Raw genomic sequence first — 57,671 nt, 5'->3', positions numbered from 1 at the left:
TGCTGGCGCAAGGCTTCATGCTCTTGCTTTGGTGAGTGGCTGTAATCGACGACTTTGAATGGCAGGACGATCGCAGCCTGCAATTGCTGGCGCGGCTGATCCCCTGTCCACAGGAAACGCATGCGCAAGGCGCAGTGATGGGCGATGACGGTTTCCCAGGCTTGCTGTAATTTTGCAGTATCGAGTTCGCCGTGCAGGCGCACCTGCAATTGCTGGAAATAAGCAGCGCTGGCCGGTTCACGTAAATGGTGAAACAACATGCCTTGTTGCATGGCCGTCAGGGGGAAAACCATTTCCATATTTGTTCCAGCCCTCATCAATGTTTACGGTAGCAAAAACAAGCTTTTCATTTCTATCTACAGGCCCAGCATGGGCATAAGTATCTGCCGCCCGAGCCCATGCAATCTTTCGACTTCTTTTAACTCCTGATCCAGGGCTACTACTACCGCATTGACTCTCGGTGTCTCCATCATCGACATATGGTCGCCGACGATATCGCGCACTTTGACAAAGCAGAGTTTGTCCCAGCCCAGATGCTTTTCTTCCGAGTTGTAGTGCACTGCAGCTTCACGTATCGCTTCCGGCAAAGCCTCTGTGGCTTTCATGAGCAGGGTGCGGCGCGGCAGAGGGCCAGCGGCATAGCGGCCTATGACAGTCACATTTTTTTCAAATACATGGAACAGCCTGGCGATTTCTTTTTCATCGGCATGTGGTGGTACGTAATCAGCTTCGCGCGCCAGTTCCAGCAGACGCTGTAATGCAGTATCAAAAGACAGACCAGATAAATCAGGACAGGCGATATCTGCCTTGTGCGCAATCAGGCGCGAGATGGAGCGCAACAAGCGTTCACGCGGCGGCGCAGATTCAGCCAGTGGCGCAACCTGGCTGTCTATCAGACACAGGAAGGCAATTTCATAACCGCGCGCCAGGGCCTGCCTTGCCATTTCATAAGCAATGATGCCACCCGAGGACCAGCCTGCCAGCAGATAACGCTGGTCCTTGACCAGCGGGGCGATCTTGTCCAGATACAGGCTGGCCAGTTCTTCCACGCTTTCATAAGTCGCTCCCCCCATGAGGCCAGGGTCTTGCAGGGCGATGACTGGCCTGTCTGTCGTCAAACCACTGGCGAGGTCGCGATAACACAAGACACTACCACCAGTGGGGTGTACCAGTACGATAGGTGTATGCTGAGCATTACCTGCACGTATGGGTATCACGACAGGGTCAAGTTGCAGGCTTTCATTGCGCAAAAGTTCTGCCTGGGCAGCAATGGTGGGCGCAGAGAATAGCGAAGTTAGTGGCAGCCTGTATGCAAATTCTTTTTCTATCTCAGCCATCAGACGCACGGCTAGCAAGGAATGTCCACCGAGATCAAAGAAATTGCTAGTGATGCCGACCTGGGATACATGCAGGACGCTTTCCCAGATACGTTCCAGGCGCATTTCCAGCGTGTCGCGTGGGGCCTGCGAGATGGCGGTATTCGATGGCCGCAGTTTAAGCAAGGCCTTGTTATCGACCTTGCCATTGGGCATGAAAGGGAAGGCATCAATCGGTATCAGCCAGTTTGGCAACATATAGTCAGGCAGCGCAGAGGCCAATTTCTCCTTGATACTGGCGACGGTCAGGCTCGCCCCTGGCTTGAGCGTATAGAAGCACAATAACTGGTCTATGTTTGCAACATCCCTGTCCACAACCACGGCAGCCATCAACACCCCGGCCTGTGCAGCAACAATAGCTTCTATCTCGCCCAGTTCTATGCGATAACCGCGCAGCTTGACTTGCCGGTCTGCACGGCCAAAGCAATCAAGCTTGCCGTCCATGCGCCAGGCACCAAGGTCGCCCGTGCGGTACATGCGTGCGCCACTTACAAATGGATCGCTGACGAAACGCTCTGCCGTCAAGGCATCACGCTGATAATAGCCTTGCGCCAGGCTGGCACCTGCCACATACAATTCACCACACACGCCAATTGGCTGCACTTGCAGGTATTCGTCGAGCACATAGATGCGGGTATTGTCTATGGGCTTGCCGATGGCAACCACCACGTCATCCATGCTGACTTTTTCATAAACGACTTGCACTGTGGCTTCGGTAGGGCCATACAGGTTGATGCACTCTGCACCGTCTGGCAAGGCCGCCAGCACCTGGTGCGCCAGTTCAGCATCCAGCACTTCACCACCACAACACAGGCGGCGCAGACGCAGGCATTTGGCAAATTCCGGCTGCCCTACCATCATGCGCAACATGCTGGGCACGAGTTGCAGCACGCTGATATCAAAATCCTGCAGGGTCTGCAACAGGGCTTCCGGGTCTCTTTCGACACCGGGTGCGGCCAGTACCAGTCTCGCGCCTGCCATCATTGGGGCAAATACTTCCCAGACTGATGCATCGAAGCTGATGGCCGTTTTTTGCAATACCGCATCATCTGCATCCAGCGGCAAATCCCTGAGCATCCATTGCATGTGATTGGCAAGTGCGCCATGTGTTACGGCGACGGCCTTGGGCTGGCCGGTCGAACCCGAGGTATAAATCAGATAGGCGAGGTCACTGGTTCGCAAGACAGGAAATTTCGGGGAAGCTCCATCTTCAAGCGCTGGCAAGGTATCAACCGTGATCAGCTTTATTTTTTCCAGCAAACCTGCAAAAGCAGTCTGCTGTTTGAATTGGGTAGCAATAGCCGCGCTGGCCAGCAATACACTGACGCCACTGTCTTGCAGCATGAAGGCAATGCGCTCTTCTGGATATGCCGTATCGAGCGGCAGGTAAGCTGCGCCTGCCACCTGTATCGCCAGCAGGCTGGCTATCATATCCACACTACGGTCGAGCAATACTGCCACCACCCTGGCCCTGGCTTCGTCTTGCTGTCTGGCCAGCAATACATGTTGCGCCAGTTCTGCTATGCGGTGCAAACAAGCCTGGCCACTCAATTGAGTCAGCGGGCTTTGTATGAATATCTGTTCGGGGTGCTTTGCCAGGCAAGCAAGAATATCTTGCACTGGTGCCTGCCATGGTTCTGCTGGCAGCACTGATGGACCGGCAAAATCATGCATGATCTGCTGTCGCTCATTGGGACCTAGCAGTGTCAATTGATCTATCTGTGCCTCAGGACTGGCGACTATGGATGCCAGCAGGGTCAGCAATTCTTCTTCCAGATTGTGCATGCAGGCAGAGTCGCAGACTGCCATATCGTAATCAACATACAGTTGCAACTGGCCTGTTGCGTCTGCATACACTGACAATACTAGCAGGCATTCATCTGTCCAGGCGAAAGGTGCATCTGCTGTTATCAGCTTGCCTGGTTTCGCCTGTTGCCAGCAAAAACCTGCCGCCAGGCCCTGTTTGCTATCCAGCGGTGCGATATAGTCTTGCAGTGCGCAGACTTCATCAATGGCAGTGCTGCATGTCTTCAGCAATGTCATGAAGCTGGCTTGTGGTGCAATGACAGTATGCAATGGGATAAAGCGTGCCATAGGCCCCATGGCCGTCGCCATTTCTTCATAGGCTCGACCATTGGCCTGATAGGCCACGGCAGGTGACTGCGGATTTAATCTGTATAACAATACTGCCCAGGCGAGATAAAGCAAATGCGCGACTGGCAACTGGTTTTTGTCAGCCAGGGCACTGAGTGCGTCGGACAAGTCTGCGGTCAATGCCAGATGCTGGCGCTTGACATAGACTGTGGTCTGGCGTTGCCTGCGCATGAACGGCCAGTCTGGCAGATTGCCTGCCACCAGACTGTTTGTCGCATCCCAGACTGGCAACTGCACGTCCTGCGGTTCTGCCAGCATATCGTGCTGCCATTGCGCCAGGCTGGTAAAAGGCAGGTCTTCTTCATCTGCTTTTATATTACCAGGCGCGGCGCGCCAAGCTGCGTCCGCAAGTTTTTCTTCGACTTCTGTCAATATCAGCAAAGCCGTCTGCGCATCGGCACACAGTGCGGACAGACCTAGCCGGTAATGACTGTCATCCAGTTTTTGCAGACAGGCGCGCTGGTCTTCGTGGATGGCTGCCAGCTGTGGTGGCGCTATTTGCGTAGGTAGTAGTGTTTCAGCGGATGCCTGCACAGGTAACTGCATGCCGGGCAATACCCCAAATTCCATGCGCAAGATTTCATGCCTGGCCAGTACATGATCAAAGGCGCGGCACAATAGTGCTTCATCCACGCCAGCGCAATGAAAGTCAACGCCGACCAGATAAGTCTGCTGACCATCTCTTTGCGCCAGTTGCCACAGCCTTTGCTGGACCGGTGACAATGAAAAACCGCTTTTTAATTTGCCGCTCACTTGCGCATCCCTGGTTTTATTTGTTTTTTAGTTTGTTGATCCGGGCAAGACGCTGGCTGGGCGCACTTCATCACCCATGGCCGTCAATATCTTGCGTTCTCCGGAGAACCTCGAACGGCCATGCGCCACCAGCATATTATCGAGCAAGAGCAGGTCGCCCGGCTGCCAGCGGAACTTGACAGTTTCTGCATCATAGGCAGCACGCAGGTGCGCCACTACTTCGTCCGGGATCACCGTGCCATCGCCATAGAAAGTGTTGTAGGGCAAGTTCTCCACTCCCAAGTCACCCGTCAATGAAGTACGGATTTCATCCGTCATGCTTGATGGATGCCAGAAAGCGATGTGGTTGAACCATAGCTCTTCACCCGTCTGCGGGTGGCAGCGTATGCTGGAACGCACTTGCGAAGTACGCAGTCTGTCGCCTTCCATCCAGGTCCATTGCGTGTCTGATTTTTGCATATAGGCTTCGGCTTCTTCCCTGGTTTCTACTGCCAGTGAATGCTGCCAGGATGGCCCTATGCCAGAACCAAAATTACGCACCAGCATCCAGCCCAGGCGACGGAATTTCTCTTTAACTTCAGCATCTATCGCAGCCAGAACGCGACGTACATCGGCGACAGGCGTCTCGCCTTCTGTCTCGGCTGCGACTTCACAAAAGAAAGCGATGCGCCCCGGCCACTGGCGTACATAAGACAATTCATTATGCAGGGCAATCACATGTTCAGGCGGGAAAATGGTGGAGGTATATACTTGTCCATCCACCTGTTTTCGCGGCGTGGCTTTTTCTATGTAGTTCATGAGCTGCACGCCAAAAGCATTCAGGCCAGCCTGAAAATCCTGCACGCCGCGCATATCAAAATCACGAAATAACAAACCACCGTATTGCAATAAATCCTGCTGCAACTGCGCCTGGTTGTCCCTGATCCAGCCCAGCAAATCCACGCCTTTTGCATGTGGCCGCAAGACCAGTGGCAAACCGGATATGCTGCTGAAACCCTGCTTATCAACGAGGCTGCCATCAGACAAACGCACCGCCGGGCGGCGCAAGTTCAGTCCGGGTTTGGGCATCATGTTCATGCTATTTCTTCCTTCCCATGTTTTGCTTCTGTCGCGTTGCTGTTGCTCAAGATACTGGCGATATGGCCTGCCATTTTTTGCGCGACGCTGCGTATTTCCTGTTCCTGATAACTGGCTGCATGGTATTGCCACAACAAGTGCAGGCAACCATCAAGTATGTAAGCTTCTATCGCCAGCTTGTGCAGGCGTGGCAAGTGCCCTGCTCTTTCTGCACCTCTGTCCAGCCGGTCTGGCGACCATGACAAGAGCTTGCAGACATCATCAGGCGGTGGAGTGATCTGGCCCATATAGTTCAGGCTGATCTCAGGCATCTGCCCTTGTGCCAGCGTGGCACGCACTTTGTCCGGGCCCAGGTAGCGCAACAGCCCATAAGAAAAGCCATGCGCGGGTATGTCGCTGCGCTGCGCTGCAATTTCACTGGCAGCAGCATCTGCATTGATATCTGTCAGGTCAAACCAGGCCGGGTAACGGCTGGTGAACCAGCCCACACTACGGCTGACATCCAGTTCAGCTTGTTCCAGTTGTCGGCCATGGCCTTCCAGTTCCAGATAAGCGACAGGCTCACCCGTCCAGTCACCAAGGCTCAGGGTCAGGGCTGCGATGAGGATATCTTCCGCTATTGCGTCTGGCAGCCCTTGTAAAAAGCGGCTGGTGATTTCTGCTGGCAGGATGACGCTGACCTGTGCTTCTTCAGCAATACAGCCATAGCCATCACCACTGCCGGGTAATTCCGGCGCAGGAATGGAAGTGCAGACTTCCCAATACTCAGCCTCTGCCAATACAGCATCCTGGCTGGCCTGGCGCTTCAGGTGCTCTGCCCAGGCTTGCACTGAGGCAGTCTTTCTGCCCAGAGCAGGCGCACGGCCTGCCTGCAAATCCAGCAAGGCCTGACTCAAGTCGTCCAGCAGGATTTGCATGGAGATACCGTCACTAACCAGATGGTGTACAACTAGCAAAAGTTGCGATGCTTGCCCTTCACTTGCAGGTATCCAGGTGGTAGCCAGCAAACTCCCTTGTGCAGGTTGCAATGAAGCCTGCACTTGCTGAAAATCTTTATTCAGATGCAAAACTGGCTTATTGGAAAACTCATTGAAATGCGCAGCTTCATTATTAAAGCTGAGACGCAATGCATCATGTTGCGTTATCAACGCTTGCAAGGCCTGTTCCAGCATGTCAGCATTGACCCAGTCTGCCATTTCCAGCAAGACGGATAAATTAAAATGCACTGGTATGTCCTGCATCAGTTCTTGCAATCTGAGTTGTGCAGGCAAGGGTCCGCATATGCCTTCAGCTTTGGTATCCGCCCCTGCCATCTCACCGACGGGCAAGAGTTTTTTTGCAAAGTCAGCCAATACTGGCGCTGAATATAAATCCATGGCCCTGACTTGCCAGCCAGCCTGGCGCAAACGGGCTATCATCTGTATCGCCAGGATGGAATCACCACCGCTCTGGAAAAAATCTGCCTGCGTTTTCAGGTTTTCGCGTTGCAAGAGTTCGCGCCAGATTGCCAGTACCACCGCTTCTGCTTCTGAGCTTATGGCGGTTTCTGCTTCAGAATATTCTTGCTCCTCATCCAGTCTGGGCAAAGCAGCTCTGTCCAGTTTGCCATTCGAGGTATAAGGAATGCTGGCTATAGCGATGACTGCTTTCGGCAGCATGTAATCAGGCAGATGCTGCCTCAATTCTTCCAGCAAGCTTTGCGTATCGAACGGTTTATTCTGATCGGCAGCAACGGCATAAGCCAGTAAATAGGGGCGGCCTGCATTGGCGCGGCCATGTTCAGGCTTACGCAAGATCACCGTCGCATTCGCCACATTCTCTTGCGCCATCAAGACAGCAATGATTTCTGCCGGTTCTATGCGGTAGCCGCGCACTTTCAGTTGCTCATCCTTGCGGCCCACAATCTGTATGCGGCCATCGGCATGCATGATGGCAAGGTCGCCAGTACGATACAGACGCTCAGGCTCTCCAGCGATATCGGCAAACAGGAAAGGGCTGGCAACATCTTCGGGCGCGCCCACATAACCCAGTGCCAGGCCAGGGCCGCCTAGATAAATCTCGCCAGCCTCGCCATACGCACATGGCTGCCCTGCTGCATCGAGTATATGTATGCGATTACTACCCAAAGGCTGGCTGAAGCGCATGCCACTCAAGTCGCCTTGCCATTTACCCACCATGACGCCTATGGTCGCTTCGGTAGGGCCAAAGTGATTGAAGATGGCGCAAACTGGTTGCAGCTTACCCAGTTCTTGCAGGAGCCTGACGCTGGCAGTTTCGCCACCGAGTATCAAATGCGTCAGCGGCAAGACTGTTGCCTTGTCCTGCGCTGCCAGCAAGGCTTCGAGATGTGAAGGGACTATCTTTAATACATCAACCGGTGTTTGCTGCATCAATGCCGCATAGCCGTCAGCATCACGCGCCAGGGCATTGCTGATAATGGAGAGACAGCCGCCGTGAAATAGTGCCGGTAAAACCGTCGTCAGGCCCAGGTCAGCAGCAAAGGTTGATATCACGGCATAACGCAAACCAGGCTGCAAATCAAAGGCGGCGATTATGGCATCGAGATAATGCTCAACTGCCCTGTGCGGCACGGCAACCAGCTTGGGCTTGCCTGTGGAACCGGAAGTGAACAGCTGATAGGCGCATGACTCCGGGTCTATATCAGGTAGCGGCAATGGCTGATGATCCTTAACATTGATCCTTGCGAAACTCACTGGCAATTGCAGACATGGGATATCCAGCGCTACCAAGGCATCACCCACATCCTGATTGTCTTGCAAGATGACGCAACAAGGCTTTGCCTGTCGTATCAATTCCAGCACGCGCCCTTGTGGCAAATTGCTGTCTATTGGCAGATAGGCTTTACCAGCCTTCCAGGCTGCCAGCGTGGCGACAGGGAAAGCCAGGCTACGGCCCAACAGCAAAAGTACAGGGCCTGCACCTTGCTCACTTTTTAAAATGTCCTGCGCCAGCCTGTCAGATAAGCGATCAAGCTGCTGGCGTGTCATGCTCTCAGTCGCATCCACACGCAAGGCCACGGCCTGTGGATCTTGCTCCACTAACCGACGGAATTTTTGCAGCAAATCCGGCTTGGCAGAGGTTGATTCAGGTCTGGCAGGTAACCAGATAGCCCGGGCAGCAGCACGTTCATCAAAATCCTGATCAGTGCCTGCCATGCGTTCTATCATGGCGGCAAAACTGTCCAGCAATTCCTGCATATCTGCAGCATCAAATAACTGGCTATCAAAATCCAGTTCTACCCGCGCACCATCTTGCCAGTCAACCAGATTACAACCTATGTCAAAGCGCGCATGGCGTATAGGCAGGGAATACGCCTGCACTGTCATACCTTGCAAACTGGGCATGGTCGCCAGCTTGTCAACATTGAAGGTGATATTCACCAATGGCGGCCTGGCTGGGTCGCGCGCCAGACCAAGATCATCCACCAGTTGTGACAGCGGGTAATTGGCATGGCTGATGGCATCAAGGAACTGCTGCTTCACTTCTGCCAGCACGGTGCTGGTATCCGCCTGCGCAGGAATGTTCAGGCGCAAGGGAAGAAGGTGTGCGCAATAACCTGGAGTATGCGCCAACGCTTCATCGCGTCCAGAATAAGGCACGCCGATGACCATGTCCCTCCCTGCCCCGGCACGTCGTAGCGTCGCAGCAAAGGCCGCAATCAAGGCCATGCTCGAAGACATGCACAGTTTGCCTGCTTTTTGCTCAAGCTGGCGCAAGATATTCTTGTCAAGTTCATGCGTCAGGCGCTGGCCTGCAAAACCACGCATGCTGGCCCTGGCATGGGCACATGGCAGGTCTATGCCAACTGGCGCGTGCTGCAATTTATTTAACCAGTATTGCTTATGCTCTTGTTCTGCTGGCGATGAGCCTGCATCTGACATGCGCTGCGCCAATAAGGCATAGTCTGGTTTGCTGTCTGGCTGCTGCCCATTCATGAGCACTGCAAATTCTTCAAACAGCATCTGCATGGATTGCCCGTCGATAAAGACATGATGTGCAGCAAACAGCAGAACAGCATGGTGTGTATCGAGCTCAAACAAGTCTATGCGGAAGGCACCAGCTTGCGTCAGGTCAAAACTGGCCGCGACGCTGTTTTGCAGGGCTGCGTCCAATGTACTGGCATTGACTTGGTGGCGCTGCACTTTTACGTCCACATGAGGAGCGATATTCTGCACGCCTGCTTCCAGATCTATCGATGCCCGCAGGGCATCATGCCTGGCTACCAGTCTTGTAAATGCGCGCGTGATATCAGCATGATTGATATCACCGAGCAAATCCAAGGCAACGCTGACGACATAAGCTGCAGAGCCCTGTTCAGACAAGGCTGCCAGTGTCGCTAATTGTTTTTGCGCTTTGGATAAAGGAAGTGACAGGGGCAGGATTTTTTCCTCTGTCTTCAAGGCAGACGAAGTAGTCGCAATAAAACCAGCCGTCTTAAGCTCAGCTACGCTATCCTTTACCCGGCTGACTATTGCCGCGATATCGTCATCGGTATGTGCCGTAGACAGGAATAAATTACGCCCTTCCCACACATACAGACCGCGATACAGCAAGTGATAAAAGAAGGGATCAAGGTTCTCGCTGAAGACGAAGCGGAACAGCGAGCCGAAATTCTTCATGTGTACAGGCGCGCCGACTGCAGCAAACACCTGATCGAGTTCCGCAGTCAGCCTGGCGGTATTGTCATTCAGTTTTTGATAGACAGCCAGGCCACCCTGTTTGATCTCTGTCAGCACTGCTTTTGCTGCTGCCATCACCAGCGGGTGTTTATTGAAAGTGCCGGCAAAGAAAGTCGTATCCGCCGCCGGGTAAGAAGCATCGCCATATTGCCAGTGACCGCCATCGATGCCAGCCATGAAATCGGCGCGACCGGCAATGACGCCCACAGGCAAACCGCCGCCGACTATCTTGCCGTAGGTGACTATGTCGGCCTGCACATCAAAATGCGCCTGGGCACCGCCAGGGTGTATGCGGAAACCGACCAGCACTTCATCAAAGATCAGCAGACTGCCAGCCGCCCGGGTCATGACACGCAGACTGCGCAAGAAGTCTTGCGGCTGCAAACCAGGATTCCTGCTTTGTACAGGTTCGACAAGCACAGCAGCAAATTCATGCAGACGGCCACGCAATAATTCCAGCGCCTCTGCCGAGCCATATTCAAAGAAAGCCAGGTCGCTGACCATGCCCGGAGTAATGCCAGCCACACGCGGTATCGCTTTCCACGGGTCATCATTAACCTCACCCAGCACGCCATCAAAATGACCGTGATAACTATCGCGGAATATCGCGACCTTGTTGCGGCCAGTAAAAGTGCGGGCAAGGCGCAGCGCCGTCATGATAGCTTCTGTGCCTGAACTGCAAAAAGCAACGCGCTCTACTCCCGTCAATTCACTGATGAGGCTGGCTACCTCGCCAGCCATGTCTGACTGCGGCCCTATGCGTATGCCACGCGACAGGCTTTCAGCCAATGCCTCTTTCAAAAATTCTGGTTCATGCCCAAACAACTGTACGCCAAAACCCATGGAAATATCGATGTATTCATTACCATCCAAATCCCAGATTTTTGAACCAGCAGCCCGCTGCCCCACGATGGGATAGAGCATTTCCTTGACGGAAAAACGAAAACCCGCCGAGGCGCGGCTATCTGCCAGAACATGACGGTATTGCTGGGCCTGTTGCTTGGACAGAGCAGTTTTCTTGCAATAACTGAGGCTGAATTGATCCAGATGGTGGCGCTGCACTTCGCTCAGATTGTTGCTGAGCAGGATATTGCTTTTGGGTTTGGTGACTGGCGCTATTGAGGGAGCAGTTTCAAGCTCTTTTTCGACGGCTACATCAGCCGGTACATTACCCCCCTGTTGTTCAGCCAGATACGCAGACACTGCGTCAATGGAAGACAAATTCTCAAAAAAAGCGCGCACCGGTATCTTGACTGCGAACTCGTTTTCTATACGCCCTACCGCCTGCATCAGTATCAATGAATCCGCACCAATTTCCAGCAAGGATGCTGCCGCATCGACCTTGCCAGCATCGATCGCCAGTAAGCCTGCGATGATGGCAATGATGCGTTTTCGAATAGCAAGCGGATCGCTGACGATCGTGCGCGTGCTTGCCGCCACTGGTTTGCTGATTTCGATAGTTTTACTCGACGGCACTGCCGCGCTGCCACCACTAAAGCTATTCAAGCCCAGTCGCAGGGGAAAGACGTCCTTGGCAAAAGGATACAAGGGCAAGGCATCGCCAGCCGCAGTATTTTTTTTGTCAGCGAATTGCAGCTTGCTACCCAGTACATGCAGGTGTGCGACTGTTTTCAGGAATGCGACTCTGTCATCCTGAGTCGCATCCAGGCAAGGCAGGCTGCGTATATTGCTGGCGCTGGTGCTTGCAATATCTTCAAGCATGCCAGACAGTACTGGCATAGCGCCCAGCTCCAGCGCAGTATCAATGCCGGTTTTACTCAGTGCCGCGATGTTGTCAGCAAAACGCACGGCTTCGCGCGTATGCTTTAACCAGTAGGCGGTGTCATACACATGGCCGACGGGTAGCAATTCACCATTCAGATTCGATGTCACAGCCACTTGCAAAGGCTGCCACTCCAGCTCTTGCAAGGCCAATTCAAACTCTGCCAGCATGGGTGCCAGCAAGACAGAATGGAAAGCAGTTTTTACCCGCAACATGCGCACTCGTATTCCATCTGCAATCAGCTTTTGACTGAGTATCTCCAGTTGATCTCTGACACCGGAAATCGTCACGGATTGTGGTCCATTGACGGCAGCGATGCTGATATCTGCACCAGCCAGATAAGATAAGATAGTTTGCTCATCAGTGCGCACAGCAGCCATGGCACCATCTGAAGTCAAGGCACCCATAAGCCTGCCGCGTTTTTCAACCAGGCGCAGGGCTTGAGTAAAACTCAAAGCACCCGCAATGACCGCCGCAGTATATTCACCCAGACTATGTCCGGCCAGCACGGTGGGCTTGATACCGTATTCAGCCAGCAAACGCGCCAGCCCTACTCCAAGCGCCAATAAAGCTGGCTGGGTGTAAGCAGTCTGGTCGATATTTTCATCAGATTTCAGCAGCAACTCACTTAACGACCAGGGCAACACCGCATCAGCTTCTGTGATGGTGGCGCGGAAGCTGGCGAACTGGAATAAGCCCCTGGCCATGCCTGGCCTTTGCGAGCCCTGACCGGGGCAGAGGAAAGCGAGCTTGGGCGGTCTTCTGGCAGCAACAGCAGTGACAACTTGCTCAGCATAGGCTTGGTCCAGCCATGTATGCAGCTGTGTAGCCGCTTCACCGGCACTTGCCGCCGCCAGCGCCAATCTGTGACGCAGATGTGCACGGCCATGCTGTGACAATTGGCAAATAGCGGCAAAGTCTTGCTCAGCATCTGCCTGCAGTTTTTGCGCTGTTTGCTGCGCCAGCAAGCTCAAGGCTTCATTACTGGATGCTGACAGGAGCAAAATTCCTGGCTCACTGGCTTGCGAATTTTTCGCTGCTGATACAGGAATAAATTCCTCAAGCACGACATGGCAATTCGCGCCACCAAAGCCAAAGGCGCTGACGGATGCTGCTCGCGCTACAGCCTCAGGATTAGCTGGCCAGTCAGTGGTACGAGCCACCACCTGCAGGCGCAACTGTTCAAAATTGATGTGCGGATTAGGCTGGGTGTAATGCAGACTGGCTGGCAGTTTTTTATGCTTGAGGGCGAGTATCAGCTTGATCAGGCCAGCGATACCGGCAGCCGCTTCCAGATGGCCGATATTGGTTTTGACTGAGCCTATCAGCAAGGGCGTCTGCCGCGCTTGCTGACCCAGCGTTCGCCCCAGGGCACGAGTCTCGGTAGGGTCGCCCAGCAAGGTGCCAGTGCCATGTGCTTCTACATACTGGATCGCTGATGGCGGCAAGTCAGCATCAGCAATCGCCGCCTGTATCAAATTCTCTTGCGCCAGTCCATTGGGGGCGGTGATGCCGTTCGAGACACCGTCATGGTTGGTGGCTGAACCACGTATGACGGCATGGATGCGGTCACCATCTGCCAGCGCATCCGACAATCGTTTCAGCAAGACCAGGCCTGCACCTTCACCGCGACCATAACCATTGGCTGAGGCATCAAAGGTCTTGCACAAGCCATCCGGTGCCAGCATGCTGCCCTTGCCCAGTGCCACGCTGCTGTCTGGTCTTAACATCAGGCTGACACCACCTGCCAGCACCATGTCAGCATCACCTGCCTGCAAGCTGCGGCAAGCCTGATGGACAGCTATCAAGGAAGATGAACAGGCAGTATCTATACTCATGCTGGGGCCACGCAAACCCAGCACATGAGAAATACGGTTGGCGATGATGGCATTTGACATGCCTATGCCCATATGGGCTTCTACATCGTCGGTGTGGGCAAAGCTGCCAAGGAATTCGCCATTGACTGCACCTATGAAGACACCGAAGCGGCTTTCTTTCAGGCTGTCAGCCGCTATCCCTGCATCTTCCAGCGCCCACCAGGCCAGTTGCAGGATCAGGCGCTGGCGAGGGTCCAGCGCGCTTGCTTCCTTGGGTGAGATACCGAAGAAGGCCGGATCAAAACAGGCTGCGTCATCAATGAAAGCGGCATATGGCGCAGCCGATGCGGGCATGTCTGCCGCATCCCAGCGTTCTGGCGGTATGGGTTTGACGGCACATACTTCCTTTTCAAGCAGTGACCAGAAAGCTTCAACATTGGCAGCACCGGGAAAAACACATGACATGCCGATGACAGCAATCGCATGTGATGCGTCTCTTGCAGTCATTTCCCTGTCATCGCTCATGATGGACAGATCAGGAGGCAAGTTAAATCATGCTCGGAGGCAATACATTGGTAATTCGTTTTTGCATCCAAGCCCAACATGACTATCAAATCCCTGGTATGCATAGCCACCTCAATCCAGATGGCCTATATAGCGCAATATCGACGCATCGATATCGACGAGAGTGTCATGTATCTGGGCGATGACCTTATGCCCGTCTTCCGCGCCATAATGTTGCACGACGCGCCGCTCCAGTGTGGCAACTTCGCCCAGTTCAGCGATGGTATTACCCATGGTGAAGGCATGCAGCCTGACAGGACCCGCAAAGGTGGCGAAACAAAACAAGGGGCTGCCAGCAGTCGCCACACCCAGTTGCTGCAGGTTTTGCATGAGTTGCCCCATACGGCCAGGGTGGGCCTGCAGATTCAGGTAATACAGATAAGGTGGCGGGGTTTCGCGTTCTATCGGGTCTATGCCGTCATTGACGCGGTTAAGCACGAAGCTTTCCATCTGCAAAACACATTCCTGGAATTTTTCCAGCAAGGGTGTGCTGTCTGCCCCATATACATCATGCAAGACCTGGTCCAGCGAAGGCATGCGGTCCATGTCTGCCAACTCGGCCAGCGGTAACATGATGTAGACATAGTTGGCGGGACCAGCGACTGTCGCATAAGCCATCCAGCGCATGCGGCGACTATGTTGCTGGTAGGCGAAGGCGACCTTGCCAGCCAGATCCTTGAACTGCACATAGCGTTCGCGGCGCACTGACAAGCGCACAAAAAGACAATACGGGGTAGGAAACAACCACTGTGAATTCATTGTTTTAACCGGCTGAGTCGATGCAAAAAGTTTAACCGATCTGACAGCCGGGCCGCAATATGAATGCAGGCAAACAACACTTGTGGACAGATAAAATAAATTGCGAAGAAAACACGACAAATCTGTTAATTTGCGTTAGAAATCATCGACAAAAAATTCCAGCACGGGAATAATAGTCTGGTCAGATCAGGGATGCTTGTGGTGATCATCACTTAGTGTATCCCTGCATCTGCATGCCTTGCAGCAAGCTGGGTCTGTTAAGGTTTTCATGCCTGCGAACATTTAACACTCTTTAACCATGCGCATGCCCGACTTCTTTATATTGCCAGTGTCCAGCTTCAATAAGATTCACTGAAAACATTTGAGCGAGAATGCACAGGCAGCACTATCGCAGACCGTGCTATATATGAGCGAAGAATACGGTAACAGCCAAAAACTCCCTGCGGTTACCTGATGCTCAGGTTCGCTGTCCGGTTGACAGACTCACCATTGTTGAGGAGACATTGATGTCGAGTGAAGCAGCAGCGAAACAAGGCAGTTTCCATCACATCATCCCTGGTCAGATCGCTGAAATAGAATCACTGACAGAAGCCCTGCGTGGCTGGTCTGAGCGTCATGGCATACCTGCACGCACGGTCAACAGCATCATCCTCATGCTTGATGAATTGCTGACCAATGTGGTGATGCATGGTTATGGCGATTATGGCGACCATGACAGTGGTGAAATTGAAGTGACCGTGCTGCCCATCACGAATGGTGTGGAAGTTATTATCCGCGACAGTGCGCCCGCCTTTGACCCTTTCTCTATCGCCGAACCAGACACCACGCTCGATATCGATGAGCGCGATATAGGCGGCCTGGGTGTGCATTTTGTCAGGAAGATGGCGGACAGCTTTGCTTACCGCCGCGATGGTGATTTCAATGAAGTGCATTTTAGCAAAAGCTTCCCGTCCTGATCATTTTTCAGCTAACAGCCCAGAGCCACCCAGACACCGGATCAGAAAATGCCCAGCACTACGCCGCCAGTCAGCAACAATAACAACATCAACTTCTTCCGCAACTATAACCGCCTGGTTGGTTTCACCTATATCGCCATCGTCGTACTGACCATGGGATTTTTCCTGTTCCAGATACGACAAAAACACACGGAAGAAATCAAGGTCATACAAGGCCATGTGGACAGGCATGGGCAATTTGTAGAATTTATCCTGCGCTCTTCTCTGGACAGCCTGGAAGCCATGCGCATTTCGGCAGCCAATTTTTATGATAATGCCCCTGCCACACTGAGCGAGCCAGAAACGCAAGCCGGACACTCCCCCCTGTTCAAGAAACTGGAACAGGAAACCGACAGCTTTGATCTCGACAAGGCACCGGAAAAAGATGCGACTGGCAACCTGAATGGAATAGGCAAACTGCAAGGCCGCGCGCCAGAATTTTATCTGGACGTGGAAATGGCCCTGAACCTGAACCAGGTATTCCAGGCGATAGCCTTCAATTTGCCAAATGCCAGCGAGAGCCGTTTCATCTCCGTCGACAATTTCTCCAACACCTATCCCTGGATGGATGCAGCCAAACGCCCGCACAGCGACAAGGTATACCAAAGCCAGGCCTGGCTCATGGGCACGCCAGAAAAAAATCCCACTGGCGAAAAATACTGGGCACCTGTGTACTACGGCGGCACGGCCACCGGCTTGCTGGTCCCCACAGCGGCCCCCATCTACCGCGATGATAAATTCCGTGGCGTGGTTTCCATCGATACCAGCCTTGATTATCTGAACCGCATCAATGCAGACTTTGCCTATACACCGGGCACAGCCTTCCTCGTCGATGCCTATGGTGAAGTGGTGGCCCATCCACAGGCATATGCCAATGCCCTGGAAGTGCAGGCCACGCAAAGACTCGAAAAAATCATGCCCGCCGGCATACTCACCGATGGAAAACGCCTGACAGATATCCCTGCCAACCAGGCGGTCGAGATAGGTGATTATCTGCTGATACGCCACCCCTTTATCTCTGCCCCATGGCAACTTGTGTATGTGGTCCCCAAGAACCAGCTCTGGAAAAACCTGCTGTGGGAACGCGGCCCCGTCATGCTGCTGGTGATACTGGGCCTGACGCTGCTGATGGTCGTTACTTACTATGTGACCACGCGAGAATTCATATCACCCGCCTCCAAACTCGTGGCCCATATCGCCAAAGAAAGCCAGTTCACTCCGGCGCCGATCCCGGTGGTGCCCGGCTCCTGGAAACCCTGGTTTGAAACCATTTCGCAAGCCTTCAAGGAAAGCCTGCAACTGGTGGGTATCCGGCAAGAGCTTGATATTGCAGCGAACATGCAGCTATCCATCCTGCCACGCCACTGGCCCAATGAAAAAGAATTTTCACTGTGGGGAATCATGCGCTCAGCCAAGGAAGTGGGGGGTGATTTCTATGACCACTTCTCCCTTGGCAATGGCAAGATAGGCATAGTCGTGGCAGATGTCAGTGGCAAGGGCGTACCTGCCGCCTTGTTCGGCATGGTATCGAAAACCCTGATACGTGCCACCGCCACCCGCAATGCCAGTGAGCCTGGCGAGATCATCGCGATTGCCAACGACATACTGGCAGAAGACAATGATGAATGCATCTTCGTCACCACCTTTTATGCCGTGCTTGATCCGTCCACTGGCATACTTACTTATGTCAATGGTGGTCACCCGCCACCACTGCTGATACATCAGGATGGCACTACAGAATTTCTCCCCATGACAGGGGGCAGCGCCCTCGGCATCATGGATGGCATACCCTTTGCACAAAAAACCGTACAGTTGCAAGCTGGCGATTATGTGCTCATGTACACCGATGGCGTGACTGAAGCCTTCAATCCACAAAATGAAGAATACACGCCAGAACGCCTGCCGCCCCTGTTTGAAAACCGGCCAATTACCGACGTCAATGAAGCCGTCAACCGCACAGTCGCCGATGTTGACCTGCATGCCAATGGCGCGCCGCAATCGGACGATATTACCTGCGTCGCCCTGCACTTTCATTTTGCAAAAAATAGTGTGGCAGATAATGTGACAGACAGCGTGACCGACAGTGTGACCGACAGCGTAACAGACAATAAACCACAAGAAAATCAGCAGGCATCATGATGACTATCACATACAAGATATTGCGTCCGGCCTGTGTGACACTGCTGGGCATGCTTTGCCTGCTGGGCAATGTCGCACAGGCGACCAGTCTGGCTGAAATCAAGCAACGCGGCAAACTCGTCGTCGGCGTCAAAAAAGACGTGCTGCTATGGGGTTACCAGGATAACAGCAGCGGCAAGATCATAGGCATGGAACCCGACCTGGCGCAAAGCATCGCCACTGATCTGGGCGTGCAGCTGGAACTGGTGGGTGTGCTGACGGCTGAACGTATTGATGCAGTCAAGAATGGCCAGGTCGATATCCTGATTGCCACCCTGACTGATACGCCGGAAAGGCAAAAAGAACTGAACCTCATCACGCCGCATTACTATAGTTCAGGCGTCAACCTGCTGACCCGCAAGAGCGAGAACTTCAAGGAATGGACAGACTTGAAAAACCGTCGTGTCTGCAGTCGCCGTGGCGCATTCTACAACCGCCGTGTGACGGTCACCTATGGTGCTGATGTGGTCGCCCTGTATTCAAATGACTGGTCCAAGCAGGCCTTGCGCGATGGCCGCTGTGCCGCCCTGGTGTATGACGATACGGCTATCGCCGCTATGCTGCGTGCGCCCGAATGGGCCAATGATTTTGTCATGCCCATGACCACCATCTTTACCACCCCCTGGTCAATTGCGATTTCACCGGCAGAGCGCGGTGGCGATCTGGAAAAATACCTGTCCAAAACCATTATCAACTGGCACAGGAATGGCTATTTGCAGCAAGTCGAAAAATCCTGGTCCATACCACCATCTCGCTTTCTCGACGACATGCATAAAACCTGGAACAAGAAAGTCGACAATAAATGGTTGTGCGGCGACAGCATCAACCCAAGCACACCGAAAGAATGCCTGTGAAAGATGATTTGCCAACACCTATCCGTGATAATCATCAAATCACTGAGGCGATGACGGATTTGTATGACCGCTATTACACCAGCCACGAATATGAAAAGCGCTATCCTAAACCCAATCAGGGTACCCTGCACTTCCTGTTTGAGAATGGCGCAAGAGAGGCAAAAAATATCCTCGATTTTGGTTGCGGCAGCGGCCGCTATGCCTTGCCCCTGTTACAGCAGACCAACGCCAGGCTGACTGGTTTTGATATCTCACATGCGGCAATCGCCGAGCTGTCACGCTTTTTACAGGACAATCCACATGCAGAGCGCATGCGTCTGTTCGAAGGTGACGCACAGATACTCAATGGACAAGGCGACTATGACATGGTCATGCTGATGTTTGGTGTGCTCAGCCATGTTGGCGACCATACCGCCAGACTGGCTACGCTGAAGCAATTACGCAGCCTGATGCGGCCTGAGGGAAAACTGATACTCAGCGTGCCCAGCATCTTCCGCCGTCGCCCTTTTGAATTATTTGCCGCCCACTGGCAACGCATGACGGGCAAGGCACGCGATACACAAAAAGAACCGGGTAATATTTTATTCACCCGCAATATAGACAAGCAGGCGCACCAGTTTTTTTATCATCTGTATTCTGTTGCGGGCTTGCGTGCAGAATTGCAGGAAGCCGGCTTTGCCATCACTGCCCTTTCGCCAGAAAGCCTGCTGCCTGAATGGATGATTACCCAGCATGACCTGTTGGGCAAGCTCGATGAAGCCCTGCTGCCCTTGCTGCCCGCGGCCCTGGGTTATGGCATACGTGCGGTTGCTGTGCCTGCATAAATAATTCAAATCTGATGTTAACTTGATTCAAAATGACGATGTACCCAAGAAAAATAAAGTCCTTTTGCAGCCTGCTTTTTTTGCTCCTCACTTTCTTCATGAGTGCAGCACAGGCACAAACAGCAAAAAAGCCCGGCACCAGCACTAGCACTAGCACCAGTGAAAGGCTGACACTGATACGCGAGCGCGGTGCCATTATCGTCGGTGTCAAAACTGATTACCCTCCGTTTGGCATGCTTGATGAAAATGGCGTACCGGAAGGTTTCGAGCATGATCTGGCTGCCGATATCGCCAGGCGCCTGGGCGTACAACTGCGCAAGGTCAGCGTCAGCGGCAGCAACCGCCTGCAAAAATTGCAGGAAGGTGTCATCGACCTGGTTCTTGCCACAACCGGTGACACTGCCGAACGCCGCCAGATTGTCACCATGATAGAGCCTAATTATTATGCGTCTGGTGTCACCCTGTTCATGCCGCCGACGGCCAATATCAAGGACTGGGCAGATACCCGCGGCCATCTCGTCTGCGCCACCCAGGGTTCCTACTTCAACCGCATCATGCAACAACGTTATCTGATGGAATTGCAGATGTATAACAATGCCAGGGATGCCAAACTGGCTGTCAAGGATGGACGATGCATAGGCTATCTGTTCGACAACACAGCCGTCATCAATGATTTGGCCAATCCCGAATGGAAAGGCTATAAGGCTCCCTTGCCACCTACCCTGAGCACGCCCTGGGCGATGGCCATCAGCAAGAGTGAAAAAGGTACGGAATTTGAGAATATGCTGGCAGATATCGTCGCCGACTGGCATCGTAGCGGTTTTTTGCAGGAGCGGGAAAAAGCCTGGGGTATTCCTCCGTCAAAATTCCTGGCAGATACCCACGTACTCTGGCAAAAGAATGACAGCGACAATGCCAGCTTTTGCCGCCGCCTGCCTGATGGTAACTGGCGGGCAGAATGCCGCAACCAGGTATTCCTGACATCGACAGATGTGGGTGGTCTGGCGCAACTGGGTTTATGGCTCAATGAAGCCACGGGCATCAACCTGACCCTGGTATATGACAGCTTTGACCGCAGCCAGTTCTTTTATGGCTTGCTGGTGACGCTGGCTCTCACTGCCCTGTGCATCAGCTGCAGCCTCTTGCTGGGTTGGGCTGGAGCGGTGTTTGCAGAATCCAGAATATGGCTATTGTCTGCCACGGCACGCCTGCTGGGCACGATAGGCCGCATGACACCTCCCCTGTTGTGCATGTATCTGCTGCTGTTTGGTATCGGCGCAATACTTAGTGAATCTGTCGGCATAGCACTGCCTGCCTTTGGCGTGGTGGTGTTTTGCCTCAGTGTGTATACCGGTGCTGGCGTCATGACGGCCTTACTGGATGCGGCAACGGCTTACCGTTTGCAGCATGGTGAATTTCGCCTGCGTTTTGCCAACACCTCACTAATCGCCAGGCTGGCCAGCGGCTCGGTCACGGCTTCGCTCATCAATGTATCCAAAGCCACCATGATGGCTTCTGCCGTAGCAGTGCCAGAACTATTGTCAGCCACCACGTCCATCATCAATGAACGTGGCAATGTCGGCGTCATGATGAATGCCCTGCTGTTAACCTTCTTATTGATCATCTTTGCTGTAGTGCGCCTCATACGCCAGCTTGAACAAAAAATCCTGGCGAGGCTAGCATGATGGAAACCACAGAGATTTTCCAGCATCTGCTGACCTGGACGCCATTCTTGCTTGGCGGCTTTGCCATGAATATCTGGATATCCATCGTCGCCATGGTGATAGGTACGGGCATAGGCTGGCTGCTGGCATCATTGCGCCTGTCCACCCATCCACGCCGTGTCAAAGTCAGCCTGGTGGCGACCGAGTTTTCGCGCAGCATTCCGACTATCGTGTTCCAGTTTTACCTGGCCTTCATGCTGCCGTCCGAGATATTGCTGCCTTATTTCAAGACCATCATCAGCTTTCCAGTGTGGATCAAGGCAGCGCTGGCATTGGCGATTGCCGTCATCGGTTTCACCAGCGATAACCTCACCATCGCCATGGATGAATGGAAGAAAGGCAATCACCATGCGGCCTTCCTGTTCATCCCCAGCTGGACCAGCTATGCACTCATCATCGTCATGGCATCGAGCACCGCTTCCATCATCGGTGTCAGCGAACTCGTCAGCCGCTGCAATACCGTCATCAATGCGACGGGCAACACACGCTTGATGCTGCCGATTTATCTGTATGCCTGTTTGTTCTTCTTTTGTTTTTGTTATCCGCTGACTTTGTTGATGAGGCGGATTTCGAGGCAGTTGAAGTTGCGGTATGGGATGGAGAGTTGAGTGGCGTAGATTAAGCAATCTCGTAGGTTGGGCTACGCCTTACCAGCCCAACACTCGGCCTCAACAAACGTATACGTCATTTAAACGCCCAGTGTTGGGCTGGTGAAGCGTAGCCCAACCTACGAGAAGCAAATTTCGGCCCTTAACTCCAACTCAAATCCGTATGCGTCAACGGCAACTGCCTGACCCGCTTGCCGGTCGCTGCAAAAATCGCATTGCACACCGCCGGGGCCAGCGGCGGGAAGGCTGGCTCGCCCAGGCCTGTCACAGGAAAATCCGTCTTCAGGAAATGCGCCTCGATCTTGGTATAGCTATCCTTGATGCGCAGCAAAGGGTATTCATTGAAATTACCCTGCACGACACGGCCACGCTGGATATCGAGTTCAGGATACATCAGGGTGCTGATACCATCGAGGACCGAGCCTTGCACCTGGTGTTCAGCACCACTGAGGTTGACGATCTGCGAACCTATATCCGTCACCACGACCACCCTGTCGACCTTGAGTTCGCCCTGCTTGCTGACAGTGACTTCGGCCACTTCAGCAATATAGCCGCGATGGCTGAAGTGGAAGGCAATGCCCTGCCCCTGGCCTCGTGGGAATTTCTTCTTACCCCAGTCTGCCTTGAGTGCCACTTCCTGCAAGACCCGTCTCATGCGCCCCACATGATAAGGCTGGCCGCGCTCACCTGTGCCAGGCATGATTTCCTTGTCACCAAGAATATCCAGGCGAAACTCCATGGGATCACGGCCTGCTGCATGAGCCAGTTCATCAATAAAGCTATGGAAGACCCAGGCAAACACATTGCTGCCCGGTGCACGCCACGGCCCCATGGGGATATGGCTTTCCATCAGCGTCTGTTCCAGCAGGCAGTTTTCCAGCCAGCGACCAGGGAATTCATCGCCCGACAAGCTGGCACCACTACCCGCCTGTAATTGCGACTTTCCATCCCGCATGACTTTATTGCCAAAGCTGACGAAGTGATTGTGCCAGGCTGTGAGCTTGCCCTTGTCATCCAGCCCACCGCGCAGGAAGTGGAAACCGCCTGCACGGAAATGATCATGTCGCATATCATCTTCGCGTGACCAGGTCAGCTTGACCGGTGCATTGACGCGTTTGGCGATCGCGGCAGCTTCTACAATAAAGTCAGAACTCAGTCGACGGCCAAAACCACCACCGCTACGGGTGATATGCAGCTTGATTTTTTCCTTGGGCATGGCCAGTACATCGGCCACCAGCGCCTGGCCAGATTCTGGCAATTGCGTTGGTGCCCAGATTTCCAGACTGCTGTCCTGGGTATTGTAGGCTGCCGTGCAATTTTGCGGCTCCATGCTGGCATGCGAGATAAAGGGGTAGCTATATGCAGCTTCCACCGTCCTGGCAGCCTTACCCAGCGCTGCGGCAACATCACCATCCTTGCGCAAGCTGGTCGTACCGGGTTGCGTAGCCAGTTTTTTGGCCTGCGCAGTAAAGTCTGCCCAACTGGCATTCGCACCCTTGCCTTCATCCCATTTCACTTCCAGCAGCTTGCGGGCACTGAAGGCAGCCCAGGTGGTTTCAGCAATAATGGCGACACCAGGCATGAGGCCACGCAGGTTATCCGTGCCTTCAATAACAAAAGCATCCTTGACACCGGGCTGTGCCTTGATATGCTCAAGATTGGCGCTGAGAACCTTGCCGCCAAATACCGGGCATTTTTCATAAACGGCATATAGCATGCCGGGCAATTTCACATCAATACCAAACAAGGGCTTGCCAGTGACTATCGCCGGATTATCGACACCGCCTATACGCGTGCCCAGCAATTTGAATTGTGCCGGGTCCTTGAGTTTGACATCCTTTGCATCAGGCACAGGCAATGTGGCAGCTTTGGCGGCCAGGGCTGCATACGTCAGTTTGCGCTGGCTGGCGGCGTGATGTACCGCACTGTCAGCCGCATGGCATTCAGATGCGGGCACATTCCAGGTCTGGGCCGCCGCACTGACCAGCATGGTGCGCGCCGTGGCACCCAGCCTGTGGAATTCATTGTAATTGGTTGGCGTGGAGGTTGAACCGCCTGCCCCCTGGCTGCCATAAGCGGGATTGAGATCACCCTGGATGATGCGCACATCTTTCCAATTCACTTCCAGCTCTTCGGCTATCACCATCGGTAAAGACGTCTTGATGCCCTGGCCTATCTCTGGCTGTTTGGATACCAGGGTCACCGTTCCGTCACTGCCTATGCGTATCAGGGCATGCGGGACAAAGTCAGTTGATGACGGCAATGCAGCAGGCTTGCTGATCTGCGCCAGCGCACTGTCGCCAGCACCAAGGTAGGCCAATACCAGGCCACCGCCAGTAAATGCTGACATGCGTAAAAAGTCACGGCGTGCCGGAGAATTGACTTTTGGCTCAGCTGAAATATTTGCAGGTTTATTCATTTCGCCACCTTCTTCTTGCCATTAGCGATTTCTGCCGCCCTGTGTATGCCTGCCCGTATGCGTATATATGCTGCACAGCGACACAGATTGCCGCCCATGGCAGCGTCGATATCGGCATCTGTTGGATGGGGCTTGTCTTTGAGCAAGGCGGCAGCCGTCATGATCTGGCCTGCCTGGCAATAGCCGCATTGCGGCACGTCCAGCTCTTGCCAGGCAGTTTGCAGCGGGTGCATGGCTTTGGCATCCAGGCCTTCTATGGTAGTGATCTTTTGCTTGCTCATGGCAGATACCGGCACCAGACAGGAACGGGTGGGCGCACCATTGACATGCACGGTACAGGCACCGCACTGCCCCACGCCACAGCCATATTTGGTGCCAACCAGGTTCAGGCTGTCGCGCAGCGCCCATAGCAAGGGGGTATCAGGGGCAACATCCACCACCTGCGTCTTACCGTTGATATTCAAGTTATGTTTGCTCATGCTGAATCCGCCAAAGTTGAACAAGCCCGATCAGGCATGCCAGATTGTATGCTTTTTAAGCAAATCAGGTGTGGCGGTTTCAAATCAATACAATATGGGCGATTGTTATATACAAAGGAATACCAAGCAAAATATTGAATGGAAAGGTCAATCCCAATGACATACCCAAATACAGTGCAGGTGAGGCTTCAGGAATAGCAAAACGCAAAACAGCCGGCACTGCAATATACGAGGCGCTGGCAGCAAGGACCATCAACAGCGCAGCATCCCCCGCAGGCAAGCTGAACAAGCTTGCCATGCCTAGTGCAATTCCGGCATGGGCCAGCGGCGCCAGCAAGGAATAGGCGATCAGCAAGGGAGACTTTCCACGCACCTGTGCCAGGTTGCGTGCAGCCTTTAAGCCCATATCAAGCAGAAAGAACGCCAGCATGCCTTTGAACAGGTCGCCAGAAAATGGCTGCATCGATGCCTTGCCTGCGTCACCGGAAAGTACGCCTACCAGCATGGCGCCCAACAACAGCAACTGCGCACCATCTGTCAAGGACTCGTGCAATATCTTGCTTAACGTGGGTACAGTAGCACTCGCCCCTGCAGTCGCATGGCGCTTGCGCACTGTGTTTGCCACGATCACGGCGAACAGTATCGCTGGCGACTCCATCAGCGCCATCGCAGCCGCCATATGACCACCGTAATGCAAGCCCTTCACGTCCATGTACTGCACCGCGGTGATAAACGTGACGGCACTGACAGAACCGTAAGTCGCCGCCACAGCAACGGCGTCAAGGGCTGGCAAAATTCGCTTCAAGGCCAGATAAGCCAAAGCAGGAACAATCAGCGCCAATGCGACCGCACAGCCCAGGCTGGTCACCAGTTGCAAGTTGAGACCAGAATGCGCCAGCGCAAAACCGCCCTTCAGACCCAGGGCCATGAGTAAATACAGCGACAGGAATTTGGCAATCTGAGAGGGAATCTCCAGATTTGATTTCATCAAGCCAGCCAGGATGCCAAAGACAAAAAAGAGGATGGCGGGGTCAAGTAAGCTCTGCATATCTGCCTTAAGTATATCGATGGCAGGCATGGTAAGCGCAGGCAATCATAAGGTAAAATCAATTTTATTAAATACAATCATAGATAAAAACCTATGAATATTACCTTTAGACAATTGCAAATCTTTATACGCCTGGCAGAGCTACGCAGCATCAGTGCTGTTGCACGCGCTTGTCATGTGACACAACCGACGGTATCCATGCAACTGAAAGAAATGACAGACACCATAGGTATCCCCTTATATGAAGTCATAGGCAAAAAATTGTACCTGACGAAGGCAGGCGAAGAATTGGCGAGCACCGCCCGCACTCTGGCTCATGAATGGGGCAGCTTTGAACAGCAAATCGCTGCAATGAAAGGATTGACCGAGGGCAGCTTGCGCGTAGCCGTGGTGAGCACTGCGAAATACTTTATCCCTCGCATGCTGGGCGACTTTTGCAGGGAGTATCCAGAAATTGATATCGCACTTGAAGTGCAAAACCGTGACGGCGTCGTCGAGCGTCTGAGAAACAATTTGGACGATATCTATATCATGTCCACTCCCCCTAAGGACATCGACGTCGTCAAACAAGTATTCTTGCCAAATCCACTGGTCGTGGTTGCGCCCTTGCACCATCCTCTGGCGGGGAAAAAACGGCTGCAATTTGCCCGGTTATTAAATGAGCGCTTCATCCTGCGTGAACGGGGCTCTGGCACCAGGCTGGCGTGCGAGCACTACTTTAGCGAAAATAAGATCACACCCGTAGTCAGACTGGAACTCGGCAGCAACGAGGCGATCAAACAAGCGGTTGCTGCCGACATGGGGCTGACCATACTGTCACGCCATGCCCTGGGTGATCATTTGAAAGATCAAAACCTGACCGTCCTGGACGTACAGGATTTTCCCATCATGTCTAACTGGTATATCGTTCACCTGCAAGGCAAACGCCTGTCTCCCATTGCCAGCAATTTTCTTGGCTACCTGAGCCAGCACGCGCAAGACAAGGTTTAGAGGTCAGATCAAGGCAAAATCACCAGCCCTGAATGCTGGAAAGAATTACGGTCACCACGGCGATAACTGCGGTAGACATGCTTGCCTTCTGCGGTTTTGCTGCACATGGTACAAGGCACGGCATGGTCTATCTCACTGATACCAATTTGCTGCAAGGCACGTCTGGCCAGTACATTCAGGTCAACGTGGCGGTAACGCGGGTTGATGGCTGATGCATCCAGCTCAGGGAATTGCCGCACAAAATCTGCCGCCAGTTCTTCACTGACCTCAAAGCAGCAAGGGCCTATATGCGCACCTATGGCCGCCACCCAGTCTTGCGGCTGTTCACCCTGGGCGGCCAGTTCCTGCCACAAAGCCTGCACCACGCCACCGACTATGCCGCGCCAGCCCGCATGGGCAACAGCGATCATCTTGCCATCGCGCCTGGCCAGCAGCACAGGCACGCAATCAGCAGTGATCACTGTCACGGGTATGCCCGGCAGGCGCGTGAAAAACGCATCAGCATCACCGCATTGCTGGTGTTTCTGCGTCACTTCCACCACGCGCATACCATGCACTTGCAGCTTGTTGGGTACAGTATCCCAATACCCGCTCAGGCTGGCAGGGACGAAGTCGCGTGCATTACCAAAGCCATAGCGTATGCCGGGAACGCTGGAAAGAACGCTGCTATGGTGCTGGCTCTGGTGACTAGGGTGGCTGCGATGCAAGGCTGGCTCCGGTAATTTTGTTGAGAGCAAGATTTTAGCGACTTTTTTATCCGGCATGTACAACAGGTTTCACTTTTAAATACCCACTACTGTTTTGCAGGATCGGCTTCAGCCGGGAAGCTCTGATTCAATATTCGCGGCTAAAGCCTCTCCTGCATGTCAACAGGAACTTAGTTGCAGGATACAAGTCTGATTCCATAATTCAGCATTGCCTTATTCCCAATCTACTCAATTCTCATACAGCGAGACAATAATGCGATCAATTGTAATCCCTGCCCTGGCCCTGCTATTTGCCTGTATCAGCCATGCCCAGGCTGCCGGTGAAACTTTGTACCCTGGCAAAACCTTGGCGCGCATCGCTTTATTAAAAGAAGGCACGCATCATTATCTGCGCTATTTCAAGGATGGCGACAGCAGCACGCCGCTGGATATCTGGTCGCGTGAGGTGTTGTTTGTGGAGCAGGATGGTGAACGCCGCATACGTATCCGGCAACGCTGGGATAGCGCAGGTAATCCGGCTGGCAATCCAGCACCAGCAGCCAAGCGCCTGGATTCCCTGGCACAGTTTCCCAGTTTCAAACCCATCAGCCACGAGCGTATCACCGACAAAGATGGCAAGCATATGGTCGAAGGCTTTATCTTTAGCGCCGACAAAATCACTGGCATGAAAGACCTGGCCGAGAACAGCCAGAAAGACTTCCTCATGCCATCAGCCGAACCCAGCTACAATTTTGAAACCGACCTGGAATTTTTCCAGACGCTGCCGCTTGCGCCGGGCTACGAAGCCAGGGTCAATTTCTACCACCCTGGCAGCACCACTGCACCAACTTACTATACCTTCAAAGTGACAGGTGAAGAAAGCATAGCCGGGCCAACTGGCAATGTCGATTGCTGGCTGGTGACCAGTGATTACAACCGCCCCGGATCGGTATCCAAATTCTGGTTTGCCAAGCAAAGCCAGATCATGCTAAGACAGGAAGGCAAGATGCCCGATGGACGCATTCTGGTCAAGGCGCTGATAGATTGACATAGTTGGCGTAGACAGAACCGACCAGTCGCCCCTCCAGCCAGAGTATCTTGACGGAAGATCATCACTGAGATAGCATCGGTCCCGATTTTTAATACCGGTGCTGGCCAGCGTGCTACTAAAAGTACCACCAAGAACACCATCATCTTCCATCAAGCCCAAGGCAAATTGTGACATCCCTATTTACCCATGCAAGGCTCACTACCTGGCTATTTTGCCTGATCACTTCAATGCTGGTCGCTGCCTTCAACACCCTGGCCTGGCGCATGACCGGGTTTAATCTTTTTTCTTTCTCTTATATGGTCTTGCTACCCATCGGCGCGCTTGTCATGGGTTTTGCTGCTCTGAGTGGCTTTTATCTGGGAGCGACAAGGTTCCATTTCCAGCCCCGCCATATTGATTTTGCCTTCTTGCTGATCGTCGCCGTCGCCTTTGCGGTGCAGATTTTTCTTGGCATCTACCTGTCTTTCTATTTCATGGGCAGCGTGCCACATCCATCGCTGGATTCTTTCATGGAATTCATTTCACTCTACGTGACCAGGGTAAAACACACCATGCATTTGGACAGGCACACCAGCGACTCCGTCGCGGCAGGTGGCGCAGGCTGGTATTTGCTAATGGTGCAAGTCATGGCCCTGTGCGCTGTAGCTCGTACCATCTATGGGGCAACAGACAGAAGCGGTAGTGCGCAGTGGGAATAAGAATACAAATAATTAACTACCCAGGCTCACTTTGAGGCTGAGTAGTAACCCGAAGGAGAATCGCGGCTGAAGCCGCTCCCACAAGGGCAAGACATCCTGGTGCTACCTGCTACCTTGTTTTGTTTTGCTTTACCTTTGTCTCAATAAACTGGCGCGCTTATCTGTCGCCAGTCATTCCCACATCGCCTATCACTGGAACGCTGCCAATACACAGCGTTTACCCGTCTCCACACAATTCCCATTGACATCCAGTTTTCAATACACTACTGTATTGAAAACAAAAGCGATATGGAGACTGTTGATGATGGAGAGAATCTGGACGCGCAGTTATAGCGCCGGGGTGCCGGCGGATATCGATGTGGCGGCGCTGACTTCGATAGGCGAGTATTTTGAACAGGCAGTCAAGACCTATGGCAAGCGCCGTGCCTTTATCAGTGGCAGCAGTGGCGTCAGCTATACCTATGATGAACTTGACCTGCTGTCGCGGCAGCTAGCCAGTTATTTCCAGAACCAGTTGAAATTACCCAAGGGTGCACGGGTGGCATTGATGATGCCGAATGTGCTGCAATACCCAATCTGCCTGTTTGGCCTCTTGCGGGCTGGTTATGTGGTGGTGAATGTCAACCCCATGTACACGCCGCGTGAGCTTGAGCATCAGTTGAAGGATAGCGGTGCAGTTGCCATGATTGTGGTGGAGCTGTTTGCTCATACATTGGAAAAAGTGATTGCCAATACCAGCGTCAAACATGTCATCGTCACTGGCCTGGCTGACATGATGCCAGCTGTGAAGCGCATGCTGGGTAATTTCCTGATACGCAAGGTCAGGAAAATGGTGCCGCCCTATAAACTGCCCGGGCATGTCAGTTTTCTGGATGTGCTGGCCCTGGGGAAGGCCAGTGACTACCGCAGCGTCAGGGTAGAACCGCATGAACTGGCTTTCCTGCAATATACCGGTGGCACGACGGGGGTGTCCAAGGGTGCCATGCTCAGTCACCTGAACATACTCGCCAATGCCAAGCAAGGTGAACTATGGAGTGCGCCTTTCCTCGACAAGTCGCAAGAAATCACCAGCATCACGGCGATACCGCTTTACCATATCTTTGCGCTTGGTTCCTGCCTGAGCTTTGTTGGACTCGGTGGCACCAATGTGCTGGTGGCTGATCCGCGCAAGATACCTGAATTTGTCAAAATACTGGCAAAGTATCCCTTTGTCTCCTTGCCTGCAGTGAATACCTTGTTCAATGGCCTCTTGAATGAGCCTGAATTTGCCAGGATCGATTTCAGCCAGCTACGTTTTGCCATAGGTGGTGGCGCAGCCGTGCAAAGGCCGGTGGCAGAACGCTGGCAGCAAGTCACCCGTTCGCCGCTGGTGGAAGGGTATGGCCTAACAGAATGTTCGCCTTCGGTCACTGTCAATCCGCTGGACATGAAAGAATACAGCGGCAGCATAGGTTTGCCCCTGCCCTCGACCTATGTCTCTATCCGCAATGACAGCGGGCAGGAATTACCGCCTGGTGAAGCTGGCGAATTATGCGTGCTGGGCCCGCAAGTCATGCAGGGTTACTGGCAGCGGCCGGAAGAAACCGCCAAGGTCATGACAGCCGATGGCTACCTGCGCACTGGCGATGTCGCCATCATGGATGAACAGGGCTTTTTGAAAATCGTCGACAGGATGAAGGACATGATCCTGGTGTCCGGCTTCAATGTCTACCCCAATGAAATTGAAGAAGTCGTCATGATGCATGCTGATGTCATGGAAGTGGCGGCCGTCGCCAAGGCCGATGCCCATGCGGGTGAAGTCGTGAAAATCTTTGTCGTCAAAAAGAACCCCACCTTGAATGAAGCAAGCTTGCTGGCCCACTGCCGCCAGCATCTGACAGGCTACAAAATCCCCAAGGAAATACGCTTTGTCGCCGAACTGCCCAAGAGTAATGTGGGCAAGATATTGCGACGTGAATTGCGCAACCTGGACTGAGGAAAAATCATGACTCAACTTGTCGTCCGCCGTTTGCTGATTGATCTGGCCGCCCCTATACCGGCACGCTGGAATGGCGGTGATGCCTTTCGCTCGGCCTTCTTCAATGCCTTGTCGATGAGTTTTCCTGTGGGCGAACAATACTTCATCGATTCTGTTAAAGCTGGTTTGAAGATCTTGCCAGATGCAGCACGCGCAAAGCATGAACAGGAAGTGCGTGGTTTCATAGGGCAAGAGGCAACCCACAGACGCATACACAGCCTGTTCAATGCCCATCTGGAGCAACTGGGGTTTCCGAATATCATAGAAAGGCGGGCCTTGCGGCGTCTGGAAAAAAATGCCCATCTCGATGTGCGCCTGCATCTGGCTGCTACGGCAGCGACTGAGCATTTCACCGCCATTCTGGCGAACTGGATGTTGCGTCATCCACATGCCTTGCAAGGCAGTGAAGACAGATTGAAAACCATGTGGCTATGGCATAGTGCAGAAGAGTCCGAGCATCGCTGCACCGCCTATGATATCTATCAGGCAGCAGGTGGTGACTACCCCAGGCGCATCAAGGTATTTCGCTATATCACCATGGTCTTCATGACAGACGTGCTATACCAGACCATGCGCAATCTCTGGCATGACAAGGCGCTGTTCAAGTTATCCAGCTGGCGCAGTGGCTGGGGTTTCCTGTTCGGCAAAGCTGGCATCATCAGTGCCAATCGCCAGGCCTGGCGTGATTATCTGGCTAAGGACTTTCACCCCGGCCAGCATGATGCCAGCCTCTCGCAGCAATGGCTGGCGGACAATGCAGGGCAATTTGCCGTGGTAGGCTGACTGCACTGAAGTAATAGCGAGCAAGCTCTACACAAAACACATCTAAAAAAACTGGCATGAAATTAAAATCCGTAACTCTGGTGACACTAGGCATTATTGCCGTCGCCGCTGGCACGCTGTATCTCAACCGCATCAATGTCTTGCGCTATTCACTGGGCTGGTACACTGATATCAAGCATCCGCGTAAAGCTTACAGGCCAGTGCAGTGGATGGACGGGCCTGCACAAACTGCAAGCACTACACCACGCCTGCCGAATGTGATCATCATCCTGGCAGATGACCTAGGTATCAATGATGTCAGCACCAATGGTGGCGGCTATACCAGCCAGGGCGCAGCAACGCCGCACATTGATTCCATTGCCCGTGATGGCGTCAATTTTATTGAAGGCTATTCTGGCGCTGCCGTCTGCACGGTATCGCGCGCAGCATTGCTGACTGGCCGTTATCCCTGGCGCTTTGGGGTAGAGTTCACGCCCCTGCCGGGTGCCATGGCCAGGGTGGTGACGAAGTTGAATACCGAAGCCGACCAACTGCATCCCACCCTCCTGAACAATGAAAGAATCCGGGAGATGAAAGACTTCGACGACCTGGGCATGCCAGCATCGGAAGTCACCATCGCAGAAGTCCTGAAGCAGCGCGGCTACCACAATATCCACATCGGCAAATGGCATCTCGGCAGCACCAAAGACATGCGGCCAAATAACCAGGGCTTTGATGAAAGCCTGTTCATGGAAAGTGGCCTTTACCTGCCGCAGAACAGTCCTGACGTGGTCAATTCCAAACAGGAATTTGATCCCATCGATCAATTCCTGTGGCCAAACATGCGCTTCGGTGTCAGCTATAACGGTGGCAAATGGTTTGAGCCAAATAAATACCTGACTGATTACTTCACCGACGAAGCCGTCGCCGCCATCGCAAAAAACAAAAACCGCCCCTTCTTCATGTATCTGGCGCACTGGGGCGTACATACGCCGCTGCAAGCCAGCAAGGCAGACTATGATGCTCTAAGCAGCATCAAAGATCACCGCCAGCGTGTCTATGCGGCCATGGTGCGATCTGTAGACCGCAGCGTTGGCAGGATACTGCAAACCCTGCGCGAACAAGGTCTTGAAGAAAATACCCTGGTGATTTTTTCCAGCGACAACGGCGCACCAGGTTATATAGGCTTGCCAGAAGTCAACCGCCCTTACCGTGGCTGGAAACTGACCCATTTCCAGGGCGGCATACGCGTACCCTATATGGCGAAATGGCCAGGCCACATCACCCCCGGCCAGCGTTATACGCAATCCGTCTCCAACATCGACATGCTACCCACCATCGCCGCTGCCACTGGAGCAGCACTCCCCACTGGCCGCAGCATAGACGGCATCAACCTCCTGCCCTACCTGGGCAGCCAGCCTGCCACACAAGCCCAGCGCCCCCTGTTCTGGCGCGACGGCGACTACCGCGCTGTGCTTTATCAGGGCTGGAAACTGATTTCATCGGAGCTACCTAAAAAAGACTGGCTATTCAACCTGCAAGCCGATCCTACAGAAAAAATCAACCTGGCAGCATTACAGCCAGAGAAATTGCGCGAACTAAAACTCATGCTGAGCAACCACCATGCCAACATGCCTGCATCACTATGGCCATCCCTGGTTGCCGCCCCGATCTACATAGACAAAACCCTGGACCAGCCGCGCGAAAAAACCGACGAGTACACTTACTGGGCAAATTGAAAGCGGGCCTTAGAACCTGCTTACGATCTTACTGCGCGAGCGTGATCGGGCCTCATGCGCTGCTCAAAATGCTCATGTACTTAAGTACATTCCGCTTTTTGCGCTGCTCTTCAACCCGCTGACGCCCGCTCGCTACAGATCGTAAACAGGTTCTTCGTGATAAGGTTCTTTAGAGCGAATGGCTAAGGCTGTTCGCTTTTTTTATGCGTAACGCGCACGACAAACAAGGGCACTGAAGGTCGATTGCTGTTGGGGTTGATGTTGCTGTTGGGGTTGATGTTGATGTTGATGTTGCTGTTGGGGTTGATGTTGCTTTTGAGTTTGACGTTGCCGTTGTTTTTGACGTTAGCAGTTCCCATGTGTAGACGCCGTTTGTGCTGTACAGAAAATGGATTAGAAATGCCCGTTGTTTGAGCGCAGCGAGTTTCGGGCATTTCCCATTTTTTGTGCTGCACAAACGGGAACCCCGAAGGGGCGGCTATGCCTGGGTCGCCTTTTTGGCCCACCTTTTTTGGCGAGACAAAAAGGTGGGTAGCCGCCGGTCTACCACCGGCCGGCAATCTTAAATGACGAGCGCGAGCATTTGAAAATCAAATCGCCCAAAGCACCAAGATTCAGAAGTTAATACACTTCATGACAGGCTAAGAACGCCACTGGATTCCAGCTAAGAACACGCTGGAATAACGTTAAATTTATTGCTCTTGTATTAAAAGTCTGTCAGCCAGAACAAACTAATCTTGCTAATTTTAAGGCTCAAAGAATCAGGCACTCCAGAAAATTATCGTCAAAAAAAAATCAGTGAATACAAAAACTCGATTGACACATTCAATACACATATGTACTGTTAACAAAAACCACCCACCATTAGATTAAACAAACACCACGCCGATGACCTCCAAACCCTACCAACTCCATGGCTGGCACCTGTCCTACTTCACCGGCAAAGTGATGTGCTATCTCAATTACAAAAAAATCCCTTACGACTATCAGCAGGTCAATTTCTGGACACTGACCAGAACTGGCAAACGCAAGACCGGTGAAGTCGTCATGCCCCTGCTTGTGACACCAGAAGAAACCTGGCTTCAGGATTCCAGCGTCATGATTGATCATCTGGAAGCGCGCTTTCCGCAAGCGCCGGTCATACCACATAGCCCGGTACAAAAATTTGCGTCTTACCTCATGGAAGCCTGGGGTGATGAATGGTGGGTGCCCATCGCCATGCACACGCGCTGGAATTACCCTGAAAACTATGCCCTGTTTGAACGTGAAGCAGGTGCTGCACTGCTGCCGCACTTCCCACGTTTTGTGCAAAAGCGGGCAGTCGCCTACATTGCCAGCAAGTTGCGTGGCATGCTACATGCGGTCGGCGTACGGCCTGAACAGCACAAGATGATGAATGAGTGGACCATCACCATGCTGGACTTGCTTGAGCAGCATTTCGCCAAGCACAATTATTTATTTGGCGATGCACCAACGATAGGAGACTTTGGCCTGGTGGGCACCATGTATGGTCATCTGGGACGTGACCCCTGGCCTGCGCGCGTGCTGGTCGCACCACGGCCCCAGCTGCGTGCCTGGATAGACAGGATGGCGTCTGGCAAAGCTGCAACTGGTCACTTGCTTGCTGATGACACACTTGCCGCTACCCTCACGCCTGTATTCAAAGCCATTTGCACAGAATTCATCCCCATGGTGGCGGCCATCAATGAACAGGTCAAAGCCGTGCAGGTGCAGATACAGCCAGGCAAGGCCTTGCCACGCAGGCTGGAGGAAATCAGCATGCCCATGGGTGGCCAACAGTTTTCGCGTGTCGCCTTGCCTTATACTTTGTGGATGGTACAGCGTTGCCTGGATCAGTTGGCAGCAATGAATGCGGCTGAACAGGCGAAAGTCAGGCTGTGGTTGCATTCAGTAGGTGGGGCAGACTTGCTGACACTGGACATACCGCGCCTGCGCCGGGTTGGCTTGCGTGTGGCCATTGAACACCAGCAGACCAACGATACCCGCATATTAAAAACAGCATAAGTCAAGATAAGGCAGGGCATGAGTAAAACCAGGCAGATATATATCACCATCGCAGCGATTATTCTTGTCGCCGTATTTGCTTTGGCGTTTTTAAAAAAGCCTGCTGTCGCTGAAAAAGCCGACAGCAAGGTACAGGTCACACCTGCCGTACCCACGCAATGCGCCACGCCCGCAGATCTGGCAGATAAAAAAAATGCCCCCCATCCTGGTATGGCCTGGATACCTGCAGGCCGCTTTGATATGGGTGACAGTAAATACCCGGAAGAATTGCCGGTACAGGAAGTGGCAGTCGAAGGCTTCTGGATGGACAAGACCGAAGTCAGCAATGCCGACTTTGCGGCCTTTGTCAAAGCCACAGGCTATGTCACTGTGGCAGAACGCCCTGTCGATGCAAGCCTGCACCCGGGCTTACCAGAAGACATGCGCAAACCCGGTGCTGTGGTCTTTGTCATGCCCAAAGATGCCGATGTAAATGGCCCTGCCAGCCAGTGGTGGCGTTACATTCCAGGAGCCAACTGGCGCCACCCAGGTGGGCCGGACACGACGATAACGGGCAAGGAAAACTTTCCGGTGGTGACAGTGACCTATGAAGACGCCCTCGCCTACGCCAAATGGAAAGGCCATAGCCTGCCTACAGAAGCGCAATGGGAATGGGCCGCACGCGGCGGCCAGGCCCAGGCTGGCATGGACCACGACCAACCCAAAAATGCGAATACCTGGCAAGGCCTGTTCCCTGTGCAAAATTCTGGTGATGATGGCTTTGTCGGCCTGGCACCGGTCGCCTGCTACGCACCAAATGCCTATGGTCTGCATGACATGATAGGCAATGTCTGGGAAATGACGGCCGATACATTCACACCAGACCACGCATCCCTGCGTTCACCTGACCAGCCAGCAAAGCGAAATGACGCTGCTGCCAGCCATGTCATCAAGGGCGGCTCTTACCTGTGCGCGCCCAATTACTGTGTACGCTACCGCACTGGCGCCAGACATGAACAAGAGGATGATCTGGCTGCCAGCCACCTCGGTTTTCGCACCATCTTGCAGGCAGCGCCGCCCAATCGCAATTAGTAGTCTACTAGCCAAATAGAGGCCATCATGAAACAAACCACCATAGAAGACTTGCAAATCCTGCTGACCATGCAGCGTGCCGCCTTTGCGCAAGAATCCATGCCTGAGCTTGCCGTCCGTCTGGACAGGCTGAATAAACTGCTGGCCATGGCACGCGAGCATGCACTGGACATCGCCGCTGCCATTTCGGCTGATTTTGGCAATCGCTCTGTCCATGAAACCTTCTTGCTGGAACTGGCAACCCTGGAAGAAAAAATCAAATACTGCAAAAAACATTTACCACGCTGGATGAAGCAAAAGCGCTTGTCCAGCAGCCCACAACACTTGTTTGGCAAGAACCGCGTCTTGCCGCAACCGCTGGGCGTGATAGGCATACTCAGTCCATGGAATTATCCTTTCGATTTGTGCATGGGTCCGGCACTGGATGCACTGGCCGCGGGCAATCGCGTCATGCTCAAGCCTTCAGAATTATGTCCGCAACTATCTGCCCTGCTGGCCAGGCTGGTGGCTGAATATTTTGATCCGTCCGTACTGACTGTGGTACAGGGCGATGCCAGCGTGGCCGCCAGTTTCAGCAGCCTGCCATTTGATCACCTGGTGTTCACAGGCTCGACCGAAGTGGGCCGCATAGTAGCGCAGGCGGCGGCCAAGAACCTGACACCGGTGACACTGGAGCTGGGGGGCAAGTCACCAGCCATCATCGATGCCGATGTGGATATTGCCATCGCCGCCAAACGCATTGCCTGGGGCAAGCTCATCAATGCCGGGCAAACCTGTGTTGCCCCTGATTACCTTCTGGTGCCGCAAGAGCAGGAAGCCAGAATAGTCGCCACCATCAGCACGGCCATGCAGGGCCTTTACCCGCGCCTGGCAGACAATAAAGACTACACCAGCATCATCAGCACACGCCAGTGGCAACGCCTGCAAGACTTGCTGGCAGATGCGGCACAGCGTGGTGCCAAACTGCATGTCATCAATCCGGCGGCAGAACAATTTGACCCAGCCCTGAAGAAAATGGCTCCAGTCATCGTCACAGACGTGACGGCAGATATGCGTCTTATGCAGGAAGAAATTTTTGGTCCCATCCTGCCAGTCATGACTTACCAGCGTTTTGATGAGGCAATCAATTACATCAACCAGCGTGCGCGGCCACTGGCTGTCTACTGGTTTGGTAATGACAACGCCCACAGGGAGCAGGTATTGCGCCAGACTATCTCTGGCGGTGTCTGCATCAATGATTGCCTCTTGCATGTGGGCCAGCCACAACTGGCCTTTGGTGGTGTAGGCCCCAGCGGCCAGGGTGCTTATCATGGTGAGGCTGGTTTCAATAGCTTTAGCAAACTCAAACCCATCTTCATGCAATCAAACTGGAATGTCATGGGCTTTGCCTACCCGCCCTATGGCAAGCTGGTGGCGAAAATGCTGAGCATGTTCACACGCTGATGTATCTGTTCTCATGCGTTTGAAAAGACTGAAGCAGGCAGGCTGGATTATCCTTGCCGTCTTGCTGACCACTGTCGTTCTCCTGTACACCAAACTTGACTATATCAAGGGTGGAGCTGAAGCCTATGTATTTGGCTATCCCCTGGTGATGATGGAATTGACGCGCCAGACAGCGTCGCAAAGCATAGGGCCAGAAAATCATTTGCGCCGCGTGCGACAATTTCCTGATGCCAGCTTCAGGGATGTGGTGCGGCCAAATGTCGATACCCTTTACACCACGGCCTTCATCGATATGAAGCAAGGCCCCTGGGTCTTTGAGATGCCAGCCAACCAGCAGCGTTATGAAGTCATGCCGTTCATGGATGCCTGGACAAATGTCTTTGCGGCACCTGGCAGTCGCATGAATGGCAAAAATAACGAAGGTGGCAAATATCTTTTAGTCCCGGCAAACTGGCAAGGCCAGGTGCCACCGGGCCTGCAAGTCTTGCGCGCACCTACGCAAATTGTCTGGCTCATAGGCCGCACACAAACCAATGGTGCAGCAGACTTTGCCCTTGTCCATACTTTGCAGGATGGCCTGCAATTGCGCAGTCTGGCTGACTGGCAAGCCAACAAGCCTGAAGTTCCGCCTGTCTGGCGACCTCAGGCAGAAAAGACCCTGCCACCTATAGTGCAAATGCGGCAAATGGATGTGATGCATTTTTTCAGCAATCTGAGCAAGCTCATGCAGGACAACCCTCCTGCCCCTGCCGATGCGCCCATGCTGGAGAACATGCGTCGCATAGGCATCACGCCCGGCGCAGTAGCAGACTGGTCATGGCTGGACAAAAATTGCATCGCCCTGGGCAGGTGGCTGGCTGACTGGAAGATCGCGCAAGAATTAAAGAAACCGCGTGATGCCGTCAATGGCTGGGTGACTCCACCTGCCAATCTTGGCAATTATGGTACTGACTATAATATCCGCGCCGTCGTGGCCATGATAGGCCTGGGTGCCAACCTGCCTGCTGATGCCATCTACCCCAGCGCCAGTGTCGATAGCCATAAGCGCCCACTGGATGGCAGCAAGCGCTACAGGTTGCACTTCCCGCCAGATCAATTGCCACCGGCCAGGGCATTCTGGTCTGTCACCGCTTATGGGACGGATGATTTTCTCATCGACAACCCCATACAGCGCCATGCCCTCGGCAGCCGCGATGCACTGGCCAAGAATGCAGATGGCTCACTTGATATCTACCTGCAAGCCTCGACACCACCAGACAAATGGCTAGCCAACTGGCTGCCAGTCAAACAAGGCCAGGGGTTTGTATTGAACGCCAGACTCTACTGGCCCATGCCTGCCGCACTGGAAGCTCGCTGGCATATGCCTGCAATCGAGGCTCTTGATTAAAATTTTCCCAAACATCAATACACATACACGTACACACCTATGAGCCTGTCTTCCTTTCTCACCAATATTTACCTGCGCTATCGTTTCAAGCCAGCACCCGGTGCAGCTATCGATGTCGCAAAGGTCAGGGACAAAATCAATCGCATGCTGCGCTATCAGGGGCGTCTGCCAGCAGATATGGTTTTCACTCCGGTGGCGGCAAATGATGGCCTGTGCGCGGCGGCATGGTTCCAGCCTGCCCAACTCGCACAAAGCAGCATGACTATTTTGTACTTTCATGGCGGTGGATACTTCTTTTGCAGCATAGACAGCCACAAACCACTATGTACTTATCTGAGCCGTGTAGCCCAGGCAAAAATCTGCTCTGTCGATTACAGGCTGGCACCAGAGCATGCTTACCCGGCTGCTGTGGATGATGCATTGGCCTGGTATCAGGAACTATTAAAAACCACACCCGCCAGCAAGATTATCGTCGCAGGCGATTCTGCTGGTGGTGGCCTCGCCATGGCCTGTCTGCTGGCGGCACGCAAGGCAGGCTTGCCCATGCCCGCAGCGACAATCCTGTTTTCGCCCTGGGTAGACCTGGCCTGTGAAGGTGCCAGCATGCAAACCCTGGCCCATGCCGATGTCATGTTCACACCAGATAGCCTGCCCAAGGCAGCAGCCATGTATCTGCAAGGAACACCCGCAAAAACTGCGCTGGCCTCACCCTTGTATGCTGATTTGCAAGGCTTGCCGCCGCTGCAAATTTTTGCCAGCCGCCATGAAGTCTTGCTGGATGATGCGACACGCCTGCATCAGGCCGCACTTGATGCAGGCGTCAGCAGCACACTGATATTAGAAAATAACTTGCCCCATGTATGGCCTACTATGGTGAATTTGCCTGAGGCCAGAACAAGCTTGCGGCAGGCGGCAGATTTTATCAGGCACAACAGCCGATAAACTTAGGACTGCAGAAACACTTGTAGGAGCGGCTTCAGCCGCGAAAGCATACAGCTATATGTTCGCGGCTGAAGCCGCTCCTACGGGATGGGGATTTACGGCTCCCCATCAGTGATACAGCGCATGCCTGTCGACAAACACACAATACTCCACGGGCACGGTACGCGCCAGGGGCGTGCTGCCATCTTCGGCTAGTTGACCATACCAGATGGCATAGTGATCTTCCGGCACATCAGGCATGCCATGGTAGCCAACGATGACACCAACATCGCTGCCTACGCGAACGAACTGCCCAAGCACATTGCCGGTTGTCATAAAAGCCTGTTCCTGATAAAGATCAAAGCAGCATTATAGCCACAGGCTGATCTGTACTTTTCATTTGCATTTCCCCCGCTAAAAGACCAGGAATAAATTTATCTGCTGCGATGGTTTATTTTTTCAATACATTAGTGTATTGTTAACCTCAGTTTCAACCTGGTTTCAACTTAGTTTCAACTGAGTTTGAAATTCATGCTCGCGAACCCACACAGCAAGGCCAGCAAATGACAATCACAAGCAAGAATAAAGTTTTCGATATCCTCATCGTTGGCAGTGGCTTTTCTGGCCTGGGCCTGGCGATCACCATGCAAAAAGCAGGCTATGACTGGCATTTGCTGGAGCAGGCAGATACCCTGGGTGGCACCTGGCGCGACAACCATTATCCAGGTGCTGCTTGTGATATCCCGTCCAACCTGTATTCATTTTCTTTCATGCCCAATCCAGACTGGACGCGCCTGTACCCGCCGCAGGCAGAAATCGCCGCCTATATGCAGCGCTGTGCCGATCAGGGTGGCGTGCGGCATGGCATGCAATTCAATGCCAGGGTGGTCAGTGCAAAATGGCTGGAAGATCAGGGCCACTGGCTTATGCAACTGGCAAGCGGAGAAGAAATGCGCGCACGCACTCTGGCGGCAGGCACCGGTGGCCTGAGTCGCCCACAAATGCCAAAAATAGAAAATCTCGATGCCTTTCAGGGTGAGCTGTTTCATTCTGCCCGCTGGCGGCATGAGGTGGACTTGCGTGGTAAACGCGTTGGCGTCATCGGCACGGGGGCCAGTGCCATACAGATCGTGCCTGCAATAGCAGCGCAATGCGGCAGCCTGACTTTATTCCAGCGCACGCCCGCCTGGATCATCCCGCGCAATGATGAGGCAGTTCCAGAAGCCAGGCGTAACAGTTATCGCACCCAGCCCTGGCGGCAGCAACTGAGCCGCAAGCTGACCTACATCAAACTGGAATCACGCATGTATGCCTTCACTCGCGCGCAATGGTTATTGCGCCGGGCGCAAAAACAGGTGGAAAGTTATCTGCGGCACCGCATCAAGGATGAGCCCTTGCGCAAGAAGCTGACACCAAATTACACCATAGGCTGCAAACGTATTTTATTGTCGGATGATTTTTACCCGGCCTTGCAAAAACCGAATGTGCAACTGGTCCCGCATGGCGTGACGCGGGCGACTGCCAATAGCGTCGTCTGCGCTGACGGCAGCGTGCATCAACTGGATGTGCTGATCGCCGCCACCGGCTTCCAGGTGGCAGATGCCGGCGCACCATTTGACATCACCGGGCGCGATGGCCGCGACCTCAACCGGGCATGGATGCAAGGGCCGCAGGCGCACCTGGGCACGGTAGTGCATGGCTTTCCCAACCTGTTCATCATGACCGGACCCAACACCGGGCTGGGCCATAATTCCCAAGTCTACATGATAGAGTCGCAAATCAATTTCGTCCTGGCGGCCCTGCGCGCACTCGACAAGAAACAGGCCAGGGCATTTGATGTCAGGGCTGAGGTGCAGAACAACTACAACCTGGCGGTGCAGGGCAAGCTGGTCGGCAGTGTCTGGAATAGCGGTGGTTGCCATAGCTGGTATCTGGCCGCAGATGGCAGCAACCGTACACTGTGGCCAGACTTCACTTTCCTGTTCCGCCGTCGCCTCAAACAATTTGACTGGGCAGAATTCCATGCCCTGCCCTACATCAGCAAGATCATATGAATTCACTGGATAAAAAACTCGTCGTCATTACAGGTGCAGCATCCGGCATAGGTGAAGCGCTGGCGCATGTCTGTGCTGATGCAGGTGCCTACCTCTTGCTGGCAGATATAGACAGCCAGCGCCTGAAAACCCTGGCAGCAGCATTGACTGCGCAATTCAAGAACACAGGAACAAGCCAGCGCGTTCTCACGCAAAGCTGCGATGTCGCCAGCGAGGCAGACATGCATGCCCTGGCTGCCACGGCCAGTCTGGAGTTCGGCGGAGCCGACATCCTCATCAATAATGCAGGCGTGGCCCTGGTCGCTCCCATACTGAGTGGCAAACTGGTAGATGCACACTGGCTCATGGATATCAATTTCTGGGGTGTTGTCCACGGCTGCCGTGCCTTTGCATCACAGATGCATGCCAGGCCTGATACTGTCATCGTGAATATCTCCAGCATCTTTGCCATGCTGTCGCTGCCTACCCAGTCCATCTACAATGCCAGCAAGGCAGCAGTCAGGGCGTTTTCAGACAGCTTGCGAGAAGAATTGCGCGTGAGTGTGAATAGTGATGACGCTGGCGACAAGCACAGCATCCATGTCCTGTGCGTACACCCCGGCGGCATACGCACCCGCCTGGTTGAACAGGCAAGGCTCGGCGACATCACCGCCATGGCCGCGGATACAGACAGCCTGAACCAGCAATTCAAGCGCATCGCCCGCACCAGCCCTGAACAGGCTGCGATGGCCATCATGCAGGCCGTCAGCAAACGCAAGACGCGCTTGCTGATAGGCGCTGATGCCAGAGTCGGTGATTTTTTCTACCGGCTGTTTCCAGCCAGGGCATCAGCCTGGTTTGCGGGTTTGTTGCGCAGGCAAGGGCGCAATGGGCGTAGTGGGAACTGATGGCTGGGTGGCTATAGACTCCGGCCTGCCGACCTGCTTTGCTAACGGGCTTTCCTGGCTTTCTTGCTTTACTTGCTTTCCCTGCTCCTGATTTTTGATTGCCCGGTACCGTCTTCCATGCCAGGCACCACTGGCCCAGTGTGCAGGTCCCAGCAAGAAATAGATGCAACCAGACCATGTCCCCTGATCCTTGCTGACCAGCACTATCAGGACGGATAAGCCTGCCACTGCCATATTGATGAGATTGCCCGCCATATCAGCGCGTAACTCATTGAGTTGCGACAAGCTCATGGCAAATCTTTCACGCAAGCGCCAGGCATGTTTATGCATGAGGAAGAAAACAAAATTAACTGCAATTATCCCGGCACCGTATATGGTCATCAAGGTCTGGATTTCTGATGCTGAGGTGAAATTGTCTCCGGTACTTTTCCAGATCATGGAGTCAAACAAGCTGACAAACAAAAATTTAAGCGGGTACACATACAGGAGGATGACGAACAGCAAGGCCATGTTCAGGGAAATCATCCACAGATCAGTAATCGGAAAACGCTTGAAAAACTTCCCGTGCTGATACCACATCACCATCAGCAAAGTGAACGCAACACCAAAGGCAATAAAACCATGCATGAGGTGAAACAGTTCATGTGCAGACTTGGGCACTTCCAGTGACACCACCAGCAAAGTCACTGCAAAAGCAAACACGGCATCGCTAAAGCCATCAAGACGGTGCAAGGAAATATAACCATGCTGTTTGTGATCAGTATCAGACAAGATAAGCTCCCAAGATTCAATGAAACCGAGAAGTGTCGATAAAAAAATGCCAATAAAAGTATAACAATGATTATCAAATAAGCAAACGCCCGTGCAAAGCAGACTTTGCACGGGCGTCGCAAATTACTGACAAGCTGCGCTTATTTCTTGCGGGTCTTTCCTGCTTGCTGCTCCTGCACCAGGTAATTGGCAATAATGCTCTTCAGGTATTCACGGATCATGGGTGGGTTGACCGGGCGGCTCAGGGCCTGGTAGCTGCCGACGATGGCGAGGTAGAACAGGGATGCCAGTTCCTGTGATTTTTGGGCGTCGTTTTTGGTCAGGCGCATGTATTTTTCTATGACCATGTCCATGCGCTCCTGGTCTACTTCCACCAGCATCCTGGCGACTTCGGCATCGCGTCTGCCATAACCGCGCAGGGCCAGTTCAAAACGCATGTATTCAAGGTCTTTGCCGCCATGGCGCAAAGCGATGTCGATGAGCCTTTCCAGGTCTTTTTGCGGGTCGGGGTCGATTTCGCTGCGGGCGATGCGGTCTTGTTCGCGCTGGTATTCGCGCCATTGCTTGAGCAAATCACTGACCAGTTCTGCATGGTCGGCAAAATGCCAGTAAAAACTGCCGCGCGTAACGCCCAGCTTGTCTGCCAGCACCAGCACCCTGACATTATCAAAACCACCCTCGACCACTGCCTTGAAAGCAGCATCTAGCCAGTCTTCACGGCTGAGCCTGGGGCCTTCCGAGGTTTTTCTTGTTTTTGGTGCTGCTTTCATGGCTTCCTTTATTCATCTGGCCTGGCGCACTCATGCACCTGCAAAGCCAGCATTTTAAGTCGCCAGCGGCGCGACTACAACAAGCAGACAAAATCAATACACTTGTGTACTTTAGTGCTTGACAAGCGGCAGCGCAGGCCTCTACATTAACAACATCAGTACACATGTGTATTGAAATCAAATGGCTCACAGGCCTATAAAAACGACGGAGATATGCATGGAACAAAAACACAAGACAGTTTTACACGTAGGCCAGGCACTCGGCGGGCTTGCGCTGGCATGCTGCACGATGACGGCAATGGCGGGAGAAGGCTATAAACTCCGGCAATCACCAGTCGGGGTATTTGGCGGTGAAATGGCAGCCTCGCTGGAAAACCCGGGCTTTTTTGGCACCGCTGCGCTGTCGCATACCAATATCTACAAGGTCGTCGATGGCGATGGCAATGACATCAGCCTGCCTGCCCGCAATATCCCCCTGCCTACCGGCACAGTGACCCGCGGTGCAGTGCCAGATGGCACTTATGCGCTGACCATGCCTGCGGCAGCGATACATTTTGAACAGCCGCAAACCCAGATCAATATCCTGGCTGGTTATCTGACACAAAGCACGTATAACGGCGGCCATATTGCCTTTGCGATGAATGTGCCACTGATCAGGCAAAGCCGCAGTTTTACTGCGGTCAGCCCCGAGGGCACGATCAGCCCCACGCCCAACCCTGCCCTGCCAGCAGCCCTGCGTGGTGCAATCGGGGCAGTGGCAGCGGCGGCCAATGCCCAGGTACAGGCTGGTGTCGCCAGCACCCTGGCCAGCCAGAATGCCGATACCTCGGGCATGGGCGACACAGAATTGTCCATGGTCTGGATCAGGCAGCAAGAGCGCCTGAAAATTGCCGCCGGTGTATCCCTGTTTGTACCGACCGGCAATTACAACAAGGACAGGGGGCCTAACCCTGGCTTTGGTAACTTCTATACCTTGCGCCCCGGTGTGGCTGTCAGTTATTCGCTCAACCCTCACCATGGTCCGGAAGTCTGGGATAGCGGCGTCACCATCGCTGGCCGCCTGTCATTTGGCATGAACAGTACCAACAAGGACACCAATTATCGCAGCGGCAATTATGTTTATGCTGAAGCGGGCATCGTCAAGGTCATGGGCAACTGGGCCGTAGGTTCCAACGTACTGGCGATTAACCAGGTGACGGATGACAGCGGTACTGGCGCTGGCGCTGGAACTGCGGCTGGTGGCAATCGTTACAAGACATATGCCGCAGGGCCGTTTATTTCCTATAAGCTGCCAGGCAAGGAGGCAGGTTTTAATCTGCATTACAGCCAAAGCTTTGGCAGCAGCAATGCACTGATGTCACGCACCTTGCAATTGCGTTTCATTAAAGCCTGGTAAAACAAAGCCAGATAAAGAAAAGCGCATGTCCATCAAAACCCTGTTGATGCCTGTGATTACCCAGCATATGCTGGGTCGTTCGCGCCTGCTCAAGCTGCGCGAGCGTGCGCTCAGGGCGAGGTTGCGTAGCGGTGCCGCAAGGCAGCTGCACTATTTTCACCAGGCAGATGATCCGTATAGCGTGCTGGCAGCGCATAGCCTGGCTGGCCTGCAGCAAAAATACCAGCTGCAAATCCTGCCGTATATAGTCAGCCCGCCAGATCAGGCCGCAGCACCAGAGCGTGAAAAACTACAAGCCTACAGCCGCCACGATGCGGGCTTGCTGGCACAGCACTATGCCTTGCCCTGCCCGGATTTTGCACAGCAAGCAGCGCCAGAAAAAACTGCCCTGGCAAACCGCTTGCTGGTGTCTGCCATCCACAATGGGCAATTCATCAATGTCGTGGACAGTATCAGCACAGCTTTGTGGACTGCAACACAGGCACTGACTGAACAGACTGCCAATGCGCATGACATGGTCCCGGCAACAGCAGAACTGACGCTGGCAGAAATGCAGCACGCCGATGAGTTCAGGAAACAGCAAGGCCACTATCTTGGTGCCTGCTTCCTGTATGAAGGTGAATGGTACTGGGGCATAGACAGGCTGTATCACCTGGAACAAAGGTTGCAGAATGAAATGGGTATAGCGCAAGACTATATGTATCCGCCCCCGGCTGACCTGAACCAGCCACTCGATATTGCAACGCCACCAGAGATAGATTTTTTCTTTTCCCTGCGCAGCCCCTATTCTGCCATCGTCGCCGAAAGGGTATTCAGGCTGGGCCAGTTGACAGGTGCCAAAGTCAACTTGCGTTATCTGCTGCCCATGGTCATGCGCGGCCTGCCTGTACCTGCGGATAAAAGAAGCTATATCGCCCTGGATGCGGCACGCGAAGCCCATGTCAGACACATCCCCTTTGGTCGCCTGAATGACCCGGTAGGCCGCCCGACAGAACGCGGCCTGGCCGTCATGCCGCTGGCAGAGCGTCTGGGATGTGGACAGGCCTATGTCTTGTCCTTCATGCGTGGCGTATGGGCCGAAGGTGTAGATGCTGGCAGTGACAGTGGCTTGCGCAAGATTACCGACCGTGCTGGCCTGCCCTGGGATGCAGTGCGCCTGGCCTTGCAGGATCAGGCCTGGCGTGCGACAGCTGAAGCCAACCGGCATGCCATGGCCACTCTCGGCCTGTGGGGTGTGCCGTCATTTTCCTGCGCAGGCACTGCCGTCTGGGGACAGGACAGATTATGGGTCATCGCTGATATCATGAAAAAAATGGCCGCATCTGAAGAACAATTACCTCTGGAAAGCCAGACATGCTGATGAAGCTCCCCCGCCTGCCTGCATATCTGCTGACATTCACTGTCCTGAATGCATTGCTGCCAACTCATGATGTCATTGCGGCAGACACAGCAGCTGCCAGCAAAACATCCAGGCCAAACATCGTGGTCTTGCTGGCAGACGACTGGGGCTTTAGCGATGTCGGTGCCTTTGGCAGTGAAATCGCCACGCCCAACCTGGATGCACTGGCGCAGCAAGGTACGCGTTTTTCCAATTTCCATGTCACTGCATCTTGCTCACCCACCCGTTCCATGCTGCTGACCGGCGTCGATAATCACCGCAATGGCGTGGGCAATATGCGCGAAACCATACCGCAAGAACATAAAGGCAAACCCGGTTACCTGAGTGTCTTGAACGAGCGTGTCGTGACCATCGCCAGCCTGCTGAAAGATACTGGATACCGCACCTATGTCGCAGGCAAATGGCATGTAGGCAAGGAGCCGCATAATCTGCCCGACAAGCGCGGCTTTGATCGCTCCATCATCCAGGGCGACAGTGGTTCGGACAACTGGGAAACCGGCAAGCGCTATCTTGACCTGACCGACAAGGTCTACTGGTTTGAAGATGGCAAGGAAGCCGTCATGTCCAGGGAATTTTATTCCTCAGAATATTATGTAGACCGGATGATCAATTACATCCAGAGTGATAACAGTACATCGGACAAATCCATTGAAAAATCTAGGCAGCCCTTCTTTGCCTATGTCGCCTTCCAGGCCAATCACATTCCAGTACAGGCCCCGCGCTCTTTCATCGACAAATACAAAGGCAGGTATAAAGATGGCTGGACTGCCCTGCGCCAGGCCAGGCGTGACCGAGCAATTGCCCTCGGCCTGCTGCCCAAAGATACGCCCATGGTCACCATGTCCACCACCAAAGACTGGGAGGCACTGACGCCCGCCGAGCAAGCCTACCAGGCCAGGCGCATGGAAGTGTATGCAGGCATGGCAGAAGCCATGGACTACCACGTAGGCCGCCTGATTACAGCATTGAAGCAAAGCGGCCAGTATGACAATACCATCTTCATGTTCATGTCAGACAATGGGGCAGAAGCATCCGACCCCTATGCCATGCTCAGCGCACGCCTGTGGCTGGATATGCACTACAACAGCGATATCGACAAACTGGGCGACAAGGGTGCCTACAGCATCATAGGCCCAGGCTGGAGCAGTGCTGCGGCCTCGCCTTTGAGTACCTATAAATTCTATGCAGGTGAAGGTGGCATACGCGTACCGTTGATCATCGCTGGCAAGGGCATGCAGCAAAACCGCATCCACCAGAGCTTTACCCACATCAGCGATATCGCACCGACGATACTGGAACTGGCGAACACAGCCAGACCAAATGGCAGCTACCAGGGCAAGCCGGTGGAAACCATGCACGGCAGCAGCCTTATCCCGGTGTTATTTGATGGCAAGGACAGGGTACATCCTGCCGATGAAAACATAGGCTATGAATTGTCTGGCAACCAGGCCTTGTTCAGGGGCGATTACAAACTCGTGAAAAACCTGCCACCTGTTGGTGATGGCCGCTGGCATTTATATGATATCCAGCTAGACCCCGGTGAAACCCGCGACTTGCAAAGCAGCCTGCCTGAAGTGTTTACCAGCATGCAGACTGCCTATGCGCAATACGCAAAAGACAATGGCGTATTGCCCATGCCTGATGGCTATGAACCCAGCCAGCAAATTTTCACCAATGCCATGGTGCATGTGTATATCCCGCGCTTCAAATATCCTGCCATATTGCTCTTGCTGGCCCTGGTCACAGCGGTTTATCTGGTGAAGCGTCGGCGGCGTCTATCAATGAACAAGGTCAAGCCATGAAAAGCCAGCGTTTTTTTATCATCACACTGGCTATCCTGCTCTTGCTGGTTTTGGGCCTGTACTTGCTGCGCACGCCCATCAGCCTGGCGATAGCCGAGAGGATGATAGCCCAGCGCCTGAGCGCCAATCCGCTGGCAGAATTGCCTGATGGCTTGCATGTGGGCGTATGCGGTGCGGGCTCCCCTTTCCCAGACGATAAACGTTCCGGCCCCTGTACCCTGGTGATTGCCGGACAACGTCAGTTCATCTTTGACCTGGGCAGCGGCACGGTACGCAATCTGGGCAAGATGGGTTTTAGTGCTGGGCAAATTGATGCAGTATTCATTACCCATTTTCATTCTGACCATATCGATGGCATGGGTGAATTTTTATTGCAGCGCTGGGTATCTGCCAGCAACCAGAACCCGGTTCCAGTCTATGGCCCCACCGGTCTTGAGACTGTGGTACAGGGCATCATACAAGCCTATAAACTGGACCAGGGCTACCGTGTAGCCCATCATGGTGAAGCCACCATGCCGCCTGGTGGTTTTGGTGGTGTGGTCAAAAGTTTTACGCCACTGGCGCAAGGCAGCCTGACACTGCTCAAGGATGCCGATCTGGAAATCGCCGCCTTCACGGTTGAACATGGCCCCATCCACCCTGCCGTTGGCTACCGCATCAACTACAAGGGCCGCAGCCTGCTCATCAGTGGTGACACTGTCAAATCAGCGGTTGTGCAAGCCCAGGCCAGGGATGTGGATTTGCTGCTGCATGAAGCACTGTCCATCCCGCTCACCAAGTTGCTGGAAAAGGCTGCTGACAAGGCGGGCAAGGCCCATCTGAAAAAAATCTTCAATGACATCACCAATTATCACACCACACCTGAACAAGCCGCTGAAATTGCGCGAGATGCCAAAGTGGGTGCATTGCTATTGAACCATATCGCCCCACCCTTGCCCCTGCCAGGGATGGAAGCAGCTTTTCTGGGGGATGCTGGCAATATCTATCAAGGCAAAATCAGGGTTGGTGTTGATGGCGATTTTGTCAGCATGCCCGTGAATAGCAAACAGATTGTTTTCAGCAAACGCTTCTAATCGTTTTCATCACTGAGGTTCAGCATGTCAGCACTACCTGTCGTAGAAAAATTCTTGCGCACCCCCGAGCACAGATTTTCCCATATCACTGACTTCCCTTACCAGCCACGTTATAGCGAGATAGGTGGCCTGCGCATCGCCTGCATAGATGAAGGCCCGCGTGATGCCACGCCCATCCTGCTCATGCATGGCGAGCCAACCTGGTCTTATTTATACCGCAAGATGATCCCGGTCTTGCTGGCAGCGGGCTTTCGCGTCATTGCGCCCGACCTGGTTGGCTTTGGCCGTTCGGACAAGCCGGCAAACAGGAAAGATTATTCCTACCTCAATCATGTGTCGTGGATGAAAGCCTGGCTGCTTGCCAATGACTTGCGCGGCCTGACCCTGTTTTGCCAGGACTGGGGTTCTCTCATCGGCCTGCGCATGGCAGCAGAAGAACCCGAGCGTTTTGCGCGCATCGTACTGGCCAATGGTGCCCTGCCTACCGGTACGATGACCGTACCCAAGGCATTTAAAATCTGGCGGGCATTTTCACGTTACAGCCCCTGGTTCCCCATAGGCCGTATCGTCAAAAGTGGTTGTGTGCATGGTTTAAGCAAGGCAGAAATCGCCGCCTATGATGCGCCCTTCCCTGATCGCACCTACCGCATCGCTGCCCGTCTCTTCCCCGGCTTTGTACCAACCACGCCAGATGACCCTGAACGGCAACGCAATGAGCACGCATGGGATGTATTCAAACGCTGGGACAAACCCTTCCTGACCCTGTTCAGCAACCGCGACCCGGTCACTCGCGGCGGCTACAAAGCCTGGATGGACCTGGTGCCCGGCGCACAAGGCCAGCCGCATGCGATTACCCGCAATGCCGGACATTTTTTACAGGAAGACAAAGGCGAAGAAGTCGCAGCGGCGATAGTCAGGTTTGTGCAACAGACTGGCGGTTAGTGGCTTCTACTGCTGCGCATGCAGGTCCGCCAGTTCTTTGAACCTGCCTATCACAAACTGCGCCACTGGCGAATGGCTGCGGCCCCGCAAAGAAACGATGCCCAATTCTGAATGCATGGTCGGTATGCCCTCTATCACCAGCGGCACAATTTGCCCGCGCTGGATTTCATCTGCCACGGCAGCATTGATGGCGGCCAGTATGGTGTCAGATTCCAGGGCTGCACGTTTGAGTGTCAGCACATCATCGCATTCCAGCGCGATGGGCAAGCTGGCATTGGCAGGCAAACCCAGCAATTGCGCCAGGGCCTTGCGTATGGCTTGCGGCAAGCGTACCGATGCCAGGCCATATTGCAAAATATCGGCAGGCAGCCTGCGCGACTTGCTCAATAAAGGATGATGAGCGCGCACAAAAAAGCCACCGCGCTGGCGTGCCAGCAAGTTGATGTCCAGGTCCTGGCCGGGCGGGAGGTCACGGGTATCTGCCACAAAGAAATCCAGTTCTTCATTGCGCAAATGTTCTGCCAGATATTCCCAGTTATTGACTTCGACACGCAAGTTGACACCCGCAAAGTGCTGCCGCAATTCAGGCATCAGCATGGGTAACAGTGTCGCCGCAGGAAAAGGCCCCACGCCTATGGCCAGGTCACCTATCTGCTTGCTGCGGTACAACTCTATATCTCTTTGCAGGCAGCGGCTGTCAAACAAAAGCTTGCGGGCGCGTTCTATGAAAAAATTACCGGCAGGGGTCGCCGTCACCTCTGTCGTGCCACGGTCAAACAATTGCACACCCAGCTCGGTTTCCGCCGCCTGTATGCTGCGACTCAGGGCAGATTGCGACAAATGCACGCGCTCTGCCGCCCGGGCAAAGTTCTTTTCATCTGCCACGGCAACGACGTGCCTCAGACGTTTCAATTCCACGGTATCCCTTCCTGCCATTAAAGCATGTAAAAACCACCACAAACCCATGCATTGACTGCATTGATTCTAGCCCAAGAATGCATTGGACACCAAAAAATTAGCCTCATACACTCAAATAGGACTGACGCAAAATTGTCCCAGCAAGACGCAGCGACGAAGACAGTACTTTAGTACGGCTAGGCGCTGCAACGCAGCTGGGGCGGTTTTGCGTCAGTCCTATAAATCAGGAGACAAAGACATGCCGGATATCAAACAATTCGACTACATCGTCGTAGGCAGTGGCTCAGCCGGTTGCGTACTCGCAGCCCGGCTGACGGAAGATCCCGGCATCAGCCTGGCCTTGCTGGAAGCAGGCGGCCCGGACAAGAGCGTGCTAATCCATGCGCCTGCAGGCGTGGCCGCCATCGTACCGACCAAATACCATAATTATGGCTACCAGACCGTGCCCCAGGCTGGCTTGAATGGCCGCTGCGGCTATCAGCCACGTGGCAAGACCCTGGGTGGCTCCAGCTCCATCAATGCCATGCTTTACGTACGTGGCCACCGTTGGGATTATGACCACTGGGCTGCACTGGGCAATACAGGCTGGGCCTATGATGAAGTGCTGCCCTACTTCAAACGCGCCGAACATAATGAAGATATACAAAATAGCTACCACGGCCAGGGCGGCCCGCTGAATGTCTGCTACCCGCGCCATCAGAGCGAGATCAATCACCTGTTCATCCAGGCTGCTGGCGAATGCGGTTTACCTCACACGCCTGACTACAATGGTGAGCAGCAGGAAGGTGCTTTCTTCTACCAGGTCACCCATAAAAATGGCGAACGATGCAGTGCTGCCAAGGCTTATTTGACACCGAATCTGTCCAGATCCAATCTGCAAGTCATCACTCATGCCGTCGCTGCCCGCATCCTGTTTGAGGGTAAGCGCGCTGTCGGTATCGAATACCATCAGGCTGGCGAGCTGAAACAAATACGCGCCCGCCGCGAAGTCATCTTGTCTGGCGGTGCCTTTGGTTCACCTCAGTTACTGCTCTTGTCCGGCATAGGCCAGGCCAGTGAATTGCAAAAGCTGGACATCAAGCCCGTACATGATTTGCCGGGAGTAGGCAAGAACTTGCAAGACCATATCGACTATGTACAAAGCTGGCGCAGCAAAGGCAGCGCCGCCAAAAACGCCACCTTTGGCCTGTCGCTGACAGGCATGACAAAAATGAGCAAGGCCATGTGGGAGTGGCGGCAACACCGCACAGGCATGGTCACCAGCACCTATGCCGAGGCCGGTGCGTTTCTGCGATCCGACCCCAGCCTGACTGTGCCTGACCTGCAAATCGTCTTCGTCATTGCCCTGGTTGATGACCATGCACGCAAACCGCATCTAGGTCATGGCATCTCCAGCCACATCGATGTTTTGCGACCACACAGTCATGGCACGGTCAGCCTGGCCAGCAAGGACCCGCATGCAGCCCCCGTCATAGACCCGCGCTTTTTGAGCGACGAGCGCGATCTCGATTTACTGGTGCGCGGCGCGCAATTCCAGCATAAGCTATTTGCATCCAGCGTATTCGATCACATGCGCGGCGACATGCTCTACCCCACCAGGGCAGATGATGTGGCAGGCTTGCAGCAAGACATCAGGCAAAGGGCAGATACCCAGTACCACCCGGTAGGCACGTGCAAGATGGGCCAGACCACAGACGCCATGGCAGTCGTCGATGAGCGTTTGCGCGTCATCGGCATGCAAGGCTTGCGCGTGGTCGATGCCTCCATCATGCCCACACTGATAGGTGGCAATACCAATGCACCGACTATCATGATTGCAGAAAAAGCAGTCGACATGATCAAAGCCGATAACGTATAAAAACCGGAGACGATATGAAAACACCTCAACACCTGCACCTGAAAAAAACTCTTGTACTGACTATGGCCACCATGCTGCTGGCCGCCTGTAGCCAGAAACCTGCCACCACTGCCATGGGCGATGCAACCGCCACTACCGTCAAGGCCAATGCCGACATGGCACAAGGCCTGGCACTGGATGACCAGCAGGATTTTGAAGATGCCAGGCGTGGGCTCATCGCCAAACCGGAAGGCAAAATTCTGGGTCCATCAGGTGAAGTGTTGATCGATTTCGATGCCTGGAAATTCATAGAAGGCGCAGCCCCGCCCACCGTCAACCCCAGCCTGTGGCGGCATGCCAAACTGAATGCGCAAATCGGCTTGTTCAAAGTCACCGATGGCATTTATCAGTTGCGTGGTTTTGATATCGCCAACATGACCATCATAGAAGGCAAGACAGGCTGGATCATCGTTGACCCGCTGACAGCCAAGGAAAGCGCTGCCAGCGCCATTGCCTTTGCCCGCAAGCACCTGGGTGACAAGCCTGTTGTCGCTGTGGTTTTCACCCACAGCCATGCTGACCATTTTGGCGGTGCACTCGGTGTCATCACACCAGAAGAAGTGGCAAGCAAAAAAATCCCCGTCATCGCCCCCGATGGTTTCATGGAAGAAGCCACCAGCGAAAACATCCTGGTAGGTACAGCCATGGCCAGGCGCTCTGGCTACCAGTTTGGCAAAGACCTTGAGCGTTCACCCAAGGGCCTGGTCGACACCGGCCTGGGCAAAGGCGTCGCCTATGGCAGCATAGGCGTGCTGGAACCCAACCAGCTCATCATCAAGGAAACTCAGGAGCTGACGCTGGATGGCATCAACTTTGTCTTCCACAATGTGCCAGGTGCAGAAGCGCCATCAGAACTGACCTTCAGCATCCCCGATAAAAAAGCCTATGCCGGCGCCGAGATACTCGCGCAAACCATGCACAATCTCTTGCCAGTGCGCGGTGCCAAAGCCCGCGATGCCCAGCGCTGGGGCAGCTACCTCGAACAGGCACTGGCGCAAAGTGCCGATGCCGAAGTCTATTTTGGCCAGCACAACTGGCCAGTCTGGGGCAAACCACGCATTGCAGAATTCATCACCAAGCAGCGCGATGTTTACAAATACACCCATGACCAGACCGTGCGCCTCATCAATGCCGGTTATACACCTTATGAAATCGCCGACAAGATCAAACTGCCCAAATCACTGGAAAACTATTTCGGCGCACGCGGCTACTACGGCGACCTGCGCCATAATGTCAAAGCCGTTTACCAGTTTTATCTCGGCGCTTATGACGGCAACCCCGCTAACCTGAATCGCCTGCCACCACAGGAATCTGCCAAGCATTATGTAGAATTGCTGGGCGGCGCAGACAAGGCCATCGCCGCCGCACAAAGCTCTTTCGACAAAGGCGATTATCGCTGGACCGCAGAGCTGCTGAACCACGTCGTTTTTGCCGACAGCAAAAACAAGAATGCCAAGGAATTACTGGCCCGCACCTATGAACAAATGGGCTACGCAGCAGAAGCATCCACCTGGCGCAACAGCTACCTGACCGCCGCCAATGAACTGCGCAACGGCCCGCCCGCCAAAGGCGTCAACCGCGCCGCCATGATAGAAATGCTGGCCCAAACCCCGATAGACCGCTTCCTCGAAGCCATGGCCGCCGGCCTCAACGGCCCGGATGCCGAAGGCAAAGACTACAAGCTCAATCTTGTCCTGACCGACACCAAAGAATCCTACGTACTATGGATAGAAAACGCGGTACTGCATCACAAGAAAGCTGAACCAGTCAAAGATGCGAATGCCACACTGACGCTGACCAAGCCTATCTTCATCAAGATGATGGCAGGGACGGCAGGCGTTAAAGATACTTTGTTCAGTGATGACTTGAAGGTCGATGGCAGCAAAATAGATCTCGTGCGCTTCTTTGGACTGATCGACAAGGCGCCGGGGACGTTTGCGATTGTGACGAAGTAGTTGCTTTCTCTCTACTTAAAAGCTGAGTTTCAGGTAACATCTGCAATGAGTTCTGTGGTCAGTTGGATGTAATATAAGGTGCGACTACACAGATCTGATCGCACCTATGCGGCCTGCTATAAGTCAACATGCGTACGATTACGCTATGCTAATCGTACCTACTCAGGCTCAATCGCTTTGATATAGAATTCGGTGAACGCATCAAGCCTCACCAATAGTTCCGGGAGAACTTACACAGTTATTTTTACAGGCTCATAGAGCTGAAAAACTATATGACACCTATGAGCAAGCAAAAGAGGAATTTGAAATTAGCACTCTTTAAAAAAATCGACAACGGGTCGAATCATTCATGAATAAAAATATCAAGTTTTCTGTTGCCGTAACAGCCTTTGGAATCGCTCAGTATGCTCAAGCGAGTAATATGTCAGGAGCTTTTACTATAGCATTCGGTATTCCGATAATGGTTGTGGCTTTATTCATTTACGGCATTCTAGCAGCCGCTGGGAAGCTTTATGACTGGCTCGTTATCGCTGCCATAGGGCTCTTTATTCCATTAGCATTGTTCGGTGTATTTATGGTCAAAGATGCCTGGTCCCTCATAGGCAGAGGGGACTCTAACTTTGCGTGGGGCTACTACTTGCTCTGCATATTGGTCTTTCTCTGCTTCTTGAAAATTCTCAAAAATCAAAATAAAGAGAGTTAATATTAAAAAAGAATTTACTGCCATTACCATTGCATCGATTGTGACGCCTACACCAATTTTTATTTTTTGAGCGAAGAACATGATTAGCCAATGAAAGAAGAAGCTCGCGTAGATACTGTTATCCCAGTCAAGCGAAATGCAAGCTAGCATCGAATGGTTTTCCGGATTTCAAAACCCCAAAAGCGACATGTATCAACTTTCT

General features: G+C 53.5%; 41 protein-coding genes (1 of these 41 running past the window's edge). 27 read left to right on the top strand and 14 right to left on the bottom strand.

Annotated elements, in window-relative coordinates:
- The 5 genes from DFR42_RS20735 to DFR42_RS20715 all read right to left on the bottom strand — a co-directional run.
- Positions 1–299: the beginning of a non-ribosomal peptide synthetase gene (locus DFR42_RS20735; protein WP_170133612.1), read on the bottom strand. It extends 4,321 nt beyond the left edge of the window; 299 of the gene's 4,620 nt are visible here — the first part of the coding sequence; its start codon is at positions 297–299; its stop codon lies beyond the left edge, outside the window.
- A 57-nt stretch (positions 300–356) separates the two neighbouring features.
- On the bottom strand, positions 357–4,283 hold the full coding sequence (locus tag DFR42_RS20730; protein ID WP_110256953.1) for a non-ribosomal peptide synthetase: 3,927 nt from the start codon (positions 4,281–4,283) through the stop codon (positions 357–359).
- A 27-nt stretch (positions 4,284–4,310) separates the two neighbouring features.
- On the bottom strand, positions 4,311–5,360 hold the full coding sequence (locus tag DFR42_RS20725; protein ID WP_110256952.1) for a TauD/TfdA family dioxygenase: 1,050 nt from the start codon (positions 5,358–5,360) through the stop codon (positions 4,311–4,313).
- Positions 5,357–14,167 carry a type I polyketide synthase gene (locus tag DFR42_RS20720; RefSeq protein WP_170133611.1) on the bottom strand — a complete coding sequence of 2,937 codons (8,811 nt, stop codon included), beginning with the start codon at positions 14,165–14,167 and terminating at the stop codon, positions 5,357–5,359. Before DFR42_RS20720 ends, DFR42_RS20725 begins: the two co-directional genes overlap by 4 nt.
- A gap of 129 nt (positions 14,168–14,296) precedes the next feature.
- Positions 14,297–14,983: a hypothetical protein gene (locus tag DFR42_RS20715; RefSeq protein ID WP_110256950.1), complete on the bottom strand. Its 687-nt coding sequence runs from the start codon at positions 14,981–14,983 to the stop codon at positions 14,297–14,299.
- Between the two features lie 506 nt (positions 14,984–15,489).
- Between DFR42_RS20715 and DFR42_RS20710 the strand changes: the two genes are divergently transcribed.
- The 6 genes from DFR42_RS20710 (at position 15,490) to DFR42_RS20685 (ending at position 22,166) form a co-directional block, all read left to right on the top strand.
- Positions 15,490–15,939: an ATP-binding protein gene (locus DFR42_RS20710; protein ID WP_110256949.1), complete on the top strand. Its 450-nt coding sequence runs from the start codon at positions 15,490–15,492 to the stop codon at positions 15,937–15,939.
- Positions 15,940–15,987: 48 nt separating this feature from the next.
- On the top strand, positions 15,988–18,117 hold the full coding sequence (locus DFR42_RS20705; protein ID WP_110256948.1) for a SpoIIE family protein phosphatase: 2,130 nt from the start codon (positions 15,988–15,990) through the stop codon (positions 18,115–18,117).
- On the top strand, positions 18,114–19,010 hold the full coding sequence (locus tag DFR42_RS20700; RefSeq protein ID WP_110256947.1) for a transporter substrate-binding domain-containing protein: 897 nt from the start codon (positions 18,114–18,116) through the stop codon (positions 19,008–19,010). The genes DFR42_RS20705 and DFR42_RS20700 overlap by 4 nt, the downstream gene beginning before the upstream one ends.
- The gene (locus tag DFR42_RS20695) at positions 19,007–19,834 is read left to right on the top strand and encodes a class I SAM-dependent methyltransferase (protein WP_211324376.1); all 828 of its coding nucleotides are present in this window, start codon (positions 19,007–19,009) and stop codon (positions 19,832–19,834) included. The genes DFR42_RS20700 and DFR42_RS20695 overlap by 4 nt, the downstream gene beginning before the upstream one ends.
- A gap of 98 nt (positions 19,835–19,932) precedes the next feature.
- Positions 19,933–21,519: a transporter substrate-binding domain-containing protein gene (locus DFR42_RS20690; RefSeq protein ID WP_170133609.1), complete on the top strand. Its 1,587-nt coding sequence runs from the start codon at positions 19,933–19,935 to the stop codon at positions 21,517–21,519.
- Positions 21,516–22,166, top strand: coding sequence for a polar amino acid ABC transporter permease (locus tag DFR42_RS20685; protein ID WP_110256944.1), 651 nt, complete (start codon positions 21,516–21,518; stop codon positions 22,164–22,166). The genes DFR42_RS20690 and DFR42_RS20685 overlap by 4 nt, the downstream gene beginning before the upstream one ends.
- A 142-nt stretch (positions 22,167–22,308) precedes the next feature.
- Here DFR42_RS20685 and DFR42_RS20680 read toward each other — a convergent pair whose 3' ends face one another.
- From DFR42_RS20680 to DFR42_RS20670, 3 genes are all read right to left on the bottom strand, one after another.
- A complete protein-coding gene (locus tag DFR42_RS20680) occupies positions 22,309–24,585 on the bottom strand; it encodes a xanthine dehydrogenase family protein molybdopterin-binding subunit (protein WP_110256943.1) in 2,277 nt (758 codons plus the stop codon).
- Positions 24,582–25,064, bottom strand: a complete 483-nt coding sequence (locus DFR42_RS20675) for a (2Fe-2S)-binding protein (protein WP_110256942.1) — start codon at positions 25,062–25,064, stop codon at positions 24,582–24,584. The genes DFR42_RS20680 and DFR42_RS20675 overlap by 4 nt, the downstream gene beginning before the upstream one ends.
- 79 nt (positions 25,065–25,143) lie before the next feature.
- Positions 25,144–26,112 carry a sodium-dependent bicarbonate transport family permease gene (locus DFR42_RS20670; RefSeq protein ID WP_110257119.1) on the bottom strand — a complete coding sequence of 323 codons (969 nt, stop codon included), beginning with the start codon at positions 26,110–26,112 and terminating at the stop codon, positions 25,144–25,146.
- Between the two features lie 93 nt (positions 26,113–26,205).
- Between DFR42_RS20670 and DFR42_RS20665 the strand changes: the two genes are divergently transcribed.
- Positions 26,206–27,102 carry a LysR family transcriptional regulator gene (locus tag DFR42_RS20665; protein ID WP_110256941.1) on the top strand — a complete coding sequence of 299 codons (897 nt, stop codon included), beginning with the start codon at positions 26,206–26,208 and terminating at the stop codon, positions 27,100–27,102.
- 8 nt (positions 27,103–27,110) lie between these two features.
- Here DFR42_RS20665 and pgeF read toward each other — a convergent pair whose 3' ends face one another.
- A complete protein-coding gene (gene pgeF, locus DFR42_RS20660; RefSeq protein ID WP_170133608.1) occupies positions 27,111–27,809 on the bottom strand; it encodes a peptidoglycan editing factor PgeF in 699 nt (232 codons plus the stop codon).
- Between the two features lie 253 nt (positions 27,810–28,062).
- Here pgeF and DFR42_RS20655 point away from each other — a divergent pair, with 253 nt between their 5' ends.
- The 5 genes from DFR42_RS20655 to DFR42_RS20635 all read left to right on the top strand — a co-directional run bounded on the left by DFR42_RS20655 (position 28,063) and on the right by DFR42_RS20635 (position 34,055).
- Positions 28,063–28,836, top strand: a complete 774-nt coding sequence (locus DFR42_RS20655; protein ID WP_110256939.1) for a DUF3108 domain-containing protein — start codon at positions 28,063–28,065, stop codon at positions 28,834–28,836.
- 170 nt (positions 28,837–29,006) lie between these two features.
- The gene (locus DFR42_RS20650; protein WP_146218929.1) at positions 29,007–29,537 is read left to right on the top strand and encodes a hypothetical protein; all 531 of its coding nucleotides are present in this window, start codon (positions 29,007–29,009) and stop codon (positions 29,535–29,537) included.
- 304 nt (positions 29,538–29,841) lie between these two features.
- Entirely contained in the window at positions 29,842–31,512 is a 1,671-nt protein-coding gene (locus DFR42_RS20645) for an AMP-binding protein (RefSeq protein WP_110257118.1), read from the top strand.
- Between the two features lie 9 nt (positions 31,513–31,521).
- On the top strand, positions 31,522–32,337 hold the full coding sequence (locus DFR42_RS20640; protein ID WP_110256937.1) for a metal-dependent hydrolase: 816 nt from the start codon (positions 31,522–31,524) through the stop codon (positions 32,335–32,337).
- A gap of 56 nt (positions 32,338–32,393) precedes the next feature.
- Entirely contained in the window at positions 32,394–34,055 is a 1,662-nt protein-coding gene (locus DFR42_RS20635) for a sulfatase-like hydrolase/transferase (protein ID WP_110256936.1), read from the top strand.
- A gap of 182 nt (positions 34,056–34,237) precedes the next feature.
- Here DFR42_RS20635 and DFR42_RS20630 read toward each other — a convergent pair whose 3' ends face one another.
- A complete protein-coding gene (locus DFR42_RS20630) occupies positions 34,238–34,561 on the bottom strand; it encodes a hypothetical protein (RefSeq protein ID WP_170133607.1) in 324 nt (107 codons plus the stop codon).
- A gap of 382 nt (positions 34,562–34,943) precedes the next feature.
- On the opposite strand from DFR42_RS20630, the gene DFR42_RS20625 reads away from it, so the two are divergent.
- Genes DFR42_RS20625 through DFR42_RS20605 form a run of 5 tightly spaced genes read left to right on the top strand, consistent with a single transcriptional unit; the run spans position 34,944 to position 40,923 of the window.
- The gene (locus DFR42_RS20625; RefSeq protein WP_110256934.1) at positions 34,944–36,080 is read left to right on the top strand and encodes a glutathione S-transferase family protein; all 1,137 of its coding nucleotides are present in this window, start codon (positions 34,944–34,946) and stop codon (positions 36,078–36,080) included.
- An 18-nt stretch (positions 36,081–36,098) separates the two neighbouring features.
- Positions 36,099–37,151 carry a formylglycine-generating enzyme family protein gene (locus DFR42_RS20620; protein WP_110256933.1) on the top strand — a complete coding sequence of 351 codons (1,053 nt, stop codon included), beginning with the start codon at positions 36,099–36,101 and terminating at the stop codon, positions 37,149–37,151.
- Between the two features lie 27 nt (positions 37,152–37,178).
- Entirely contained in the window at positions 37,179–38,594 is a 1,416-nt protein-coding gene (locus DFR42_RS20615) for a coniferyl aldehyde dehydrogenase (RefSeq protein ID WP_110256932.1), read from the top strand.
- A gap of 13 nt (positions 38,595–38,607) precedes the next feature.
- Positions 38,608–39,981, top strand: coding sequence for a DUF1254 domain-containing protein (locus DFR42_RS20610; protein ID WP_110256931.1), 1,374 nt, complete (start codon positions 38,608–38,610; stop codon positions 39,979–39,981).
- A 39-nt stretch (positions 39,982–40,020) separates the two neighbouring features.
- A complete protein-coding gene (locus DFR42_RS20605) occupies positions 40,021–40,923 on the top strand; it encodes an alpha/beta hydrolase (RefSeq protein ID WP_110256930.1) in 903 nt (300 codons plus the stop codon).
- A gap of 108 nt (positions 40,924–41,031) precedes the next feature.
- Here the strand turns inward: DFR42_RS20605 and DFR42_RS20600 are convergent, their stop codons facing one another.
- Complete coding sequence (locus DFR42_RS20600; RefSeq protein ID WP_110256929.1) at positions 41,032–41,238, bottom strand: hypothetical protein; 207 nt, start codon at positions 41,236–41,238, stop codon at positions 41,032–41,034.
- A 227-nt stretch (positions 41,239–41,465) separates the two neighbouring features.
- Here DFR42_RS20600 and DFR42_RS20595 point away from each other — a divergent pair, with 227 nt between their 5' ends.
- Positions 41,466–42,956 (top strand): flavin-containing monooxygenase, encoded by a 1,491-nt coding sequence (locus DFR42_RS20595; protein ID WP_110256928.1) that lies wholly within the window; start codon positions 41,466–41,468, stop codon positions 42,954–42,956.
- A complete protein-coding gene (locus DFR42_RS20590; protein ID WP_110256927.1) occupies positions 42,953–43,843 on the top strand; it encodes an SDR family NAD(P)-dependent oxidoreductase in 891 nt (296 codons plus the stop codon). The genes DFR42_RS20595 and DFR42_RS20590 overlap by 4 nt, the downstream gene beginning before the upstream one ends.
- Here the strand turns inward: DFR42_RS20590 and DFR42_RS20585 are convergent.
- Together DFR42_RS20585 and DFR42_RS20580 are read right to left on the bottom strand one after the other, a co-directional pair.
- Positions 43,784–44,614: a TMEM175 family protein gene (locus DFR42_RS20585; RefSeq protein ID WP_170133606.1), complete on the bottom strand. Its 831-nt coding sequence runs from the start codon at positions 44,612–44,614 to the stop codon at positions 43,784–43,786. The two genes, DFR42_RS20590 and DFR42_RS20585, sit on opposite strands and share 60 nt — an antisense overlap.
- A gap of 140 nt (positions 44,615–44,754) precedes the next feature.
- The gene (locus DFR42_RS20580) at positions 44,755–45,384 is read right to left on the bottom strand and encodes a TetR/AcrR family transcriptional regulator (RefSeq protein WP_110256925.1); all 630 of its coding nucleotides are present in this window, start codon (positions 45,382–45,384) and stop codon (positions 44,755–44,757) included.
- Positions 45,385–45,601: 217 nt separating this feature from the next.
- On the opposite strand from DFR42_RS20580, the gene DFR42_RS20575 reads away from it, so the two are divergent.
- From DFR42_RS20575 to DFR42_RS20555, 5 genes are read left to right on the top strand one after another with little or no spacing between them, the layout of a single operon-like run.
- Entirely contained in the window at positions 45,602–46,780 is a 1,179-nt protein-coding gene (locus DFR42_RS20575) for a SphA family protein (protein ID WP_170133605.1), read from the top strand.
- Positions 46,781–46,805: 25 nt separating this feature from the next.
- Positions 46,806–48,140, top strand: a complete 1,335-nt coding sequence (locus DFR42_RS20570) for a DsbA family protein (protein ID WP_110256923.1) — start codon at positions 46,806–46,808, stop codon at positions 48,138–48,140.
- Positions 48,134–49,981, top strand: a complete 1,848-nt coding sequence (locus DFR42_RS20565) for an arylsulfatase (RefSeq protein ID WP_211324375.1) — start codon at positions 48,134–48,136, stop codon at positions 49,979–49,981. The genes DFR42_RS20570 and DFR42_RS20565 overlap by 7 nt, the downstream gene beginning before the upstream one ends.
- Positions 49,978–51,054 (top strand): MBL fold metallo-hydrolase, encoded by a 1,077-nt coding sequence (locus tag DFR42_RS20560; protein WP_110256922.1) that lies wholly within the window; start codon positions 49,978–49,980, stop codon positions 51,052–51,054. Before DFR42_RS20565 ends, DFR42_RS20560 begins: the two co-directional genes overlap by 4 nt.
- A 24-nt stretch (positions 51,055–51,078) precedes the next feature.
- Positions 51,079–51,996 (top strand): haloalkane dehalogenase, encoded by a 918-nt coding sequence (locus tag DFR42_RS20555; RefSeq protein WP_110256921.1) that lies wholly within the window; start codon positions 51,079–51,081, stop codon positions 51,994–51,996.
- A gap of 6 nt (positions 51,997–52,002) precedes the next feature.
- On the opposite strand, the gene DFR42_RS20550 is transcribed toward DFR42_RS20555, so the two are convergent.
- Positions 52,003–52,914, bottom strand: a complete 912-nt coding sequence (locus DFR42_RS20550) for a LysR family transcriptional regulator (protein WP_110257116.1) — start codon at positions 52,912–52,914, stop codon at positions 52,003–52,005.
- 238 nt (positions 52,915–53,152) lie between these two features.
- Between DFR42_RS20550 and DFR42_RS20545 the strand changes: the two genes are divergently transcribed.
- From DFR42_RS20545 to DFR42_RS20535, 3 genes are all read left to right on the top strand, one after another.
- Positions 53,153–54,772 carry a GMC family oxidoreductase gene (locus DFR42_RS20545; protein WP_110256920.1) on the top strand — a complete coding sequence of 540 codons (1,620 nt, stop codon included), beginning with the start codon at positions 53,153–53,155 and terminating at the stop codon, positions 54,770–54,772.
- A 14-nt stretch (positions 54,773–54,786) separates the two neighbouring features.
- Positions 54,787–56,766, top strand: coding sequence for an alkyl/aryl-sulfatase (locus tag DFR42_RS20540; protein WP_245937032.1), 1,980 nt, complete (start codon positions 54,787–54,789; stop codon positions 56,764–56,766).
- A 349-nt stretch (positions 56,767–57,115) separates the two neighbouring features.
- The gene (locus DFR42_RS20535; protein ID WP_110256919.1) at positions 57,116–57,469 is read left to right on the top strand and encodes a hypothetical protein; all 354 of its coding nucleotides are present in this window, start codon (positions 57,116–57,118) and stop codon (positions 57,467–57,469) included.
- The last annotated feature ends 202 nt before the right edge of the window (positions 57,470–57,671 follow it).

It is taken from the genome of Undibacterium pigrum, assembly GCF_003201815.1.
GTDB classification, from domain to species: domain Bacteria; phylum Pseudomonadota; class Gammaproteobacteria; order Burkholderiales; family Burkholderiaceae_D; genus Undibacterium; species Undibacterium pigrum.
Note: the sequence above shows the minus strand (reverse complement) of the source record. Positions and strands in the feature narration are given on the sequence as shown.

Bases quoted from the DNA above. Each gene is read 5' to 3' on its own strand.
- DFR42_RS20725 (WP_110256952.1), bottom strand. From the start codon at position 5,360: ATGAACATGATGCCCAAACCCGGACTGAACTTGCGCCGCCCGGCGGTG.
- DFR42_RS20720 (WP_170133611.1), bottom strand. From the start codon at position 14,167: ATGACTGCAAGAGACGCATCACATGCGATTGCTGTCATCGGCATGTCA.
- DFR42_RS20715 (WP_110256950.1), bottom strand. From the start codon at position 14,983: ATGAATTCACAGTGGTTGTTTCCTACCCCGTATTGTCTTTTTGTGCGC.
- DFR42_RS20710 (WP_110256949.1), top strand. From the start codon at position 15,490: ATGTCGAGTGAAGCAGCAGCGAAACAAGGCAGTTTCCATCACATCATC.
- DFR42_RS20705 (WP_110256948.1), top strand. From the start codon at position 15,988: ATGCCCAGCACTACGCCGCCAGTCAGCAACAATAACAACATCAACTTC.
- DFR42_RS20700 (WP_110256947.1), top strand. From the start codon at position 18,114: ATGATGACTATCACATACAAGATATTGCGTCCGGCCTGTGTGACACTG.
- DFR42_RS20690 (WP_170133609.1), top strand. From the start codon at position 19,933: ATGAGTGCAGCACAGGCACAAACAGCAAAAAAGCCCGGCACCAGCACT.
- DFR42_RS20685 (WP_110256944.1), top strand. From the start codon at position 21,516: ATGATGGAAACCACAGAGATTTTCCAGCATCTGCTGACCTGGACGCCA.
- DFR42_RS20680 (WP_110256943.1), bottom strand. From the start codon at position 24,585: ATGAATAAACCTGCAAATATTTCAGCTGAGCCAAAAGTCAATTCTCCG.
- DFR42_RS20675 (WP_110256942.1), bottom strand. From the start codon at position 25,064: ATGAGCAAACATAACTTGAATATCAACGGTAAGACGCAGGTGGTGGAT.
- DFR42_RS20670 (WP_110257119.1), bottom strand. From the start codon at position 26,112: ATGCAGAGCTTACTTGACCCCGCCATCCTCTTTTTTGTCTTTGGCATC.
- DFR42_RS20665 (WP_110256941.1), top strand. From the start codon at position 26,206: ATGAATATTACCTTTAGACAATTGCAAATCTTTATACGCCTGGCAGAG.
- DFR42_RS20655 (WP_110256939.1), top strand. From the start codon at position 28,063: ATGCGATCAATTGTAATCCCTGCCCTGGCCCTGCTATTTGCCTGTATC.
- DFR42_RS20645 (WP_110257118.1), top strand. From the start codon at position 29,842: ATGGAGAGAATCTGGACGCGCAGTTATAGCGCCGGGGTGCCGGCGGAT.
- DFR42_RS20640 (WP_110256937.1), top strand. From the start codon at position 31,522: ATGACTCAACTTGTCGTCCGCCGTTTGCTGATTGATCTGGCCGCCCCT.
- DFR42_RS20635 (WP_110256936.1), top strand. From the start codon at position 32,394: ATGAAATTAAAATCCGTAACTCTGGTGACACTAGGCATTATTGCCGTC.
- DFR42_RS20625 (WP_110256934.1), top strand. From the start codon at position 34,944: ATGACCTCCAAACCCTACCAACTCCATGGCTGGCACCTGTCCTACTTC.
- DFR42_RS20620 (WP_110256933.1), top strand. From the start codon at position 36,099: ATGAGTAAAACCAGGCAGATATATATCACCATCGCAGCGATTATTCTT.
- DFR42_RS20615 (WP_110256932.1), top strand. From the start codon at position 37,179: ATGAAACAAACCACCATAGAAGACTTGCAAATCCTGCTGACCATGCAG.
- DFR42_RS20610 (WP_110256931.1), top strand. From the start codon at position 38,608: ATGCGTTTGAAAAGACTGAAGCAGGCAGGCTGGATTATCCTTGCCGTC.
- DFR42_RS20605 (WP_110256930.1), top strand. From the start codon at position 40,021: ATGAGCCTGTCTTCCTTTCTCACCAATATTTACCTGCGCTATCGTTTC.
- DFR42_RS20600 (WP_110256929.1), bottom strand. From the start codon at position 41,238: ATGACAACCGGCAATGTGCTTGGGCAGTTCGTTCGCGTAGGCAGCGAT.
- DFR42_RS20595 (WP_110256928.1), top strand. From the start codon at position 41,466: ATGACAATCACAAGCAAGAATAAAGTTTTCGATATCCTCATCGTTGGC.
- DFR42_RS20590 (WP_110256927.1), top strand. From the start codon at position 42,953: ATGAATTCACTGGATAAAAAACTCGTCGTCATTACAGGTGCAGCATCC.
- DFR42_RS20580 (WP_110256925.1), bottom strand. From the start codon at position 45,384: ATGAAAGCAGCACCAAAAACAAGAAAAACCTCGGAAGGCCCCAGGCTC.
- DFR42_RS20575 (WP_170133605.1), top strand. From the start codon at position 45,602: ATGGAACAAAAACACAAGACAGTTTTACACGTAGGCCAGGCACTCGGC.
- DFR42_RS20570 (WP_110256923.1), top strand. From the start codon at position 46,806: ATGTCCATCAAAACCCTGTTGATGCCTGTGATTACCCAGCATATGCTG.
- DFR42_RS20565 (WP_211324375.1), top strand. From the start codon at position 48,134: ATGCTGATGAAGCTCCCCCGCCTGCCTGCATATCTGCTGACATTCACT.
- DFR42_RS20560 (WP_110256922.1), top strand. From the start codon at position 49,978: ATGAAAAGCCAGCGTTTTTTTATCATCACACTGGCTATCCTGCTCTTG.
- DFR42_RS20555 (WP_110256921.1), top strand. From the start codon at position 51,079: ATGTCAGCACTACCTGTCGTAGAAAAATTCTTGCGCACCCCCGAGCAC.
- DFR42_RS20545 (WP_110256920.1), top strand. From the start codon at position 53,153: ATGCCGGATATCAAACAATTCGACTACATCGTCGTAGGCAGTGGCTCA.
- DFR42_RS20540 (WP_245937032.1), top strand. From the start codon at position 54,787: ATGAAAACACCTCAACACCTGCACCTGAAAAAAACTCTTGTACTGACT.
- DFR42_RS20535 (WP_110256919.1), top strand. From the start codon at position 57,116: ATGAATAAAAATATCAAGTTTTCTGTTGCCGTAACAGCCTTTGGAATC.